Here is a 57,671-nt window from a genome sequence, read left to right on the forward strand (position 1 = left end):
CAGCAATGACTTTAAAGTTAGAAGCTTTGCCTTTTAATAAGCTATCTACATATTTTTTATTTACAGCAAGTTTTTCATTGCTACTGCTATTGATATCTTCATTAATCGTTACAGATTTAAATTCAGGTGAGTTTTTAAAGCCAATTTCTATCTTAGCATTGCCATCTTTATCTTTAGTGTAATTAGTGATTAGGTTGCTGCCATTATAATCTTTAATATTTTCTGATCCATTAGATCCATTGGCTAATTTTACGATATCAATTCTTGAGCCAAGATATAGCGGATCTGTGCTTTTATTGTTATCAGCACCAAATTTAAAGCCTTGATTGATTTTTGAGGTAGCGTTTTTTAAACCTTCAACTACGTTTTTTGGTTCTTTTCCATCTGTTCCATTTACTTCTTTTAGTTTAAACTCGCTAAGTGTTAGAGTTTTAAATTTAGTCTTATCTGTATCATTTACATCAATTCCTAATTTACTAGCTAAATCATATAATTGTTTGGCACTAATGGCTTCATTTGAAGTGTCGTTTATGTCTGCACTAGCTAAATTTGAAATTTTAACTCCATCATTAGCTTTTGTAAATTTTAGTGCCTCTCCATCGACTTTTAATTCAACTTTTTTATCTGTATTCTTTACAAATGCTAAAGTGTAATTTTCATCCAAGCCAACGCTTTGAATGCCTTTTAAATTTTGAGCTAATTTTAATGTTAAGTTTTTATCTCCCACAACTACTGCGATATTTTTTTCTTCAGATAAATTTTTATCTGCTCCACCGATAATTTTTATAGCTTCATCAAGTTTTATTGTTGTTTGATTTCCCTTGTCTCCGCTAAATTTAATGCCTTTACTTGATAATTTTTCTCCAGCTTCTACGCCTTTTTTAATATCTTGTTTTATTTTTTCTTCTAAATCTAGCTTAAATTCAGTTACAGTAGTATTTCCCTCTTCAGAAATGCTAGACGTTACTTTTATTGAAGAATTACTTTCTGCTGTAACTTTTGCGGTTTTATCTTTTCTATTTTCTATTTGTGTTAATTTATTTTGTATATTGGTTACTGATTCGTTTGTTGCTGCGTTACTTAGCTTATCTTTTGCTGTTTTATTTAGGTCAAAAATAACAACGCCATTATCTTGAACTTTAGCTACTGTGTAGTCGCCATTTTTGAAATTTAGTGCTTTATCTTTAAGGTTGATTGTTTGATTATTTTCTCCATTTGCTTGATATTTTAAAGTAGCTACACCGCCTACAACCTTTTTAAGTTGTGCCACATTTACTGCATCTGTATCATCATACCCTGCAGCTAAACCTGTAATTCTTCTAGTTTTTTTACTGCTATTGTTTGTATCTCCGATTGCAAATTCTCCAGCAGTTGGTTTCCATATATAATCACTCGTGTTTGATGCTTTATTTGTTGCTATATCGTATCCATTATTTGTTGTATTTCCACTGGTTTTTGAACTACTTCCTATTGCTATACTATCTGATTTATCAACAATTGCTCCCTTGCCTATTGCAACAGCATTATTTACTGCTGTATAAACATGATTTTTTTCATCTCCATTTAATGCTTTGGCTTCAGCACCAATAACTACACTGCCTGCTGCGTTTGCTGCTATTGCTTTATTACCTAATATAACTAAATTACTATTAACTTTAGTATTAGAAGAAAAATTTTCTTTATTGGCATTTACTTGAATATTATTTCCTAATGCAGTTATATCCGTTCCGTTATACACTCTATTTTTATTACCAATTACTGTTGCCCAAGCTGCATTTTCAATATGATTTCCTTTTGTTTTATTATTTTCCACAATATGATTACTATTATGTTCCATATTAACCGCACCTATTGCTATAGAGCTTTTTGAATTTTTTAGTGTCGTTCCGCTACCAATAACAACTACAGCGTCTCTTTCGCCTTTTGCATCATATTTGTCTGTTAAGTGGTTTTTTGTGCCTTTTGAATTTTGTTCAACTATATTATTAGAACCTAAAACAAATGAATTTGGTATATCGACACTTACATTCCTTCCTATAACGATAGCATTTTTGGCTTTAGATTGAGCATTATATCCTATAGCAACCCCACCTTCTGCGTTTGGTTTTTCACTATCTATATAATTGTTTGCATCAGTAGGAGCTTCTACTTTAGCACCGACGCCTATGGCTACTGAATTTTCTGCTTTTGCTCCATCGTTGTTGTAATTTGAATTAGTATCTTGTTTAGAACCTTGCACCGACAAATAGTGTAAATTTGATGTGCCGCTTCCTAATTTACTATCAACATATGCTTTAGTAACTAATTCTTTATCGCTTGTTGGCGTATTGTTATTATCTAGCATAACTCTTTTAAATGTTGGTTCGTCTTTTATGCCGATTAAAAGCTCTTTGTTATTTTTTAAATATGAAGTTCTAATATTATTGCTTGAAAAATTAGCTTCTTTATTCAATTCTTTAATCTTCATATTTCCAGCTTTTATTATCAAACTATCGCCCAATTGATGTGTTGCGTTGTTTTCAGCATCTCCAAATATAAAACCTTTATTTATAGCGATGATAGTTTCATCGATTGCTTTTTTAAATGTTGTTGGAGGAGTAGTTTTTTGTTGGTTATTTCTACCAGTTTTTGGTGCTCCGTTGTATTCAACTGCGGTAAATGTAGGAGTATTAAATTTAGTTTTATCACTACTATTTACTTCTAAACCTAAAATAGTTTTTCCTAATTGATGAAGTTGCGTTCCAGTTATTGCTTCGTCTGAATTTTGAGAAATTTCGCCATCTAGGATATGTGCAAATTTAATTTTATCTCCCATATCAATAATATTTTTGCCATTTTCCAATCTTGTTTTTTCATTTGCTCCCTTAGGACCAGCAAAAACCTTATTGGCATCTATTGCTTTATTATCTAACGGCGTTCCATTTTCAGTATTTACTTTATAAAATTTACCGTCTGTATCCTTAATAACTTTAAATGTCTTATTGCCTTCTTTTGTATAATAAGCAACCACTCCCTCTTTATATGCATATTCTAAGGCTTTTAATTGCCCAACAGTAGCAGCGTCGCTATCTAATGCACCAGGAGCTACATTGATTATTCTTCTGCGTCCTATATTTCCAGAGCCCTTATCCCAACCACCAACAGAAACAACACCATCTTCTGATGTTGCTATATATTCATAACTTGTTCCTGATGGAATATAGGGCTTTAAACTTATTGCATTATTGCTATTATTCTTATTCGACGGTTTTGGATCAGCTTCGGTTCCAGTATAATAATATCTTGTATTAGAATTATAACCTAATGCTACTGAGTTTTTCATCGTAGCTTCTGAAGCATTACCTAAAGCCATTGAGTTTTCGCCGTTTAATTCATTATTGCTAGTATTACTTAAAACTTTTGAACCAATACCTAATGCTATTGAATCTTTTCCTTCTGCTCTTGAATAAGCACCTATTGCAAATGATTTATTTCCAATAGATTTAGAACCATATCCTAATGCAAATGATTCTTCTCCTTTTGAATAAGCATATGGTCCTATAGCAACTGATTTATCTCCTTTTGAATATGCTTGTCTTCCTAATGCTAATGAATTTTCTCCACTTGCTATAACATAATATCCTATTGCAACTGCTCCAGTCTTACTATTTGTTTCGGCTTTTAATTCTCCTGTACCATCTTGTTTTGTTGCAACAACTGAATATAAATTTTCTTTATTTTGATCCAATTTAGATAATTTGTTATATATTTTTGTATTATTATCTGTACTATTACCATCATATAATTCATCTAATACAACTCTTTCTGTACCATTACCAATTATATTATTATGTTCTCCTTGAATTTTAACATTTGACATTGCTCTTGTTCCTATAGCTACAGAACCAGTTCCACCAGCATAAGAATTTAACCCATACACCATAGATCCTCTATTAAGTGCTTGTATATTGTTACCAACTCCAACACTTTGATCTGAATAAATATAAACTTCATTCCCCAAAGCTACTGATGAATCACCGAATGCTAAAGTTCCAGTCCCTAGTGCGGTAGAGTAATTACCTTTAGCAACAGATAGATTTCCAATAGCCAATGAACCATGTCCGTAAGCTACATTTCTATTGCCAATAGCAATAGATGAATCACCAAATGCCCAGTTATGAGTTTTATAATAAGGGTTTTTTTTATCATACATTGATAAATATTCTTGATACTTTTCTTTAGTAGTGGTTTGATCGGCTCCATCTATTGCTGCATATTCTCCGGTATAATTAAATTTTTCACCATTTTCACGAAATAATTTCCAAATGTCATAGCTAAGACCTTTTGTTGAATAATCTTTCATTCCAGATCCTATATTATCAGAACCAATAGAAATAGATGACTCGCCATAAGCAACAGTGTCATTCCCTAACGACACAGACTCATTTCCATACGAAAAGGCTCGATATCCAACCGCCGTTCCTTGATGGCTGTCTTCGTTATCAATTATACTAATGTTTTTACCGACAATAGCACGGTAACCTATAGCGGTTGCATCATTTCCACCACCTACTGCACGAGAACCAATAGCAACCGTATGTAAGAAATCTTTATTAGTAAGTTGAGTATTTGCTCCTGTTTTATTGAGCAAGTGAGATAAAATGACGGACTCATTAGATTTATTTATACGAACTTTCTTCCTGTCTAACCAACAATCATTATCAACACATTTATATGGAGCTACCGTAGAGCCGTAATTATTTCCCTCATTGTTGCCTAATTCATCAAATATATAGGCGTTATCACTCCCATACACTATACTCGACAACAGCCCGCTCATCAACAACGCAAGTGAAAATGTCCTAAATAAGCTCGCACCCCCCCCCGTTGCGGTAGAAGATTGGCAGTTTTTAGCTATCTCAGGAACAGCTTTTACTTGAGATGTTTTGATATTATACTTTGTTTTAAAACTTTTATTCATATTTTTCCTTGAAATTATTATTTAACATTATAAAATACAAAAAAATGTGTGGCATTATACCATAAAATTTTTATTAAAAAACAATAAATATAGATTTTGATAAAATTATGTGTAAATTTACACTAAAAGTTGATAATGAGTTAGTATTTTAAATGAATTTAAAAATAAAAGTCTTTAAAAACTAAAACAGAGCAAAACCTGATAATAAAAATATTAAAGGCTTGTAAAATAAAAACAAATAGCTTTATCATTAAATTGATGTTTAGACTATAAATTTAATTAAAGCCCACTTTTAGCGGGCTAGATATAAATTAATGTTGCTTAGGCTATATTAATAATCTTGATAAAGGGTGTTTCTATACTCCTCAAAGCTCCCTCTAAAATCAACCACTTCACCATCTCCTTTTAGGTGGATAATTCTATTTGCAAATGCATCGATTAACTCTCTATCGTGGCTTACACAAATGACATTTCCTCTAAACTGATAAAGAGCTTCGCCAAGAGCGATAATAGCTTCTAAGTCAAGGTGGTTGTTTGGCTCATCTAAGATAAGCAAATTTGGCTTTATAAGCATTAATTTACTAAGCATTACTCTATGTTTTTCGCCTCCGCTTAAATCTTTTACGCTTTTTTCTTGTTCGGCTCCGCTAAAAAGCATCCTACCAAGACAACGCCTAATCTCATCTAAGTCTTTATTTTTGCTATCTTGTAAATGTTCATAAAGTTTTAAATCACTTGTTAATTTAGAATTTATATCTTGTGCAAAGTATCCAGGCTCAATCGTAGCTCCTAAATGCACACTTCCACTATCTGGCAAAATTTCTGCCGTTATAATCTTACAAAGAGTGCTTTTGCCAACGCCGTTTTTACCTATAATGGCAACTTTGTCACCTTTTTCAAGTTTAAAATTAAATTTATCAAAAATGATTTTTTCACCAAAACTTTTTGAAATTTCGTTTAATTCTAAAATTTCATTTCCTATTTCTCTATTCATTTTAAAAACTATACTTGGCTCTCTTCTTGAACTTGTTAAAATATCGCTGATATCGAGCTTATCAAGTTTTTTTTGACGACTTGTAGCTTGCTTGGCTTTGCTAGCATTTGCACTAAATCTAGCTATAAATTTTTCTAATTCTTCTTTTTCTTTTAGTTTTTTGTCTCTTTCCATTTGTGCTTGTTTTTGTATCAAATTTGAGGCGATATACCAGTCATCATAATTTCCTGCAAATTCACGCACTTTTTTAAAATCTACATCTAAAATATCAGTACAAACTCCATTTAAAAAGTGTCTATCGTGGCTGATAACAACCATCGTTCCATCGTGGCGATTTAGTTCATTTTCAAGCCACGAGATAGCTTCAATATCAAGGTTATTTGTAGGCTCATCCAAAAATAAAATATCAGGCTTAGGAAATAAAACTTGAGCTAATAAAACTTTAAATTTATCTGAGTTTTCAATCTCGCTCATAAGTTTATCATACTCATTTAACCCCAAAGATGATAAAATTCTCTCGCATCTTGTCTCATACTCATATGTTGGATCTTCTTCAGCAGTGATAATTTCAAGCTCGCTTAATCTTTCATTTATCTCATCTGTAAATTCCTCACTCATATAAAGACGCTCTTTTTCCTTAACAGCGTCATAAAGTCTTTTATTTCCGTATAAAACTGCATCTTTTAAAGTAAAATTTTCAAATGCAAACTGATCTTGACCCAAAACTCCTACTTTAAGACCAGAATCAATACTAATCTCACCACTACTTGCTTCTATTTCACCACTTAGAATTTTTAAAAATGTTGATTTTCCAGCCCCATTTGCACCTATAAGACCGTATCTATTGCCTTTATTTAGCGTTAAATTTATATCCTCAAAAAGAAGTTGTGTGCCAAATCTCATCGTTAAATTTTTAATCTCTACCATAATCGCTCCTTAATGTAAATTTTCATTTAATTTTATAGCTCTAATGCTTAGGCTAGCTGTGATTTGACCTGTTTGGCTATCTTGCCTAAAATGAAGTCCGTTTAAAAACGACAGATCTTTTGCTTTATAAATTTCTCTATCAAATTTAAAATCTGGATTTGATTTTTGAAGCAAGACTCTATTTTTTTCATCTATAAAAATTTTAGTTCCTTCTAAAATAGCAATCCCTCCATCAACTATACAATCATCACCAAGAGGAATGCCTGTAACTGAATTTGCTCCCAAAAGAGTTCTTTTGCCGATACTAATAGGATTTCCATTTGTTCCGCTTAAAACCCCTAAAATGCTAGCTCCTCCGCCAATATCTGAACCATCGCCTACTATTACAGAGCTTGAAATTCTACCCTCAACCATAACCTTGCCTGTCGTGCCTGAGTTGAAATTTACATAACTTGCTCCTGGCATTATAGTTGTGCCATTTGCTAGCTGTGCACCCATTCTAACTTTAGAACTATCTAAAATTCTAACGCTATCTTGAGGGATTATGTGCTGTAGAAATCTAGGAAATTTATCTACGCTAATTATGTTTGGATATTTTCCGCTCATTTTTAGCAAAATTTCATTTTCTCTAAGCCAACTAAGCTCAATTGGCTGTCCAAATTCATTCCACGCTACATTTGGTAAAAGACCAAAAGCTCCATCTAAATTTATAGATCTAATCGCCACTTTTTGTAAAGATAGTAAATATAGCTTCAAATACACGCTCTCAACGCTTTGAGACCTATCATCACTAAATAAAAATGTTACACAAAAGTTATTTTCATCTAAAAGCTCTTTTATCGTTAATAAATTTTGCAAATTTCTATGTTTTTGACCTTTTGCTTCATCTTTTAAAAACTCAAAAATTTCTAGAATTTTTGAAACAACTTTTTTATCTAATGTAGCAACAAATTCGCTTTTTGTTAAATCTAAATTTACACCACACTCATTTAAAGCCCATAAAATAACAGCCGCTGAAGAGAAATTTTCTTTAAAATTTACAACAGCATAATCTACACTTAAAATTTTATCAGGCTCCATAATGCCTTTATTAAGCCTACCAAAAGCCCAAGCTAGTGGCTCTTTATAAAAATTTTTTGTTTTTATATCACTAACAAATTCATTAAATTTATCCATATTTTCAATCATATTCATCCTTATTTTGTAAATTTTAATTATCTAAATCAATGACAATGTGCTTTTCCTGAGTTGTCGGGCTGGATGGCGGCATTGCTTGCTAAGTTTTCATCATCTATTTTTTTGATAATCTCTAAAAGCCTTGTAGCTGCAGCTTCGTATCTCGTTGCACTTATGCTATTTGGTGCATAAAAACTAACTGGCTTTCCTGCATCTCCGCCCTCTCTAATAGCGATTTCTATCGGAATTTCGCCTAAAATTTCGGTGCCATATTTTTCTACTAATTTTTTGCTTCCACCTTTTCCAAAAATATCATACTCTTTGCCATTATCAGGACATATAAAACCGCTCATATTTTCAACCACGCCTGCAATTGGAATGTGAAGTTTTTCAAACATATCAAGACTTCGCGCAGTATCATCAAGGGCTACAACTTGTGGGGTTGTAACACAAACTCCTGCCGTAACTGGAACGCTTTGAGCAAGTGTGATTTGAGCATCACCTGTACCTGGTGGCATATCTATAAATAAAATATCAAGCTCATCCCACGCTACATCTCTTAAAAGTTGTTCGATAGCTTTCATAATCATCGCTCCACGCCACATAAGACCTTGACCGCTTTGTATCAAAACGCCCATACTCATCATTTCGATTCCGTGAGTTAAAATCGGCTTTAGAGTCTGACCTATTACAATTGGTTGAGTATTTTCTTCGCCAAGCATTCTAGGGATATTTGGACCGTAAATATCAGCATCTAAAACACCTACTTTTAAACCCAATTTAGCCATTGAAATAGCTAAATTTACAGTTGTTGTGCTTTTACCAACTCCACCTTTTCCGCTACTTACCATAACAAAATGCTTTATTTGCGGGGCGATATTTTTACCGCTTTGAGAGTTGCTTTTTTCTTCTTGAATTTTTGGAGTTTTTATCTCCACAAATGTATTTTCGCCTAATAAATTTTTAATATCTTTTGCTAATTTTTGCGACACTTCTGCTTTATTTGAAACAATCTCAAGGCTTATAAAAATTCCATCCTTGACTTTTATCTCTTTTACAAAACCAAACTCAACAATGCTTTTTTTAAACCCTGGATAAATCACGCTTTTTAATTTTTCTAAAATTTCATTTTCATTCATTATTTTCTCCTAAATTTTAAATGTTTTGAAATTATACTATAAAATAATTTATAAATTTTAAAAAAGAGTTAAACTATCTGTTTTAAACTAGTCAAGATTAATTAAATTTAATTAATCGTATTAAAGACTAAAATGTTTAATCACATAAATTTATTTTTTTAAATTTAGTTTTTATTAAACATATTTAAAATATAACGATGACTTCTTGAATTTTTAATAATAATTATTGTGATGTTTGTTGTTAAAATCAAAATTTTAATTTAAAAGGAGTAAGATAATTTTATAAAAAATCTTTCTAATATCTGCTTTTTATCTTCTTTGATTGCTTTATTGTGTGTAGCACAAAATGTGCTTTTGAATGAAGTTTCTGTAGAATATAAAGAAAAAAAAGAAGAAGTGGTGGAATAAATTCGCTTATAGGATCAGTAAATTTTAAAACTATTGTCGTTGATGATATTATACAAGGTGATAAAAATGCAGGCTTTATGACAAAATTTTTGGTGGCACAAATGCTGCTGCTCAAAGCTATATAATAGCTCTTGCATTAAAACATCAATTTTTAAACGATTCTCAAATAGGATTTTATTTGCAAGCAGTATCCGTAAAATTTCTCAAGATTATGAAAATGGGGGGGGGTATAAACATAAAAGATGTTGATAGAAAGGATATAGAAAAAGCTTGCACAGGTTATATTTTATCAAATCATACTAAGTGTGAAAAAGAGTATAGAAAAAAGCTTAATAGAGCACATTTTTAGCCATCACTACTACAAAATAAACCAAAAAACAACCTCACAAAAAAGAATATATAGATGAGCATAATGAATTAATTTTGCAATTTAGAGATCTAAAAATAGCCCTTTCAGGTAGAAAAATAGTAAATAATAACTACCAAATAAATTAAATCTCAACAACAATAAAAATATAGATATCAAAATGCTTTATGCATATAATGCAGGAGAGCAAAAATATGAAAATGTTCTAAATTTAATAGCAAAGAGATAAAAGAGAATTTAATTAGTAAAAATGCATCAAAAACATTCGATATAAGTCAGGCTTTTTCTTTGGAGCTTTTATATGATACAAAACTAGAAACGACTTTTGGTATGAATTTGCTTAAAAATAAATATCAAAAAAATCGCCATCCAAAAGAGCTTGCTTATAATTTTGAAAATGGAGAATCAGATACACCAGATCAATGTCTAGAATATGATGGAGGAAAAAATATCCTAAAGGCTATATTCAATGCATGCAAAGCACTAAATCAAATACATTTCAACCTGATGGTAAACAAGAAATTCAAACTTTCTATCTTTATAGCACTTTAAGACATAATACCTATACACTAAATTTCAATATCAACCATCAAAATATAGCTACTAATGAGAAATTTTTCGTAGATATAAAGGCACAGGTGGTGAGTGACCTATTGGTAAATTTAAAAATGGTACTATAACAGGAAATAGTTTAGCTAGACAATATAGAGGAATTTTGGCTTAAATATGCTAAACAATATTGCAAATTTAAAGAAGATAAAGACAATGATGGCAGTGAAGAAGATACGTTTTTTTAGAAGATTATAAAGAATAAGATTTATCAGTGCAACAAGGAAGAGATGGTAAATTTTATAACTACTCATTTGGATTTTCAACAAATTTTCACGAGTTTTTTACGCCTTTCATAATCTACTCAAAAACGCATAGAATTAAAGAGGTATATTTCTCAGAAATTGGAAATCAAGCTGTCGGAATAGACTTAAAGACAGAGTAAGCTAGGACTATAGAATATGCTTTAACTCATATAAAGAGAGATTATTTAGCGATAACGATACCGTAGTCTTTAAAATGCTATTTTATAACCAAAGATAAAAGACTATATTATTAATGCAAAAAGAGAGTGCAATAACAAAAGCAAGTTTAACTGCTATCCGCACATAACACACCTAAGCCATCCAAAAGATGTAAACATAAAGGATTTGAACTAGAGTTTAACTACGATATAGGATTTTTTATGCAAATTTAGCTTATGCACACCAAAAGACAGACCAGCCAAGTTCTTATGCTGCTGCAATTGTAAGAGCGGATGCTTCTACAGCAGATAATATATGATATCAATGCTACCAAAAAATTATGGATCAATTGAGCTTGGACTAAGACTTTTTGAAAAAAAAATTGACAATAGGAACAACTGCAAAATATTACGGCAAAAGTAAACGTGCTAAAGTAGCAAAAGCTAAAGGAGATGCTATCATTCCTGATGTTTATTCATCAAAATTTAATAATGAAAGCAAAATGCGTATAAGTGAAACAGAAGAACTAAAAGCACAACCGATAATTTTTGATTTTTATGTCATATTTAGACCAAATGAAAATTTCACCATAAAAGCCGAAATTCAAAATTTATTTGATAAAAAATATATAGATCCACTTGATTCAAACAGTAACTCAGTAAGTCAAACTGACTTTATAATGGGTATTGGAGATATCACTACGCTTAACAACTACTCAAAAAGGGAGAGCCTCTTTAATAAATTTTATATATAAGAATTAAACAATTTTTATGCTCTTAAATTTTATGAATTAATATAAATATCTGGCTTCTTTTTACGAATTAAAAAATTACAAAAAAGAGATGTTTAAATATGAAAAAATGGATTTTTATATTTTTTATAGCTCTTGCAATTACTAGATGCAAAGCTTTGATTAGTGTAGGCGACCATAATACAAATTCTTACACAGATAAAAAATTTAAACTACAAAAAGGATGAAAAATAAATAATAGTTTTGAAGAAAAACAAGTTCTTTAAGTTTTGTTTTGATAAATTTTATAAATTCTTGTATTCTGCCTCTAGTGCCTGATTTAAAATTTTTTTGTTGCTGTGTTAAAAACTCTGTAAAGTTTGCGTTTCGTTTGTTTTTATATTGTAGCTCTAGCTCTTTGTGATAGCTCTCTAAATTTTCTCAATCTTTATCTAGCTCACAATAACTCTCTTTAAGATTCTTATATAAACTCATCAATTCTTGAATTTTGCTCTCTTGCTGATTTATTGTATTGTCTATAGGTGTTATTATTTTCCTTTTTTAAATCATTATTTTATAAGTTATCATTGTTGTTATTGCAGATATTATTTCTATTAATCCTACCTTGATATCTACATAAATGCTAAATTTAAATTGATATTTATTAAATTTATGTTTTTACTATCTTATATAATTGACTTTTTATTTATACTCAATAAATAGCTATAAAGAATATTTTGCAACTCACGCAAATCAAACGACCCTAAGTTTAAAAGGCTCTTATGGAATTTAAATAATAATTTGCTTATGGCTTTTTAAGAATCACCACCACATTTTATTTTAATACATTGATGCTTGAAATAACCGCCATCTAAAGCTTTTAATTTTTATTTTATCATCACAAGCTTTATTAAAATCAAAAGCTATTTGCACGCATTGTAGCTGAGTTAATGTGAATTTTGAACTCCAGCTTTTAATTGCTAAATACCATAAGTATCTATTTGCTATTTATAAAACGAATTTAGCTTATTTAATACTAATCAAATATCGCACAAATTAAACAAAAACTCTGAGATAATGTTTTTATTGATAAAACTAGTTCTAGATATTAAATATATGCAAATTTTATTTTAAATATTACTTTAAGTCAAGATATAAATTTACTGAAGCATATATTTTAAAAATCAAAAATATCTAAAAGCTAAAACTAAATTTATATCTAAAAATAATCCAAATTTTATTCAAAATATTGCTTAATGCTATCTACCCAGTTTGAAATTCTATCTTCTGACTTTTCTTCTTCATTATCATAATCAAGCACTAAGCCAACAAATTTTCCATCATCGCCCAGTGATTCACTTGCTTCAAAATCATACCCATCGCTACTTACTTTGCCAATATTTATATCTGCACCAGCTTCGACTAATTTATCATATAGTTTTTTCAGGCCGTTGCAAAATTCATCACCATAACTTTGACTATCACCTACGCCAAAAACAGCAACTGTCTTGCCATTTAAATCAAGTCCTGAAAAATCAAAATATTCCCAATCATCTTGCAAATCACCGCTATTCCAAGTAGAAGTACCACATATAAGCTTATCATAACCATTTAAAGTATTAGCATCGGTATCTGCTATATTTATAACATCACATGCTAAACCCAATTTTTCACATATAGTTTTAGCTGCACTTTCTGTATTTCCCATCGAACTTCCATAAACTATCGCCAATGACATATTAATTCCTTTGTATAATTTTATTTGTTATTGAATAAGGCACTAATTTAATGGTCTTATTACCATCTAAAATAGAGCAACTATTTACCGAAATATGTTTGCAAAAACCATTTTGTTTAGGCAAAACTAAGTAAATTTCCCGACTCCCACTACTTAAATCAAAAGCTTGCTCAATCTTATCATTTAAAGCTTTTTTATTTAAGTCAAATTTCAAAAAACATGGAATCACGCAAAGATGAGTGCCATCTTTTTTATTTAAACGAATCATTTCATCTTTTATCACAATCCCATTGTTACTATGTTTTAATAATATCTTACTAAAAACATAATTTTTAAAGAGAAACTCGCTATCAAAAATCAATCCTGGATTCTCTTTAAAAAATATCATTTTAATAAATTTAGCAACTCTAAATTTTGGAGATTGTAACACAATTTGATTAATATTTTTTCCATAATTTTTAACTATAAAATTTGATATAGGGCAAAATTTTATAGTTTTATTATTTTGCAGGCTATGAGATTTTAACAAAAAATCTATATAAAGAGTGAAAATTTCCTCTAAATTCTTAGCTTTTTTTGCAAAAATCAAAGGTATTTTTAGCTCTTTATCTACACAAAAATTATAAAAAATTATAAAAAACAACCTAATTTCATATCTACTATAGCTATTAAAAATTTCTGGTATAAATTCTCTACCACCAAAAATAAAACCAAATTTCATACTACTTTTTTTCTGAACAAAATTCTTTTTCTAAATTAAATACTTTGCAAAACTCGCAAAATACACAACTTACGCTTCTTTTTGCACAAACAAGAGGAATTTTTCTTTTTTTTGCATCGCTTTTTATTTTTTTCATAGTATTGTGATTTAAAAATGATGTTAGCATTACCACACACTCAGTATCATTAGGAATAGACTTCCTATTTACTCTATTTTCATTTCTTGCATCCCAGTGTTCAATTCTGCTAGCACCCAAATCTTTTAAAACAGCCTTGATTGGCGTTATTTCATCAGCTCCAATAACCAAAACAGACATACATTCTCCTTAAATTTTCTTAATTATATAAAATTTATTCTTAAAAATCTCTGATATTAATTATCGTTTTGGTTATTTTTTATATTTTGTGTAAAAATGTAAAATTTAATAATCTATATATGAATTTAAAAAGAAAGAGAAAATATCCCTTTCTTCTTTAAATTTATAATAACTCATCACTGTAATCAGCTGATGCTAAACGTTTTAGCTGTCTATATCTTTTTTGAGCATCTGCTTTATTTTTTGCAAAAAGCAAATCTGCTTCTACTGGATTTATCTTTTTTAAAGCATTATATCTTGTCTCATGCATCAAAAATTCTTCATAAAGATTAAAATCAGGTTCTTTTGAAGTTAATTTTAATGGATTTTTACCTTCTTTTATGAGGCGTGGATCGTAAGTATATGTTGGCCAATATCCACATTTAGTGGCTAATTCTGCTTGATTTCCTGAGTGAGATAATCCGCCTTTTATACCATGAGCTATACAAGGGCTATATGCTATGATTAAGCTAGGTCCTTCATAAGCTTCTGCTGCTATTATTGCTTTTATAACATTTGCTTGCGAGGCGTTTGAATTTATTTGGGCTACAAAAATATTTCCATAAGTCATCATCATAATGCCTAAATCTTTTTTTTGCACAGGTTTTCCAGAGGCTGTAAATTGAGCAATAGATCCTGCTCTTGATGATTTTGAGCTTTGTCCGCCAGTATTTGAATAAACCTCAGTATCTAAAACCAAAATATTTACATTCTCGCCACTTGCCAACACATGATCTAGTCCACCATAACCAATATCATAAGCCCAACCATCGCCACCTATAATCCATTGAGACTTATTTGCTATATAATTTTTTAAAGATAAAAGTTCTTTTACTCCCTCGATTTCTAAATTTTGCTCTAAAATTGGCACTAGCATATCTCGAATTTTTGCAGTTTGAGAACTTGAATTTTTATTTTCTAACCAATCATTATAGAGTGCTTTTAAAGAATTTGGTGCTTTGTTTTTTGTGCTAAGCATAATATTTTCTATTCGGTGTCTGATTGTTTCAGTGGCTATTTTCATACCCATTCCAAACTCAGCATTATCTTCAAAAAGCGAATTTGCCCAAGCTACACCTTTTCCACTTTTATCTTTTTTATATGGCATAGATGGAGCAGAACCCCCATAAATAGAGCTACATCCTGTCGCATTTGCAACTATCATATGATCGCCAAAAAGTCGAGTTATTAAAGTAATATAAGGCGTTTCTCCACACCCTGGACAAGCTCCGTGAAATTCAAAATAAGGCTCTGAAAATCCTACGCCTTTAACACTTTCATTGCTCATTAAATCGTCTTTATAAGTTACGCTTCCAAATAAAAAGTCTGCATTTTCTTGCTCGCCTTTATTTAATTCCTCTTCAAGAGGAACCATAACTAATGATTTTTCTTTACTAGGACAATTTTGAGCACACAACTCACAACCTGTACAATCTAGCGGGCTAACTTGTATTTTGTATTTTAACCCTTTTATCTCTTTACCTTTTGCATCTAAAAGATTTTCTTGAACTCCTGTTGGTGCATTTTTTTCATCATTTTCATCAAGTAAAAAAGCTCTAATTACTGCATGAGGACAGACAAAAACGCATTGATTGCACTGTATGCAGTTTGACGAAATCCATTTTGGAACCATAACCCCTACCCCTCTTTTTTCATATTGGGTAGTGCCTTCTGTAAAGCTACCGTCTTCACGACCTAAAAATGCTGAGACAGGCAAACTATCACCCCTAGCTGCATTCATAGGCTTTACAACTCTTTCTATAAAATCATTTCCTATATATTTATCTTCTTTTTTTGTGGTATTATCTAAATTTAACCAACTCTCATCAACTTCAATTTTTACTAATTTATCAGAACCTTGATCGATCGCTTCATAATTCATCTCAACTATTTTGTCGCCCTTTTTTGCATACGTTTTTTTAGCGTATTCTTTCATATGAAATTTTGCTTCTTCAAAAGGAATAATATTTGCTAATTTAAAAAAAGCTGATTGCATGATCGTGTTTGTGCGATTTCCAAGACCTATATCTCTTGCTAATTTAGTAGCATTTATAATATAGAAATTAACTTTTTTTTGAGCTAAAATTTTCTTAACTTTATTTGGAATTTTTTCAATAGTTTCTTTTGCATCCCATATAGAATTTAGCAAAAATGTACCATTTTCTCGAATACCATCAATCACATCATAAATATCTAAATAAGCAGCAACTGAACAGGCAACAAAATGTGGATTAGAAACTAAATAAGTAGATCTAATTGGTTTTTTACCAAATCTCAAATGACTTCTTGTATAACCACCTGACTTTTTACTATCATATGCAAAATATGCTTGTGCGTATAAATTTGTCTTATCTCCTATTATTTTTATAGAATTCTTATTTGCTCCAACTGTACCATCTGCACCAAGACCATAAAATAAGCACTCTATATCATCGCTATTTCCAAGTGAAATTTTGTTACCAACTTCAAGAGATGTAAAGGTTACATCATCATTTATTCCTATTGTAAATCCATTTTTTGGATCATCTTTTTTTAATTCATCAAAAACTGCTATAAGCTGTGCAGGATCAACATCTTTTGAGCTAAGTCCATATCTTCCGCCAATTATTAAAGGTGCGTTTTCTCTTCCATAAAATGCTGCTTTTATATCTAAATAAAGCGGCTCTCCTAAGCTACCTGGCTCTTTTGTTCTATCTAAAACTGCTATTTTTTCTACACTCTTTGGCATTACATCAAAAAGATATTTAACACTAAATGGTCTATAAAGATGAACCTTGATAATTCCCACCTTTTCACTATTTTTATTTAAATGTTCAACAACTTCTTCTAATGCTTGATTTACAGAACCCATCGCCACAATAACTCTTGTGGCGTCTTTATCGCCATAATAGTTAAATGGCTTATATTCTCTACCTGTTATTTTTGAAATTTCAGCTAGATATTTCGCTACAATATCTGGTAAATTATCATAAAATTTATTTGTTAATTCTCTAGTTTGAAAGTAAATATCATCATTTTGTGCTGTGCCTCTTGTTTTTGGATGTTCTGGATTTAAAGCTTCATCTCTAAATTTTTGAACAGAATCATAATTGAGCAAATTAGCAAAATGTTTATAATCCATAACTTCAACTTTTTGAATTTCATGGCTTGTTCTAAATCCATCAAAAAAATGCATAAAAGGAACTCTTCCCTCAATAGCAGCCAAATGTGCAACCCCTGCTATATCCATAACCTCTTGCACGCTATCACTTGCTAGGATTGCAAAACCTGTCTGTCTGCAAGCATATATATCTTGGTGATCTCCAAAAATAGATAAAGCTTGTGCCGCCAAAGATCTAGCTGCGACGTGAATAACACCTGGTAGCATCTGACCTGCTATTTTATACATATTTGGAATTTTTAATAAAAGACCTTGTGCGGCCGTATAAGTTGTAGTTAATGCTCCTGCTTGCAAAGAGCCATGCACTGAACCAGCAGCTCCTGCTTCACTTTGCATTTCAACAATTTTAACTGGCATTCCAAAAATATTTTTTTTGCCTTGGCTAGCCCAAATATCAGTATAATCAGCCATAGGTGAACTAGGCGTAATAGGGTAAATTCCAGCAACTTCAGTAAAAGCATATGCAGCATATGCAGCGGCTTCGTTGCCGTCCATTGTTTTCATAATTTTACTCATCAAATCTCCTGAATTTAAATCATATTTTTATAAGAGAATTTATTCTATCTAAATTTATTTAACATTTAGATTAATTTTAAAAACTTATATTTTTAACTTATTTTTCTTTAATAATTAAAATTGCTTCCAAGCAATTATTGTAAATTTGAGTAGTAAATTTACTAAGCTCTTGAAAATTTGAGTATCCACAAGTCAATGCAAAAGAGTTAATTCCTGCAGACTTTGCTGATATTATATCAAGTTTTGTATCGCCAATCATAAAAGCATTTTGCTTTGTTTTATTCATTAATTTTAAAGCCAATAAAATAGGCTCTGGGTCTGGTTTAGGGTTTATAACATCATCCTTACCAATAATAACTTTAAAATATTTTGCAATACCTAAATGTTTTAGCAATATTTTAGAATTCTTTGACGTTTTAGTAGTAACCACTCCTAAATCTGCAAATTGATATGCTATAGAAATTGCATCTTTAACTGCTGGAAGCAAGGTTGTTGTTTGAAGATATGTTTTTTTATATTCACTTTTATATGCTAAAACAAATTTGTTTGCAAATTTCTCACTTATACCTAACTTAATAAACATAATATCAAGAGGATAACCAATTAAACTCTTAACTATCTCATCGCCTGGATATTGCTCATTAAATTTTAAAAAAGATTTGCGAAATCCCTCTAAAATAGAGATTGTAGAATCTATTAAAGTCCCGTCTAAATCAAAAAGAATTGTTTTTTGCATATTAAATTAGGATACCCAAAAAGGTATCCTGTTAAATAAAAATAATTAATTTTTAAATTTAGCTTCAACTCTTCTATTTTCTGCACGTCCAGTTTCTGTTGAGTTATCCGCTATTGGCTGAGTTTCACCATAACCAACAATTGAAATTCTATCAACATCAACACCTAAATCAACAAGAGCGTTTTTAACACTAACTGCTCTTTTTTCTGAAAGTTTTTGATTATAATCTTTAGTTCCTTTGCTATCAGTATGACCTTCTAGCAAGACTTTATAATCATCGTGATCAACTAAAAAAGAAGATACTTTTTCTAATTCAGCCTTATATTCTTGACTAATTTTTGCACTATCAAAATCAAAATTTACGCCTAAATTTAATCTAATTACTTTTTCGCAACCATGCTCATCTACAACAACGCCAGCAGGAGTTCCTGGACATTTATCAAGATTGTCTAAAACGCCATCGCCATCTTCATCGCCTATAACAATAGCGACCTCTTGAAGAATTTTTAGTTGCTCCCTTTTACCAAAATCAACACCAAAACCTAAAGAGTAAAATAAGTTATTACTAACCTTACCTTTAAGCGTTATAACATCTCTAGCTTCTAATCTTAAATTAAAATTATCAGCAATATAATACTTAGTTCCTAATCCAACTTGAGCAAATCCGCTATCTGGATGACTTACACCATCATTAAATCTCAAATAACCACCACCAAGTAAGCCATAAAATTTAAAATTATCAGTAATATCTAAATTTTTAATTGCACTCAAATGATATGAATTCATATTATATTTATTTTCTTTATTTTTTTGTTTGCCGTTACTAATTCTATCATAGCCTAATTCTATATGATCAATAAAGCTACTTTCAATATTTTTAGCCACTCTTAATCCAAAAAAGAACTCTTGTTTAAGATCTAAACGACCATCAAAAACAGTTCCGCCAACTACAGGCGTAATCTGCCAACCATAACTATCTTCATTTGCTACCAATGCAGTTGTAGCACACAAGCTAAGTGCCAATAAAATCTTTTTCATAAGTTTTCCTTTCTTTTAAGATGCATTTAATTACTAAAATAAACTCAAAAAATCTCATAAAAAAATTACTATCTTTTAGAGAATTGCGGGCTTCTTCTAGCTTTTCTTTTACCAAATTTCTTTCTTTCAACAACCCTACTATCTCTTGTTAATAGCCCTTTTGGTTTCAACAATGCTCTAAAATCTTTATCCATAGCAGCAAGTGCCTTTGAAATTCCATGTCTTAAAGCTTCAGCTTGAGCATTATATCCACCACCAAAAGTTACAGCCCTAATATCCATAGATGTCTCTTGTTTTGTAACTAAAAGAGGTTGAATAACTTTTAATTTTATGGCTTCGTGTCCGCCAAGCCATGAATTTAAATCCATATCATTTACAGCTATCTTACCACTTCCTGGCTTTACCCAAACTTTAGCCACAGCTGTTTTTCTTTTTCCTGTTGCATAAACTACTGCCATAATTATTTTCCTTCTCTTTTGATTTGTGCGGTGTGCGGATGCTCGTTGCCTTCATAAACTTTAAGCTTTTTGATCATCTCTTTGCCAAGTTTTGTTTTTGGCAACATTCCGCGAACTGCTAAGTGATATAATTTAACTGGATTTTTAGCCAATAAATCTGCGAATTTTTCGCTCTTAACACTTCCAAAATAACCCGAATGTCTGTGATAAAGCTTATCTTCGCCTTTATTTAAACCAGTATAAACAGCCTTAGAAGCGTTTATGATAATAACATAATCACCGCAATCAACATTTGGAGTGTAGCAAGGTTTATGTTTTCCTCTCAATAAAGTTGCAACTTCTGTAAGCATTCTACCAAATCTTTTTCCAGTTGCATCTATCACAACCCAATCGCGTTTAACTTCGCTAGGTTTTGTAACTTTTGTCATAATTTACCCTTAATTAAAAATTTAATGAAGTGTGATTTTATATAAATTTTACTTAAACTTTACTGAATTTAAGTAAAATTTAAACTTCTTTTATCAAAATTTCATCTTCTAAAATATAAAAAATAAAAGCATTTACTATTTTATTTGGAAAAAAACAAGATATAGCATTTTTATAGCTCAAAATTTGCTCATTATTTTTATCTTCAAAACCCAATCCGCTCTTATAATCAATAATATTCACAACATCATCTTTAATACAAAGCAGATCGATTTGTTTAAATTCATTAGAAATTTTAAATGGTTGCTCTTTTAAAATTTCAGAATTTTGAGTTATTTCAATAAAAGTTTGATTTTTAAAAAGATTTATCAATCTTTGATTAATATCCTCAAAATCTTCAACACTTAAAAACTTAGAATAGATATTTTTAGCCTTTGTAATTGAATTTTGTAAATTAGAAATTTCAAAACTAACACAATTTTCAAGAACAAAATGAAGAGCTAAACCAAAATTTAAAGAGTGTAAATTTAAAACTTTTTCATTTGATTTTGCAATATTTTGTGGTTTTATTTTGGCTAAATTTATATGATTTGGTAAAATTTCTTTTTTTTCTAAAATAGTATCTGCAATTATATTTCCAAATTCAAATTCTCCTATATCTAACAAAAAATTTTCATTTTTTTCATTTTTTTTATTTTTAAATTTACTGTTAGATGTGCTAGATTTCACGATTATTAGAGATTTTACCGCTCTTGTGAAAGCAACATAAAGCTTATTTGTATCCTCTTCTTTATCAAAATTATCAATCCTTGTTTTTAACTCCAAATAGTTCTCATCAATAAATTCTCTATTTTTTACTTTAAATTTTATATCCCAAGAATCTTTTTCTACATTATACTCTTTAATAAAACTTTGAGTTTTAGATTTTTTGCTTTGAAAATTATCGCAAATAATCACATGATCAAATTCTAGCCCCTTTGATTTATGAATAGTAAGTAAATTTACACCCGAATTTTCTTCATTTATAGCTAAAATTTTATCATTGTTAAAGACAAATTCTGTCAAATTTTCATATCTATCACAAACTTCTAATAAAAGTAAAATATTTTTATCCTCAAGACCAATCTCTAAATTTTTAGCCAAATATAGTACATTTTTAGAATTTGATTTTTGTAGATTTAGTTTTAAAAGACGTGGTTTTTTAGAAGTCAAATGTTCAACATTTAAAGCATAAATTTTTTCTTCTGTAAGACAAAATTTAGCATACTCAATGATAGCTTTAACAGATATGGTTTCAAATAAATTTTTACCACCTTCGCCATTAGCATCAATATCTGCTTCTAAAAGTAGCTCTTTTAAAGCATCTATGTTTGAATTTTTGTAGCATAAAATAGCGATATTTTTAGCTTTTACTCCATTTTTTAAAAGATTTTCTACTTCTAAAACAGCAGATTCTAAAACTAAATTTTTATCTTCCAAATCATCTACTATAATAGATTTTATATATCCAAAATCATCAGCTTCTGGTACGAAAAAATCGAAATTTTTTATAATTGGCTTTTGATTTGATAAATCTTTAAATTTAAGGTATGATTTTTGATCTTCATAATTATAATTTGAAATATTTCTAAACACGCTATTTACGAATTTTACGATGGCTTTTGCACTTCTATAATTTTTATCTAGCTTAGAAATTTTTATTTGTTTATATTTATCTTTTAAATGTCCAAAAATCTCCTTTTTAGCACCGCGAAATCTATAAATACTTTGTTTTATATCTCCTACATAAAACAGCCCGCCTACACCATTTTGTCCAGCTCCAGCTAGAATTTCATCTATTAAAGGCAGTAAAATTTTATATTGCATAACGCTAGTATCTTGAAACTCATCTATTAAAATATGTTCTATTTTAGAATCAAGGCGAAAATATAGCATATTTATCATATCTTTATCTTTTAAAAGATTAAAAATAATTGAGGATAGGTCGTTAAATGAAATCTTGTTGAGTTTTTTGTTTATATTTTGTTTGTTTTCTATATATAAATCTAAAATTTCTCCAAATTTTGAAATTTTATAAACTTCAAAATCTTCTATATATTTTTTCATATGTAATTTAAAATTTTGGTAAAGTAAATTTAAATATTCATTTTTTTTAATAAGCTTTGAAAATTTACTACCTTTATAATTCAAAACATCATATTTAATAAAACCTTTCTCTAAGATAGAAAAAATATTTTTAGATATCTCCTCTTTTAATTTTTCTGCTTGAATGGATACTTCTTGATCGTTTATATCATCACAAAATTTTACAATCTGCTCTTTTGCATTCTCAAAATTTGTATCATCTGGAAATGGTGTATTTTTTTGATAATCTAAATAGCCTATTTGATTTGCAATCTCATCAAGAGTATTTAAAAAATTTTCTAAAGTTGAGTTTGTTTCTACTATAAAAGTTGATACTGTATCTGTCAATTCTCGATCTTTTGATATGAGTTTTATAAATTCTTTATTAGCAATATCTTTTACGCCTTCTTCATCTATTTCAAAATCGCTACTAAGTCCAAAATTTGTAGCAAAAATCCTTAAAATTTTAGAAAAAAATGCATCAAAAGTTAAAATTTTAATATCACAACGTATAAATATATCGTAAATTTCTTCTCTTTTTTTCTTGATTTGCTGCTCTGTAGTGTTTAAATTTGAAGCGATGACTTTAAAATACTTCTCATCGCAATTTAAAAAAGTTTGAATAATTCTATCTTTCATTTCATTTGCGGCTTTATTTGTAAAAGTTAGTGCCAATATACGGTTTGGATCCACTCCGCTAAAGACTAGCCCTAAATATCTACAAACTAAAGCAAATGTTTTTCCGCTTCCTGCACTTGCCTCTAAAGCCTCAAAACTATGAAAGTCGCTCATTATAATCCTTTATTAAAACCGGATAATCGCTATATTCGTACTGTTTTTTATCATAAAAATCATAAGCTCTATTTGAGATCTCTTTGATTTCATTTATTTTTTCTATAAGTTTTTCTAAACTTGCTTTGCTAGTGATAAATTCTGCCGATTTTAGTGAAAAAAATTTAGCTTCCACATCATCACTCAATCCCATCAAAGCTTTATAAAATGGTATTTGAAGAGAATTTGCATTAACAGAACCACTCTTATAATCAATTATACAAATATCGCCATCTCTTACATCTATCCTGTCGATTATTCCTTTGATTAAAATTCCTTCAAATAATACATCATTAAATTGTGCTTCTGATTTATAAAACTGCCAACCATCGGATTCGTGTTCTTCAAAAACCTTCTCTACTTCTTTAAATTTTTTTAAAACAATAGCTTTTTCTAGCTCACTTATAAAATCAAAATATTTTAAAAACAAATTTTTAAATTCACTGTAATCAAAAAACTCATATTTAACGTAAATTTGCTCTAAAATTTTATGCATCAAAATCCCTTTATTTTTAGCATCAAATTCACAATTTACAGGCTTTGAAGGAGGAATTTTTAAAATATATTTATAAGCATATGAGGATTTAGATTTTAAAAATAAATTAAGTCTTGAAAACGATAAGCTTTGCTCAAAAAAATCGTGTGTAAATACTAAATTTAAAGGTTTTGGGCTAATTTTTTTACCCTTAAAAATATTTAGATAATCCTCATCACTAAATTTTCGATCATCGATTGTGTTTTTAAATCTATTTAAAAATCTCGAAACATTTTTACCTTTAGAGCTATCATAGCAAATTGCTACCTTTTTAGCCAAATATATTAAATTTTCATAATAAAATTTTTGTAAATCTTCTCTGTCTTTATAGCTTATTAGCCCCGCATTGCTTCTTACTTTAGAGTTTAAAAACATCTCATTGACTGAACGTTTTGGCACTAAATCATCATTAAATTCAGGTATTATAATGGCGTCAAATTTTATCCCTCTACACTCTAAAATCCCTAAAACGCTTATTTCACCACCGCCCACATAATCAATCTTTAGGTTATTGATTTTCAATAAAAATAGCTCGCAAATCTCATAAAATTTTAAAGATCTTGATTTTAAAAAAATTTCTATTTCAAAAAGCAATGGATTTAATTTTTCTTTTAGATTAAGCTCTTTTGTGCTATTTAAAATTTCATCTAAAATACCCATAAAATCCGTAAAATTGCACTTCTGATAAAATTTGTATTTAAAATTTTCAAAAAAAGAAGGCGAGATTTTAAATTCATTTAAAAATAAACTCTTGGTATCAAAAAAATCGCTTTTTAAATAATTATTGACCAAATTTGGAGTAAAATTTAAATCCACACACTCTCTTAAAATCTCTAAAATTTTAATGGTGTTTGTGTTTTTTAGTCTTTTACCCATAGCAAAATTTAGCATATTTTTGATATCTAAATTCATAAGTATTTCACTAAATTTATCATCTGGCAAAATCACAGCAATATTTTTAGCTTCAATTCCACACTCTATAAAATATGAAATTTTCTCAAAAATATAAAAACATTGCAATGCTTTTAAATCAAAACCTCTAACAAAAATTTGATCACAGTTTGGCTTAAATTCGCTTTTTAATTCTAAAGAAAAATTGCTTAAATTAAACTCATAAATAGATCCAAATTCTAAATTTTGCTTTATATCCACAAAAAAACTTAGCATTTTTTTTGTCAAATAATTTGCATTTAAATTAAATTTAACTTCAACTAAATTTCTAATCTTATTCAAAATTTCAAGTTCAAAATCGCTTAAAATTCCATCAATAAAAATAGTAATTTCGTTATAATTTTTTATAAATTCCTCATTAACAATATAATCATCACATATTGTAATATCATCATAAAAACCATTTCTAGTCAATAAATTTTTATAATTTTTTAAAAGTTCTTCTAAAATTTCTAAATGCTCCTCATAATTAGCATAAATATCGCTAAATTTTAAGTCGCTAATGCTTTTTTTAGTAACAGCGAGTTCTTTAAAAAACGAAAATATATATTCGCCATTTTTTAAAAACTCAAATTCATTTTTTGGTAGATGTATAGTTTTAGATGAATTTTTGGTTAAATTTATAGCCTCTTGCATAATAAAAATTCTATTCATATCAGATACGAGGCTTAATTTATTAGAAAAAGTTGCTTTTGAAAAAAATTCATTTATACTAATTGTTTTGGGAAGCAAGCCATCACCAAAATTATCTAAATATCTCTTTAATTTTCTATTGCTGGTAAATACCAAAAGCTCTTTTTTAATCATTTTTATAATTCACAAAAAAATCAAATCCAAAAAAACCGCTATACTCATCGTCGCTTAACTCGACTTTTAATTGCCATTTACCATCTTGATCTAATTTCAAAGGTTCTATTTTTAAAACACCATTTTCAAATTTTGATTTTGGCTTGATATCAAATTTATTTGTAAAAGATCTGGTTATTAAAACTTTGCTTTTGATATCAAATGGTTGATTTGTTTCCTTTTGGGTTATCGAGATACTTAAATTTACATCATTTGAAAAGTGGTTGTTTTCTAAAATAACACTATATTTTTCATTAAATTTAGCTTGAGAAATTTGAATTTCATTATAATTTTTATCAACTACTGAGTGAGGTTTTAGATAAGCATCATCCATATAAACAGGATAATCTAACGAAAAAATTACAGTAGCTATGCAAGATACAACAATTAAAACTATTGAACCAACTATATAATAAGGTCCTAATTCACGCTTTTTACTCCCCATTTTTTCTTATCCTTTTATAGTAAATTCCACTTACAATCACCAAAATAATAGAGCCATAAAAAATAATTCTAATAAAATTTAAGATGTTTTTGTTTGTATTGGCTAAATTACTCTCAAGCTCAACACCTCTACTAGAAGCTATTTTCTCAGCCATATCGGCATATCCGTTTAAAAGTGCTGGATTAAAAGGATCTTGCCCCTTTTTGACAGATACCAAAAGAGGGATTATACTTCCTTTATTTGGAAAAGGGCTTAAAATTTCATCTTTATTTAAAGCCACATCGCTACTTGTATATATATTGATTTTTTTATTTTCAGTGGCTATTATTAAAAATACATATGGCTCTTTTAGCTCCTTGCTAATCTCATATGCTTTTTCATTCAAACTTAAATTTCCTAAATTTTTAACAGCACAAATTCCTAAATAAACGCCTGTTTTAGTATGCAACTCATCGCCAATTATCTGCATTTTTTCAATCGTATGCTCTTTTAAAATTCCTTCGTTTTCAAGAACTACACTATTGGCAAATAGTCCGATTTTAAAAAAAAGGGTGCATAAAGCACCCAAGAAAATTTTATTCACGAAATTAACCTAAAAATAGATTATTTTCAGTCAAAACAGACCAAGCACAAATAATAGCAGTTATTATCAATCCAACAACAATTAAAATTTCTAAAGCCTTTGACATAATATCTCCTTTATTTTACCTGCATAACTTTATTTGCAGTTTGCATGTCGCTTTTCATAGTTACGCCATTTGGCTCATTTAAAGTATATGGTTTATCAGCTACGCTTTGTTGTACTTTGATGCCAAAAATTGTCAACACAACTAAAATCGAAATCAACAACACAGTAGCTATTAGCATACCTGAAATACCGTGAATTCCAAAAATATTTCTACTTTTATTATCCATGATTAGCTCCTTTAATTCTTAGAAAGAGTTGAGATATATTCTCCAACTGCTCGTTTTTGAATATCGCTTAAACCTCTTCCGTTATTACCGAAATTAGGCATTTGACCTATAAATCCATGCTTTCCACGATTTAAAACTTCAACTACAAATTCAGCTGAACCATACTTTGTTAAATCTGGTGCCATACCATCCATACCTTTACCATCATCGCCATGACAAGCTGCACAAACACCCCATTGTGCTCTTCCTTGTTTAACTAATTCTGGGTGCTTTGTTGATTTAATGGCTGAAATTTCTTTTGCAACAAATGCTGCAACCGCTTTTGCATCTTGACCTGTTAAATTATCTGCAGGCATCTCGCCAAGAGGGTAATCAAGTCCTTTTGAGCCTTTATGGATAGCTTCTAAAATTCCATCTTCAGAACCCCAAATTTTTAAATTTGCAGCCTTTCCATCAATCCCATCTCCAGAAATTCCATGACAAACAACGCATTCTACTAAAAATAAACTCTCGCCCATAGCAAAAAGAGTCTCTTTACTAGGATTTGCAAAGACGCTGCTAAATTTTTCATTATAAGCCCTAACTTCATCATTATACTCTCCAATTTGTGAGTATGAATTTAATGGATACCCAACTAAAAAATACCAAATCGCCCAAAATATAAGTAAGACAAACATTGCAGCCCAACCTACTGGAAGGTTATTTTTATACTCACTTATACCATCATAAACTTCATCGCATAATTCACCTTCGCTTTTTCTTGTTTTCATTTGCTTCATGTAAAGACCTACTACAAAGCATGAAACAATCATCAAAACAGCAAATCCGATTAAACTAAGTAAATTTATGTTATCTTGTAAATTTAACCATTTCATTTTAGCTCCTTTTTTGCATCATTGTTTTGAAGATGAGTTAGACTCTAAAATTTCATCATCGATATCGTCATTTACAGCTAAATTGCCATACTTTTCATAATTTCTTCTTCCTGTTTTTTCTGATTTATGTAAATGAAAAAAATAACCATAAAGCCCTATGCACAAAAAAACAATTAAGATAAAGTAGCCATAAGCTTGAATCGTTCTAATAGTTTCTATACTCATCTCAAACCTTTTTTTATTTTAAGCTATTTAAATATGCAATGATAGCAACGATTTCTCTTATTTCGCCACGCTCAAAAGCATCTTTAACATCTTGATCTTTCATTTTATCAACAATTAGCTTTGCTTCTTCCATAACTATCTTTTTGCTTTCGTCCCAACTGCCAAGTTTTGGCATCCCCTCTTTATCATAAGGAACATTAAAAGCTTTTTTTACGGTTAAAGCTTCTGCATAAGCAGTCTCAATATCTGCATTTTTACTAAACATATGAGGATATGCAGGCATAATTGAAGCAGGAACGACTGAAGTTGGATCTTTCATATGATTTTCATGCCAATCAGTAGTTCTAAAGTTCCCTACTCTCATCAAATCAGGACCAGTTCTTTTTGAACCCCAAAGATGTGGTCTATCATAAGCAAATTCACCACTTTTTGCATAAGCACCATATCTATCAGTTTCTGATTTAAAAGGTCTAATGTGCTGGGTATGGCAAGCATTACAGCTATTAGAAATATAAACATGACGACCAGCAAGTTGTAAAACTGTATATGGTTTTTTACCTTCAATTGGTCTTGCACGATCAGCAAAATCAGGTAAAATTTCAATAATACCAGCATAAGCAATTACAATAAAAACAAATACCGCAAAAAAGAATGGATTTTTTTCTAACCAACTAAACATATTTTCCTCCTTTTAAGCTGCCATCGGTGAAGCATTAAGCGGCTCTTTATCTAGCTTTTTGCTTGATGTAAAAGTTTTTATCATATTATATGTAAAGATAAAAAAACCGACTAAATATAAAAGTCCGCCAATTGCTCTAATCCAATAGTAAGGCTTTAATGCTTCAACTGTATCTATAAAGGAATAAGATAAAATACCAAACTCATCAGTAGCTCTCCACATCATACCTTGTGTAATACCAGCTATCCACATAGATGAGAAAAACAATACTATACCAATAGTTTGTATCCAAAATTGAGTTTCCATTAAAGATTTAGAATAAATTTCTCGCTTAAATACTCTAGGTGCCATATGGTAAAGAGCAGCAACTGTCATAAAACCAACCCAACCAAGAGTGCCATCATGAACGTGTCCTGGAATCCAATCTGTAAAATGAGCAAGTGCATTTACTGATTTAATAGAAAGAATTGGACCTTCAAGGGTTGAAAACATATAAAACGTTGTACCCCAAAGCATAAATTTAATCAATGGATTTTCTCTTAATTGATTCCATTCACCCCTCATTGTGAGTAGAATATTAATACCTGATCCCCATGATGGTAAAATAAGAACTACAGAAAACACAGAACCCATAGTTTGCATCCAATCAGGAACAGTAGAGTAGATTAAGTGATGTCCGCCAGCCCAAAGATAAACAAACATTAAACTCCAAAACGAAAATAAAGATAATTTATAAGAAAATACCGCTTGACCGCTCTCTTTTGGTAAATAATAATAAACTTGAGCTAAAATAGCTACAGTAAATACAAAAGCAACAGCGTTGTGTCCCCACCACCATTGAACTAATGCATCATTTGTTCCAGCATACATTGAAACAGAGTGTAACCAACTACCCATTCCAGTTAATAGTCTTGTAGGAATTTCCATATTATTAAAAAGATATAGCATTGCAACACCTAAAAATGCAGCAATATAATACCAAAGAGATATATAAAGAGTCTTTTCTCTTCTAATACCTATCAATCCAAAAATACTAATACCCCATAAAACCCAAGTAATAACAACCAAGATATCTATAGGCCATTCAAGCTCAGCATACTCTTTTGATGTTGTAACACCAGCCAAAAGACTTACTACAGCCAAAGCTATAACAATAACATACAAAATAAAGTGCATCTTTCCAATAGCCATTAGGAATTTAGATTCTGCCATAGAAACTTTTAGAACCCTTTGTCCAACATAATACCAACTAGCAAAAATGCCAGATAGCATAAACCCATAGACAACCCCATTTGTATGAAGTGGTCTTAAACGACCAAAAGCAGAATACTGACCAGCTATATAATTTAAGTCAGGATAAGCAAGCTGAAACGCTATAATTACGCCAACTAGCATACCTACTATACCAAAAATCATAGTGGTAAACATAAAGCATTTTGCAATTGTGTAGTCATAACTCAACACATCACCAGGTCGCATATTTAACCTCCTATATGAATTTTATATTAATGTAAATTAAATATAATTAATGTATTATACTTTTATTTTTCTATATTTATTCTTAAATTATAACTTTTTTAACAAATTATTTTTATTTTGTTGTGGAATTTCAATCTTATATCCAAGGCCTGAGATATTTAAAATAACATCATCACCAACTTTGTCTCTAACTCTTTTTATAAAAGTCCTCACAGCTGCATCACTAACACTCTTACCGCACCAAACATTCTTTTTGATATCTTCATGTAAAACCAATATGCCTAATCTATTAACTAAAAGAGAAATAAAAGCCAATTCTTTTTTTGTCAAATATACCTTATTACCATTTTTGATTAAAATTTTTCTAGTCGTATCAAATACACAATTTTTAGATATTTTAATGCTATTTAATTCTAAAAATTTATTCTTAGCCAAGCTCTCAATAGCAACCAAAAGTTCATCCATATCAATTGGCTTTATTATATATTTATTAACCCCAACATCAATCGCTTTTAATAATTTTTCTTTTTCACTAAAAGCACTTAATGCAATTATGGGAGTTGATGGAGATGTTTTTTTGACTATTTTTGTCATATCTAAACCATCCATAATGGGCATTGATATATCAGTAATTATAATATCGGAGTTAAATTTACTAAATTTTTTAAATCCTTCATCTCCATTTTGTGCTGTAATTACTTCATAAAAATACTCTTGCATCACATCAGCCATTGACTCTCTAATATCTTTTTCATCTTCAACAATCAAAATTTTTAAATCTTTTAAAGATTTCATTTACCCTCCTTTTGAAATTGGTATTTTTATATTAAATTTAACTCCATTTTTGACATTTTCAACATCTATCAAACCACCCATATTTTCAACTATCATTTTACCTATATAAAGACCCAAGCCAGTTCCAACGCTTTGATGTTTTGTTGTAAAATACGGCTCAAATATTTTTTTTAAAATCTCTTTTTCTATATTTTTTCCTGTATTAAACACATAAACGACAACAAAATTTTTATACATTTTAATACCTATCTCAACTCTTTTATCATCCAAATCTTTCATAGCATCTTTTGCATTTCCAAGTAAATTCATAAAAACTTGAGACAACTCGCTCTTAAAACCTAAAATTTCTACATCTTCTTTAAAATCACACTCTATTTTTATATCTGATTTTGCAAAAATTCCTTTTAACATCGTAATGGCAGCATTTACAGATTCACTGATAAAAAATTTCTCTTTTTCTTTATCTGTTTTAAAAAAATTTCTAAAATCATCTATAGTATTTGACATATTTTTTATAACAACCTTAGCATGTTCATAGGTATATAAGAATTTTTCTACATTATTTATATTTTGTTTCATTTTAAACAAATCAATGCTTAACTCACTTAAGGGCTGACGCCACTGATGAGCTATATTTGCTATCATTTCACCCATACTAGCAAGACGAGATTGTTGAAGTAAAATACTATTTTTTTCTTCATTTTTTGCAACCTCAATGGATACTTTTTTTTCTAAATTTTGATTTAATTCTATAAGTTTTTTTGTTTGAATTTTAACCTTTTCTTCAAGAGATGAGTTAAGATCTTTTAACTCATTTTTAGTGGCTAATAATCTTTCATTTAACTCCACAACCTCTGTAACATTATGTCTAATAGCCACAAATTCTTCTATTTCATTTTTTTCATCTAAAATAGGAATTATAGTTGCATTTAAATAAAAAACAGATCCATCTTTTGCTAAATTTTTTATAATTCCCTTATAAACCTTTTTTGATAAAATTGTATTCCAAAGCTCTCTAAAAACATTTGAATTTACATCTGGATGCCTGACTATATTATGATTTGCACCAATTAGCTCGCTTTTTGAGTATTTGCTAATATTACAAAATTCATCATTTACAAATGTTATATACCCAAAAATATCAGTTTTTGAAACTATATTGCTCGCATCTATAGCGTCTTGATACTGTTTTAATCTACGTTCGCTTTTATCCATCAGTAAAACCTAAATGTGAAATTATATTGCTAAATATTAGTATTTTTTAGCTTTAAATTTGGTTAAAAAAATAGTTTTTTAAATTTTATTTTGTTGAAATAAAACCCAAATAAGCAGAGTAAATTCCAAATATTATTATCAAAACAGATGATATTATAAACATAAGATGCTTAAATTTATCATTTAAAATTTTACTCAAAAATGCCATAAAAAGCAAACTAAAAAGAGTGGCTATCCCAAAAGTAAGCATAATTAAAATGCTAGAAAATACACTTTTTGATAGCATTGCCATAGCGACAAAAGTATAAACAACCCCACAAGGAATAAGTCCATTTAAAAAACCAAGAATCAAAAAAGATAAAAAACCATCTTTTTTTAAAGCGTTTTTTGTTCTGTTTTTAAAAAACTTTTGCCAAATTTTATCGTTTTCTATAAATTTTAAAATTTCACCACGTTTTAAAAGCCCTGCACCTAAAATTATCAAAAAAACACCGACTAAAAAATGAAAAATTCCACTTAATTTAGAGCTTATAGCAAAAATACTTCCAAAAAAATTAGCTAAAATTCCTAAAAAAACATAAGCACAAATTCTAGCAAAATGATAACTAATAGAGTAAAAAAACGCTTCTAGCTTGGTTTTTTTTGCAAGTTTTATACTATAAGCTAAAACAAAACCTCCACACATTCCTATACAGTGAGCAAAACTCAAAAAAAGTGCTGTACTAAAAATAGCAATATAACTCATATAAATCCTCTTAAATTCATTGGTTCTCTTTATGCTAAAGTTGATTGAATTATGCAAAAATATCTTTATAAATTTAAATTCTTAATAAAGATAAATTTGCTATTAAATAGTCAAATAATAAATCCGCAAATTAACTTTTACCTTGCAATCACATAAATCATATTAGAAAATGTGATTGCATTTTAATAAGCTTTGATTGAGTAGTATTTATCACTAAAACATTCCTCGTTTTTTAAGCTCCATCTCATAAAGTTTTTGAAATTCTAAGTCGTATTCATCGCTACCAGGAATAAATTTTTTATTCTCATCCAATGTATCATAAACTAAATTTTCTATATTTACAAAAATCTTTAAATACTCTTCAATAGAGCTATATATAACATTTCTGGCTTTATTTTCTGAAATTTTATAATCTATTAAATCTTTTTTCCAAGATGTTTCTAAAATTGCGTGCGAAATATTATTATATCTATCTTCGTGATTTAATACAAAACCCGCATCATCTGCAAGTCTTTTTTTAACCATCCAAAACATATTTTTTCTATCAACTTGCATAATATACATATTTTCACTATTTTCCTCCAAAAGCTCATTTGCTCTTTCTTCTATAGCTCTTTCTTTTGTCAAATCCTCTCTTAAAATTTCATCAGCTACTTTTGATACGCTTTCTATATTTTTGTTAAATTTAATAAAACCAGAATTTAGCATATCTATTGCAATTTTTCTTGAAATATATGGAATGTGTGGAAATTTTATACGCATTAAAAATCCTTTCTTATCTAATAATAGTATCTTCTCTATCAGGGCTTGTGGAGATAAATTTAACTCTAAAGCCCGTTAATTGCTCAATTTTTTCTATATAAATTTTAGCATTCTTAGGTAAATCTTCGTATTTTTTGATGCCCACAACACTATCCCAACCATCTAATTCTATATAAACAGGTTTTACTTTTTCATCTAAATTTATAGGAAAATGCTCTGTCTTTTCACCATTTTCGAGTTCGTAAGCCACGCAAATTTTAACTTTATTAAATTTATCCAAAACATCAAGTTTCATCAAAGCAAATTCATCTATCCCATTTAATCTCGCACTATATTTAACACTTACAGCATCAAACCAGCCACATCTTCTTCTTCTTCCTGTCGTTGTGCCATACTCTTTACCAACCTCGCACATAGTATCACCATCTACACCAAAATCTTCACTTACAAAAGGTCCATATCCAACTCTTGTAGAATAGGCTTTTAAAATTCCAATCACATTTCCAACGTCTTTTGGATTTATACCAACACCAACACAAGCACCAGCACAAACCGTATTTGAGCTAGTTACAAAAGGATAAGTACCATGATCTATATCCAAAAGTGTCCCTTGAGCTCCCTCTAAAAGCACATTTTTATTATCATCTAAAGCTTGCCAAATCATTTTAGTAGTATCTGTAATAAAAGGTGCAAGAATTTTTTTGTATCCTTCTAACTCATTTAAAACATCGCTTTTTTCTGGAATTGTTATGTTTAAATACTCAAATATGTGCTTATTTTTCTCAAAATTACTAAATAAATCATCGCAAAGTTTTTTAGGATCTAAAAGCTCAATTACTCGGTGTCCGCTTCTATTAACCTTATCTGCATAGCTAGGTCCAATCCCTTTTCCAGTAGTGCCAATAGCATTTTTGCCCTTCATTTTTTCATTTGCTTGATCTATTAATGCGTGATGATTTAAATTTAAATGAGCCCTACCACTTATAAAAAATCTCCCTTCAAGTTCGCTAAAATTTGATAATTCTTCTATTAAAACAGATGGATTTACAACAACACCATTGCCAATAATATTTACAACATTTTTATTTAAAATTCCACTTGGCAAAAGATGAAGTGCGTATTTTTTACCGTCCACAACCACAGTATGACCTGCATTATGACCGCCTGCACTTCTACAAACAAAATCATATTTATTTGAAAGCATATCCACTATTTTCCCTTTGCCTTCATCTCCCCATTGAACTCCAACTATTAAATCAGCTCTACTCATAACCTTCCTTTATTTTTAAAATATTTTCTATAACACAATCACTCATAACAGCAAAACCGCAAGATTTTAGTGAATCAATCTCATAATTTCCCCCACTACAAAGCACGCTATTTCCACTCAAAAATCTAAAAAATAAACTATCATAATATCTCATTTTTGAATAGTAAAGAAGTGCAAATTTCGAATCTTTTACACCACTTTTAAGGGCTAAATTTAATACATCTTGAAGTGGCTTTTTTAAATCTTGTGGAACTAAATTTATTATTTTTTTTAAATCATCCATACTACCTACTCTAGCTAAATCTCTAAGCCACTTATGCTTAGTAGATAAAATTTCACTCAAATCTCCTTTTTCGAATACATCAATTGAGATATCCAAAATTTCACAAATGATTTTAGGTATCTCAATATTGCTTATTTGCAAGCTCGATTTTATATTAAATTCCTCAAAAAATTTCAAACAAATTTCTAGCCCAACGTTTAAATTTGGCTCTGCAATCATCTCAGCACCAATTTGATAAAACTCGGAGTTTGGATACTTAAAAACAGGTTGAATATAAAAAATTCTTTTTAAATTTCTATCTTTTATACGCCTTAAAACTATTCTAACCACATCTACAGTGCTATCAGCTCTTAATGAAATGGTATGATTTGTGCTATCACTAAAGCTTAAAATTTCAGAGCTACTAACGCTTAATTGTTGATGATAAGAAAAATATGGCGTTACAATCTCAGTAAAATCATATTTTTTTAAAGTATTAGCTAAAGAATTTTCTATCTCTCTCTTTAAATCAGCACTTTTTGCAAAATAAAGCCTAGATCCATCTGGAATTTCGTGTTCTAAATCAGCCCTTATCATACAAACCTTTCTAAAATTAAATAATTTCATAAGGATACCAAAACTTTCCTTATTTAATTTTAAAATAGCCTATTAACTTCTATTTTAAATTTTCTTTTTCATATGAAATTATTTGATAAATTTACTAAAAATTTGAAGTGATTTTAAAAAAATGGCGAGAGAGTGAAGGAATCGAACCTCCCACTAAACGGTCAACCGCTCTGTCATCGGATTTGAAGTCCGCGAACGCCACCAGGTCGTTTTACTCTCCATAAAAACTTGAATTATAACTAAAATTAACATAAAAAAATATAAAATTTTAATTTTTATCAAATTTTATATGCATAATTTCAAGCTGTTTTATCCTTAAATTACTAATCACAGCAAATTGTTATTATTTATAAAAATTTTTAGTTAAATTTTTACAAACTTTTAAAATACAGCTTTATGCCTAAAACATAGATTACTTTCGAGATTGTAATATCAAATAATAAGGCGTAAATTTAGTATTTTATCAATTAAATTTACAATCTAAAAAGTGGTTTTTATTTTGATCTAGATAAAAATTAATATTAATAAAATTTTTCTATCTTTATGCCATTTTGCAACTTCTCATCATCCATTAAATAAATTTCATCTATTAAATTATTTTTAAATGTAAAATTTCCGATCGCACTCAAAACACTGCCTCCGCGAGCAAATTCTCCTGCTAACCCCATTAAGCCAACTGCCATCAAGCTAGCTTTTAAATTCTCATCATTTGCAGCACAAAATGCAGCCACTATCCCACCAAGCATACATCCGCTACCACTTACATCGCTCATCATAGAGGTTCCATTTTTGCAGATATAACTATTTTCACAATCACTTATAACATCAATCTTACCACTAATCATAACAACAGCACCAGTTTTTTTGCTTAAACTTTTAGCAATTCTAACTTTATTATTTAAATCATCATTTAAATCTGCTAAATTTGCATCCACGCCCTTAACTACGCCATCTTCGCCATTAAGAAATTTGATTTCAGATATATTTCCGCGAATTACGCTAAATTTAAAATTTTCTATCAACTCAATAGCTGTTTTATTTCTGATACCGCTAGCTCCCACACCAACTGGATCCAAAACGGTTATGATATTATTTTCATTAGCAGTTTTTAAAGCTAACTTCATTGATTTAATTGTTCTTAAATTTAAAGTTCCTAAATTTACCAACAAAGCATTTGATATTTTTGTGATATCTGACACTTCTTCAAACTCATCAGCCATAATAGGACTTGCACCAACTCCAATTAAAGAATTTGCGACATCATTTGCGGTTACATAATTTGTTATGCAGTGAATTAATGGCTTTTTCTCTCTTATATTATTTAAAAAATTTTTCATTCTCAACTCCATTTTAGGCTAAATTTATCAAATAAATATAAATTTTAGCCTCTAACATAAACTAAAAAGGTAGCTCAACGCCGCCACTATTTTTTATTTTAACACCACTATCTTTGCCAATACCAACATTACCGCCATTTTTCCTACAAATATCGCCTTTCCTAACACTTCCATCTAAAATTTTAGCATAAGAAATTTTAGAATTTAAACGTATAATTTCTATACTTCCTACCCTGTTTTCTATCCTGCTAACAATTTCTTTTGTGTAAGGATCCACAATCTGTTTTCCTTGAGAAAATACTTCATAAATTTCACCAACTTTTAAATTTTGAGAAATAATTACTTCACCATTTATAACATCAGCAATTTTGATAGGATAGATTGTATCTATAATCTCGGCACTAATATCATAAGCCATCTTTTGAGTAATTTTAGAAATTTCGTTATTTAGCGAATTTGTGCTTACATTAAAACTAAAATTCTTAACTTTAGCAAATTTAACTTGTCTTGTAGCCATCGTTAAAACTCTATACTCAATTCTAGCATTTATCTTGTTTTGAGTTTGAGTTATGCTTGAGCTATTTTTAGAAACGCTAAAATCAGAGATATTAACTGTAAGTATATAATCTGCACCCAAAACATTTCCGAGTTTAAAAATCTCATCCCTAGCCGCTTGTTTTGAAGAAATAATTGACTCTTCTATATCATAAACATTTGAATCACTAACTCTATCTAAAACAGTAAATTTTCTAGTATTTGTAATAGCACTTAAAATATCTTGAGTAAGGGGATTTGTTAAATCATATTTTGATATTTTTTGATTTAATACCACAAAATAATTTTTATCGCTAAATACTGGAAAAACTGCTATTTTTCGGCGATTATTTGGATCAAGTCCTGGAGTTTTGTATTTTTTAGATGTTTTGATTTTTTTGATAGTAACATCAGCCTCAAATCGTCCATCAAATTCAGTTATATTATCAACACTAAATCCATCGACTCTGCCATTTGTGATTCTACTGATATTGCTTGAATACACATCTTGCAAATCACTCTTACTGCCTTTAGTTACTGCTGTTGTTGATAAAATTTTTGTGCTTTTTATTTTTACGCCTTGAATTTTACCAAGAGCTTCAATAATAGCGTTATTTATAGCCTCTTCTCTGCTAAGACCAAAACCTGTTCCTGTTGCAGTTTTAACGATTGTATTTGTAATAACTTCAGCACTTAAATTTAAAAATAAAAATACAAAAATTAGCAATAATTTTTTCATAAATTTTCCTTAAAAATCATTCAAATCATTTACCATATTGCTTTTGTTAGAAATATCGTGTGATTTTTTAACGGCTTTTTTTGACGCTTCGTTTTTTGAATTTTTGCCGCTTTGAGTGTTTAAAATTTCATCCGTATTTTTAACATTTGAATAAGAATAAAATCTCACAACCCCAACATTTTCAATGCCATTTTTATCAGCTATGGCCCATTTTTTTAGTGTTTTTATACCTTTTAATTTCATATTTGAGTTTGTTTTTATTTCGCTTGAAGCTATATCTATGATATTTTTTGCAACTTTTTCACTCTCTTGAGTATTTCCAGATGTAATTAGTTGAGTTAATGCATGCTCTACTTCTTTTGCACTTTGAGAATTTTCTTTTAAAGACAGGCTTAAAGCTACAAACTCACTAATTGCCGCATCAGCTTGTGCGACTGCTTGTTTTTGTGCTATGTCTTTTTGTCTTTTATTTACATACTCATCTGAGCTATTTTTAACATACCCCCATCTGCCATAACTTAAAATTACAGGTTCGCCATTTTCATCATACACTAAACGAATTCCAAATTCATCTAAAAATCCTTCATTTTTAGCAGGCAGGAATTCTTGAATCTTTTTACCTTTGCCTTGAATATTTGATTTTCTATTAAATTTTATATCTCTTGCTATTTGGACTGTTTTTTCACTCATTACAGCAATAACACCTATATCATAAGTAGAACCATCTTTTGTGACTGCTGTTTGAATCGGAACTAAGCCTGAAATTTGTCCCATAGCAGTTATTTGGATATTTTTTACTAAATTTTCAGCCATCAAAATCTTTTTTCTCTCATCACTTATTCCTTTTTGAGCATCCACGCCAAGATCTGCCAACATTTCATCAAGCTTAGCACCTGCTAGTTCTGAAATTTTTGTTAGAAGTTGAGAAAATACTCCTTCTGGAGGTAGTTTTTCAAATTCTTTTGCATTTGTCGAATTATCCGAAAAAGTTTTTCTTAAAGTTTGAGCCGCTTGTTTGCCATAAGTGTCTCTTATAAAATCTATTTGCAAATTTAAAAATGCCTCATTGTATGCAATCGATAAGGCCTTAGCAAAATCAGCGTCGCTATTTCCAACAACTGCAGTTGCTTTTGCACTAAAAAATGTTTTACCATTTATACTCTCTCCATAACTTATACCATACTCATTTGCAAACTCATCAAAAAAATCTTCAATGCTTTTTGGCGTGATATCTTGAGCGGATGCATCACTCATAGCATTTTGAGCCTCAACTTCATTTGCAGGAATCTCAGCAACGCTACTTGTTGTTACTTCATTTGCACATAAAGACATTGCAAAAATTGCACAAATAGATAGTAATTTTAAATTTTTAAACATATTTTCTCCTTATCACCAAGTTACTGTTTTATTTGAGCCAATTTTACCAACAACTATCTCATCTTCCCAAAATGCTAAACCGCTAGCAAGTTCAGTTAATGTCAATTGAAAATAATACTCAACTAATTGATCGCCTTTGTAAGTTTTAGCGTTTCTTTGGATGATCTTTCCACTAAGCCCCATATCTGGAGCAATCATTGTTCCTTTTTTGGCTATAGTGTTTTGGTTAATTTCATCATTATCTCTCAATTCCCTAACAGAATGGCTAAGTGTTGATTCTGCACCACCTACTTTAATTGCAGTTGTAACCACTGCTTTGCCACTATTTAACATAGCAATTCTAATTTTTTTAATCAATAAATCAGTATCTATTCTTTGAGTTGTGTCATTAATAACATTATCTATAGCAACCACATATCTGCCACCACCTGGTTTATTTAAAGCACCACTTGATAAAAGACTATTTGTAGCATCCATTGCTGCTTTTTCAAAATCACCTCTATCTATACCCATTGTTACTGGTGCAATGCTTGCTGAATTTTGATCGCCTATATACTGAGGTTGTTTTGCACAACCTGTTAAAAACAATGTAGCTAAAATTGAGCTAAAAATTAATTTTTTTTTCATATTTTTTCCTTAATTTGAATATTGTTTATGATAAGAATCATTTCGTTTATTATCATCTTTTGTTGGCTCTTGTATAATAATCTCAAAATCTTTTGATTTTATACTAGGCGAGATTGCGTGTATATTAAGAAATCTACCGCTTTCAATAGAAGCTTTTGTCCATTTTGACATGATAGTTTTTTGAGTAAAGCCATTTTCATCCTTCCAAATAATCTTATAGCTTAATAATTTATTTATCTTGCTATTATTTTTAAAAACAGCTTCAAATTCTATCAAACCATCTTGCCTTTGGATGTAGTTAATAAATTCAAATTTTAACCACTTAAATAAAGAACTATCATCAAATTTAACATGCGGATCTGTTATTATGTTGGCTTGCATATTTTTAGAAACATTCATATGATTAACACCACCACAACCAACAAAAAACATTAAAACACCTAACAATAAAAATTTTAAATTTTTCATACCTTCTCCTTAAAAAAATATCTTATGTAAATTAATTGAACCCTTAATTGGAGAATTTATATATATAATAGCACTTTTGTTTTTTGCAATCAATACATTTTCTAAAATATCTCCATCAGGTGTTTTAATGGCAATATTTTCACCATCATTTAAAACCCTTGCAACTTGAAAATTTTTAGGTAAAGAAACCCAACTTCTCACGTCTGATTTATTTGTAATAGCATTAAAAACAGCAACACCTAGTCCAATAGTTTCATCCTTACTATAAATTTGATAATTAATTATAGTTTTTATAGCTGTTCTTATTATGGATTTTGTAATTATAAAAGGAAGTTGTTTTGAAAATTCTGTTTTTATAACTCTATCCATATCTGCAACTTTATAGGTTTTTTTATCTGCAATAATTAAGTACTCATATGAATTAGCTCTATTTGTTAATGTTGGCAATGATATACCTACATATGGCACTTCATCAGTAAAAATAAATAACGGTATATCTATTTTTATCTCATCTTTTATTGCAGATTTTCCATTTTCATATATGAGCCATATAAAATTTTGATTTCTATTTTTAGATAAAAGCAAATTTTGTGATAACTCAAATTCCTCTTGTAAAAATTTATTTTTTGGCTGCATTGCAAGGCTTTCTTTAAACATCTCATAGGCTTTTTTATAATCTTTATCGGCAAAAAAAAATAGCCCCGCCATATAAGTAGCAAATGGATTTACAAAATCAGGATAAGCTACAAAATCTGCAAAAACACTTCTATTATACACACCATAAATTGTTTTTTGTGTTTGTTCATTTTGTGCTGCTTGTATGGCATCTTTATTTTCATTTTCTAAACTAGCAATTTTATTTTCAATCTCGTTTTTAAATTCATCTTTTGCTCGACGCTGTCTATCTAGAGCTCTATTAAATTCAACTCTAGCGCTATTAAAATCATTCATAGACATAAAATTTAAGCCCTTATAAACATTAAGCATTATAGACTCATAAATACCGCCTCTATAGCTATCTATATTGTCATTAAGTAAAATAGAAGTGGCTGTTTTAGTGCCTTTTGAAGCGAAATTTTCTAAATCTACATTAGTTTTATATAAATCTTCTGCTTGATCAAAATAAAAATTACTTGCATTATAATCAAGGCAGTTTCTTTTCATACTTCCGCCAAGTTCATACCACATCAAAAGATCTGAATTTGTTTTTATTTTTTCATCTATAAATTTATCATCACAACTTTTTGAATCATAAATCAAACCGTATTTATTTAATTCAGAAGAATATCCGCTAAATGTTTGAACACAACCGCTAACAAAAACAGCAAAAATAATCAAAATAAAAAAACCAACTCTATTCATTACAAACCCAATAAATAACCTCAAAGTCAAAAATTATAGCAAATTAATAGTAAATTTACTATAAAAACTTATGTATTTTCTAAATTTAAAGCCAGCTTCTTAACAGCACTAAAGTCAATCTTTCCAGTGCCCAAAACAGGTATATTATCAACTATACGAATAACGCTAGGTCTTGAAATAGCGTTTAAATTTGAATGCATTATAGCGTAAGTAATATCATCTTTAGTCTTATCTCCAGCATATAAAAGAACTATCTTTTCGCCCTTTTTTTCATCAGGAAGATTTGTGGCTGCAATTATATCATCCTCGCTTAAATTTGCTTGAATTTCATTTTCAACCATTGAAATACTAATCATCTCTCCACCAATTTTTGCAAATCTTGACATCCTATCAGTAATAAAAATAAAACCATCGCTATCTATATAGCCTATATCGCCTGTCTTATAATATCTTATACCATCAATCAATATCGTTGGATCAATTTTTTTCTTATAATATCCTTTCATAACCTGTGGTCCAGCTATTAAAATGAGTCCATTTTCTCCAACATCAAGCTGATTTAAAGTTTGTGGATCACATATCTTAATCATAGTACCAGCAAGTAGCATACCAACACTTCCATCTTTAGTAAATTTAACCTCTTTTGAGCTATCGCTATCTATATATGATGGTAAATTTACACTTACAACAGGAGATGTTTCGGTTGTGCCATATCCCTCTAAAATGTCAATATTAAATTTTTGTTTGAACTCTTTTTTTACATTTAAATTTAATTTCTCTCCGCCAGCTATAGCCAATCTTATGCTATTAAACATATTGTTAGCAACTCTTTTTGTATATAGCCTAAAAAACGTTGATGTGCCAAAAATTATGTTAGCTTTTGTGTCATTAACCATTTTTCCGACACTTAAAGCATCGGTTGGATCAGCTACGTGAGCACTTATTAATCCTTCACTCAGCGGCAAATATGTAGTAACAGTTAATCCAAAAGAGTGAAAAACAGGCAAACTAGCCAAAATAGTCTCTCTTTTTTGAGAATTTACTAATCTTGAAATTTGCTTAATATTTGCAAGTAAATTTCTATGACTCAAAACTATACCTTTTGGCTCTCCCTCGCTTCCACTGCTATATAAAACAACAGCGTCATCATCGATACTAACTTTTTGAAAATATAATTTTTTGATTATAAATTTAGGCAAAACAAGGGCTTGCAAAAGTGATTTTATCTTATCAAATTTACTAAAATTTGTTGAAAATTCTTCTAAATATATCACTTTAGATAAAATTTCATCGCTAAATTTTATCCCTCTTTTTTCTAATTTTTCTACAAATTTCTTAGATGAAAGGATTGTTTTCATACCAGAATTTTTTATGCATTTTTCTAAGCTATTTAAGCTTAAAGTGTAGTTTAAATTTACAGGAACCTTTGCCTTTATAAGCAGAGTTAAATTTATCAAACTACAAGCAATACTTGATGGAAGAAGCACTCCAACATTTTTTTCATCTGTAAAATATTTTTTAAATTTAGTTAAAAACAAAATAACTGCGGTTATTGATTTTAGGTTATTAATCTTAGTACTGTCAAAATTTATCATAGCAGTTTTAAATAAATTTGATTTTGCAAAATCTAGCCAATTACAATAAAATGGCTTTGATAAATTTAAGTATTCTTGCCAGTTAAAATACGATAATTTTACAATCTCTGACTTCGCCGCAACTGCAGTAGTATCATCATTTAGAGGCTCTGAAAAGTTGATAAAAATTTTCCTTCTTTCAAAATATTTTTTAGAGTTTTTTTGATAAAATTTATTAGCTTTTGAGAATTTTGAACCCCAAAGCCCATGAATATGAAATGCAATAAGCTTTGCTCCACTTAATCTTAAGGCTATTTCAAATCCTTTATGAAATTTATTAATATTAGAATTACAACTAATATGACCTTCAGGGAAAATAGCCACAACTTCGCCATTTTTTAAATGCAATCTCATTTTTTCTAAAGCACTTTTGCTGCTTCTTGATCCTATTGGGATAACTCTAAAAATTTTTAAAAAAGGCTTTAAATACCAAATTTCATAAAAACTCTTATGAATTACAAATTTAACTGACCTTTTTAGGCAAATTTGCACTATAAGCCAATCTATCCAGCTAAAATGATTTCCCACCAAAAGTACTCCGCCTGTTTGAGGTATATTTTCAATGCCTTTTAAATTTAACTTATAAAAAATATTGAAAAATGGCTTTATTAAAAGTCTCGCAAAAAGATGTGGCATTATTTTTAATCCAGCAAAAAAACAAATCATTATGCTAAGAGATGCAACTATAAAAATAGCTTCAGAATTGAGCCCTATTTGAGTAAAAAATATAGTTAAAAAAAGATAAACAACCATAAAAATATTTTGTATAAAATTACTAATAGCTATAGTTTTTCCTATATGTTTTTCATCAGTAAAATACTGAATACTTGCATTTAAAGGAACTATAAAAATACCTCCTGAAAAGCCAAAACAAACAGAGGCAAAAAACATTATCCAAACACTATCTGAAGTCCCAAAAATAAACAAAGACGCTAAAATTAAGATAGCACCTAAAGGAATTAAACCTGTTTCTATTCTATTTTTACTACACAATCCAGCAAAAATAGATCCAGCAATAAGTCCTACAGTACTAACAGCCAAAATAAGCCAAATAACTCTTACATCATCACTCCCAACAACAGATTTAAAATGAGATGGAAAAACAACTATCGCAAGTTGTGAAATACCCCAAAAAAAGCCAAGTCCAATCATAGCAAGTAGTAAATTTTTATCTTTGTAAATATAGTTTAAATTCTCTTTTAAGTATTGAAATTTGAAGTATTTTTTAAAATCAAACTCTAAATTTTTATTACTTGGCTTAAAAAAAGGAACCCTATAAGAACAAAATGTCTCCAAAACTGAAAAACAAAATAAAATAACACCTATAAACCAAACACAAGCCATAAGCTCGCTTGGATTTTTGCTCGAAGAAGAAAAATATTCAAATATAAAAGAAAAAATTAGAGATGATAAAAGTATTGAAGCTATTGTGATCGACTCAACCACGCCATTTGCTAAACCTAAATTCTCTTTTTTTACAATGGATTTAATTAAGCCATATTTTGCTGGAGAATAAATCGCACTTTGAATAGCTAAAAGTAATGTTACAAAAAAAGCTATATAAAACCAACCAAAAATATAAGAAATTGCTATAAATAGAGTTAAAAAAATTTCACTTATAGCAGCATATCTTATAATATTTGTCTTTGAAAATTTGTCATTTAAAAATCCACTTACCGAAAAAAGCCCTATATATGGAAGAAGTATTAATAAATTTACAATAGCACTCAAAGCCACCAAAACACCGCCTGGCTCAAAACTTTTTGTTAAAATATTTTGAATTGTAATTTTATGCCCTAAATCTATACTCGCATTTAAAAAAATAACAATTAAAAACGGCATAAAACCATCAATCTTAAAAAGTTTTCTCATTAAATTTCCTTCAATATTTATAAAAACATAATTTTACACAAAATTTTCAAATTTTATAAATTTTAAGCAAAATTTGATAAAATATTGTAAAAAATTAAGGAAAAACATATGGAAGTTGTAATAACAAATAAAGATTATGTAAATCTTAAAAAATTTATGATTTTGCATAGCAAAAAGGCAAAAATTCAAAAAATGCTTAGTTTGTATGGAGTTGCTTTTGAATTTATAGTTGTTGGGCTTTTGATTGATGGGCTTTTTAAAACAGCTCCTGCTTGCTCGATTGCTTCTGTTATAATGACTATTTTGTGGCTTATTTTTTATCCTAAATTTTACAAAAAAATGTGCGATAAACATATAAAAGCAGCAAAAGATTTAGAAGAGTATTCTATTTTAATGAATTTTTCAATCAATGATGAAACAATATCTTTTTCACCAGATAAAAATCCAAAACCTAGCGAATTTTTTTCATTAAATTCACTAAATCGAGTGGTAAAAAGTAGCGAAAATTACTTTTTAGGCTTTAAAGAAGGTCATTATATGGTTTTGCCATTAAATGATCAAATAAGCACAAAAATTGAAAATTTAGTTCAAAAATTCAATGCAAACATTGAAGAGATAGAGATTTAAACCTCTATTTCATTTCCTATTTTTTCATACAAATTATGATAAAACTCAACAAATTCTCTAACTTTTTTTTCTTTTGGTAGATAAATTTTTCCATCAAATTCAGCAAAATTATCTAAAAATAATCTAGCATCATTTTTTTCGTCATAAAATTTGGCTAAATTTTCATAATTTTTTATGCAAATTTCCTTAAATTTCAAATAGTGTTCTAAATCAAATTTCACATCAAGAGTTTTACCATCAAAATTTAAAACCTCACTTTTAAAAAGTAAATCAAGATGAATGAGACCTTCGCAATAATAAGCCCTCACGCTATCTACCTTTTGCCAAGAAATAAGCCCAACGCTTCTTCTTATTAGATCGTCAAAAACAGGCATTCTAAGATCATCTATTTCATTAAAAAAGAAATTTATTAACCCCCCTGTTGTAGCTTTATACTCCTCTATAAATTTAAAAGCCCCACTTTTATTCATTAAAAATTCGCTATCTTCATCTATAAATAAAATATGTCCAAATTCATGCCCTATTGTACTAATTTCATAAACTTTTTTCCAAAGATCTGGCTTGTTTTTTAAAATATTTCTACCGTAATTTAAATAATTTTTATCAAAAATTTCACTAGAAATTTTCATAAAAGGCTTGGATTTTGCACTCTCATAAGTATGATTTATGAAAGCAAAAATTTTCTTGCCACAGTTGCTACTTACAAACTCATCATTTGGGACAACTTGAGCACTAAAAAGCCCCTCTAAATCAGCACCATAATAAAAAACAGGAGTTGAGATATAAAGCTGAGTTTTTGAAATATTTGAATGAACTATAGATCGCATAAATTCATTTTTTGAACCAATTTTTTTGAAAATTTCATCAAAACTGTTTTTAAAACTATCTTTGAACTCATCCTCATCAAAACTAAATTCATCTTTTAAGCGTATATCCCATTCTAGGGCAACTGAGTGAGTATAAGCATCCTCATAATACTCAAGTGGATGACCTATTTGCATAGGGCTTTTAACATCCATCCACGCTATTTCAGCCTCACGCCATCTTGATATAATTTTATCATTATCCTCTTCCAAAAATGCAAGTTTTAAATTTTTTATGTATATTAAATAACTTTTCTCATCGGCGTTTATAGCAAAATTTTCTAAATTTTCAATCATTTTATCAAATATAATTTTTATTTTTTGAAATTCATTTTTAAAAAAAATAGCATATGACTTAAATTTAACTCCTTTTTCGTCAAAAACTACAACTCCATAGCTTCTATCACACATTTCGCCACTGCTTGTTTTTTGAAATAAAGAGTTTTCTTCTATAAATTTAAAAGGATTTTTCATACTTTTAAAATTGACTTGATTTTCATCTATAATGATTTTTTGCCACTTTTTTTGAACTAAATTTAAAATAGACCCAATACTACAAAATCCCTCCAGCAAAGCCAAATAAAACTCATTTAAAATACTATTTTGTTTTAAATTTTGAAGTAAATTTTTATGTAAATTTTCATGGATTAAAGCAGTGTAATCATACATTTTATCCCTAATTTCTAAAATTTCCTCTTCTTTTAAATTTAGTTTTTTAAGCTCATTTAACAAAGGATCTACTTTTAAATCTACAACTCTTCTAAGAATTGCTATTTTTTGAGAATTGCTTCCATTAAAACCACAAATTTCTAACCCCTTTTTAATATAATCGCTATCTAAATTTGAGTAAAGTGCGTTAAGTATTTCTCTATTTTTGTTGCTAAGTTCTAAAAATTTTTTAAAATCATTCATATTTTTCCTTTTGTGTAAAAAAAATATTGTATCAAAAAAAATTTAATCATTATTAAAATTTTCTTTGATACAATAATCAAAAATTTTTTTAAAAAGGATAAAAATGATTAAAAATATGGGTGAACCAAAAATAAAAATAGTAGCTATGCCAAGCCATACAAATCCAGCGGGCAACATATTTGGTGGATGGATTTTGTCTCAAATAGACTTAGCAGGAGCAATTGCGGCTAGAGAAGTAGCCCCTGAAAGAGTTGTAACGATTTCATTTAAAGAGGCTATTTTTAAAGAACCTGTTTTTATAGGCGATGTTGTTAGTTGTTATGCAAAAATAAATAAAATAGGAAAAACTTCGATAAATGTTACAGTTCAGGTTACAGTAGAAAGACTTAGCGAAGATAATGCTATACTTTGTATTCCAGTAACAAGTGCTGAAGTAACTTATGTAAGCGTTGATAGAGCAGGAAATAAAAAAATAATAGATGAAGAGTTAAAAAAACTTCACGGATTTTAAATGCAAGAATATCTCTTGCATTGTTTAATCACTTAAATTTTACATAATCTACATTCATTATTCAACAAAATATGACTTAAATTTATCACAAAAAATATCTGTAAAAACACACCTAAAAATGGCACTAAAGATACAATATAAAATATTAAACAAGCAAAAATAAACATATATCCTCCGCTTTTTTTATATAAAATTTCAAATCTATACTCTTCTAGAGTATTTGATGCCACATCTAAAAGCATAAATTTATGATATAGATAAAAAAACGGTATGTTTAATACAAAAATATTAATAATCGGTATAAATAAAAAAGGTAAAGACAATAGAAAAAGTAGCAAAAAAATTAAAATTTCTTTTATCATTAATCTTAAAATTCTAGCAAATTTAGGCTGATTTTTAATTTTGATATTGTAATATTTTAAATTTACATCTTTTGAGATAATTGGCGTCAAAAATCCAGCAATAATTGCAGCCATAATAACAGAAAATATCACAACCAAAAATGAAGCTAAAGTATAAAAAATAGCGCTTATAATCCATCTTGTTATTTTATATGTAAGAATTTTGGCTAAAAATGGGTATTTATCTTCATTTAAAAAGTTAAAATCTCCAGTTTTGGCACCTTGATTTAAGGCATCAAAAATTTCATTACCACCAAAAATCATAAATGCACTTAAGATTAAAATTGCACAAAAAAATGGCAAAAATGACAAAATTAAAAATTTTTTTGTCAAAAAATCTTTTATGGATAATTGAAATATTTTTATCACTCTATCTCTTTATAAAATTTACTTAATTCTTTATAAATTTCTTCTACGCTTAAATTTGAAGTTTTTAAAATCTCACTCATAACTTCATTATCTTCTTTACCGTTCCAAACTTTTTTATAGCTTCCATCTTGATAGCCGTTATCTTGACGAAATTTATTTAAAACATTCTTACCCATATAAATTTTATATAAAGTGCTTAAATTTACTCCACACTTCAAAGAAAGTCTAAAAAATTTCGTCAAAAGATCGTAAATTTTAAGCTCAAATCCGCTAGTATCGTGGATAATAACTTCTATATCATTAATGATTTCATAAATATTATACTCACTAATATCATAGGCATCTACGTAAAATTCATTAAAACCACTAACTGCATTTATATTTTCAACAATTTCATCTATCATAGTATTTTTATATGAATTTTCTAAAACTAAACTCATTATAAAATGCCAAATATCAGTAATTTCAACTGCTATATTTTCTATATTTGGGCTACTATTGATATCTTTCCAATGTTTCCAAGAAAAACTATCAATAAGCTCTGCACACTCCATATAAATGCATCTTCTCCAATTTATTAATTTACCATTTTTTGCATATCCATTTTCCCAGCCTTTGCCATTTGTCTCATCATTTAGGTTTTTTTGCATTAAAAGCATCTCTTTTAACATATTTTTATACATAAATTTTCCTTATTTTTGCAAAATTATAACCAATTTCATTAAAAATTAGGTAAAATTTTACCTTATAAAAGGACAAATATGAAAGAAAAAATGGATAAATTTATAAAATCTATGCACATTTTAAGCCTAAGTGTAGTAAATCAAAATTCAACTTATAGTTTTAGTGCATTTTATGCTTACAATCAAAAAACATCTACATTTTTTATAGCAAGCAGCGATGATACTACACATATTAAGGCTTTAAATTCTAATGACAACGTCTCAGGAACTATAGCGCTTCAAACAAAAATAATAGGAAAAATTCAAGGCGTACAATTTCTAGCAAAAATGAGAATTGCTACACAAGATGAAAAAAAAATCTATTTCAAAACTTTTCCTTACGCTTTAACAATGAATCCAAAAATTTGGGCGATTGAAATTTCTTGGGCTAAATTTACAGATAATCGCCTAACCTTTGGTCAAAAATTTATATGGCAAAAAAGTTAAATTTCAAGTTTAATATCATCATTATTTATCACGCAAATTCCTCTATCTACTACGCTTTTTGCTATCTGTTTTGCTTCATTTAGGCTATGCATATCGCAAGTGCCACATTGATAAATATTTAGTTCAGGAATTTCACCTTGACTTTCAACATCTAAAACATCTCTCATAGAATTTTCCCACGCTTTTATAACACTATTTATATTTGGCGTACCGATTAAACTCATATAAAAGCCCGTTCTACAGCCCATTGGAGATATATCTATAATCTCAACATCTTTTGAATTTAAATGATCCCTCATAAATCCAGCAAACAAATGCTCTAGCGTGTGAGTCCCTTTTTCACTCATCATCTCTTTATTTGGAACACAAAATCTCAAATCAAAAACACTTATATCATCACCTTTTGGAGTTTTCATTGTTTTTGCTAACCTTACCCCTGGTGCATTCATTTTTGTATGATCAACTTTAAAACTATCAAGTAGTGGCATTTTTATCCTTTATTTTTAAATTTTTAATTAAATGTAATAGCAAATATATCTGGCTTATTCAGCTTTTTTACACTGTTTTTAACATAAATTTCATCTTTTAATCCATAAATTTTTAAAGTTTGATTGCTAAATTCAAACCGTACACCACAAATATCTGCCTCATCCAAAATTCTTGCAAGCTCAACTATAAAACTAAGCCAAATTATATCTGAAAGCTGAGGTAAAAGAGATTTAAATTTATCATATTGACTAAAATTTTTCTTACCGTGAATATATATAATAGAAGATATTAATACCTTTTGCTCGTGAGTATAGCCAAAATTTAATGAATTTAAAACTAAATAAGCTGAGTGCTTGTGTTTAGAATAAAAACTTGTTTTAAGTCCTATATTTACGAGCTTAGAAGCAGTTATTAGCTCTGTTTCATATTTTTTATCAATATTGTGTATAGGGGCTAGAATCTCAAATAATGATTTGGCAAATTTAGCTATATTTGTTCTATTTTCAATCTCAAATCTATCTTTTAGGCTTTTTAAGCTAGGATTGAAATTTGCAGGAAATTTTCTATTTAAACCAAGTAAATTTGTCAAAAATACACCCTCTCTTACACCTACTCCGCTAGTAATGATATTTTTAGAATTTAAAAAATCAACCGCTTTTTTAAAGATATTTGCACCTGCCCTAATCGTATCAAAACGATCTTTTTTAATGTAAAATTTATCTAATTCTGATATTTTTGCGGTAGAGATTTTATCGATAAATCTACTAAATTTATCATATTTGTAAGAAAAAGCATGGACTGTCTCTAAGGGATATTTTAGCTCGCTCATTATTGCATTTGAAATGGCCCTTAAACTGCCGCCAATTACTATTAAATTCTCATTTTTAAATCTTGATGGAATTTCAGAAATTAATCTAGCTATAAACTCATCAAGCCCGCTAAAATCACCACTGTCAAAAAACATCTCTTTCAATCTAACTGTGCCTAAATTTATTGAAATTGTTTCTACTATTTTTTGATCTTGTATCCTTGCAAATTCAGTAGAGCCACCACCTATATCTATAGTAGTTGCACTGGTTTTTAAATTTAGCAAATTTAAAGCTGCAAAACCACCATAATAGGCCTCTTTATCTCCATCAATCACTCTTAAATTTATGCCTATTTTTTTCACTAAATTTATAAAAGTTTTAGAATTTGGAGCATCCCTTAAAGCAGAGGTTCCAACAGCTAAAATTTTAGTTGCTTTATAATTTTTTATGATTTTTTTAAATTCTCTAAGTCCTTCAAAACACTCATCCATCGACTCTTTTGTAATACTTCCATCATTTTGATAAGCACCTTTTGCAAGCCTTACTTTTATTTTAAATTCGCCTAAAATATAAAATCCAAGTCTGCTAGTTCGCTCAAAAATAGCCATTCTAAGAGAGTTAGAACCAAGATCAATAACTGCAACTCTTCTTGCCATCAAAAGCCTTTCGTTTTATGAGATGTAGGAATTTTAATACTTGCCACGCTGCCTTTTTTATCGTTTCTATTTTTTAAATAAATTTTAGCATTCATTGCTTGAGCTGCTCCTTTTGCTAAAAAAAGCCCAAGCCCAGCGCCGCTTTTATCGCCATATCTTTTAAATGGTGCAAAAAGATCTAAGCTCTCATCTATCCCACACCCCTCATCAATTACGCTAATTTCAAAAAATCCATCATATAAACGAGATTTTATTAAAATAACAGAACCTTTTGGCGAAAATTTAATAGCATTTTGTATAAAATTTTGTAAAATATGAAGCAAAAGGGTTGGCTGTATTGTCATAAAAAACTCAGACGGACTAAGTCTTGCATCTACATCTTTTCCTTCGTTTCTTGCTAGAATTTTAAAATTATTTGAAATTTCATCAAGATAAGCAATAATATCTTTTTCCACACCTTTTTCAAATTGTGCATTTTCTTGCCTACCAATTTCTAGAATAGAGCTTATCATTTTATTCATAGCGTTTATGCTGTTGTTGTTATTTTGTAAAGCTTCTATATATTTTTCAACATCTCGTTTTTTCAAAAGAGTAACTTCATTTTTAGTTTTCATAACAGCAAGCGGAGTTTTAAGCTCATGTGCAATACCAATAAAAAGCTCCTTTTGATACTGTATAAATGTATAGATTCTATCAATTAATCTATTTATTCCTTTTGCTAGTGGCTTAAATTCTTGAGGAATGGTATTTTCATCTATGTGAATAAGCACTGTTTCGTTTAATTTAGACAATCTATTTGTTAAAGTTTTTATAGGAATTAAAAGAGTTCTTGATAAAAACAGGGCATAAAACAGAATTAAAAATATCATGGTTGAATTTATCACAATGATGTTTGTAAGTGTTTGAGAAACTATATTTGCATAAAATGTTGTATCTGTTTGAAGAGATATAATCTTATCTTTGGCAGGATAATCAAGTTTTAAAAAATTTTTATCATCTTTATAAATTTTAGTGTATTTTGGCTTTGATAAATTTATTTTATTATCATTTATGGAAACTTCTACGGAGTTATGCCCTAAATTTTCATTATAAAATTCATACACTTTATCATTTAAACTATTTAAATTTAAAATCTTCTCAACTTCTAAATTTAAAACCTTTACCACATTTTCATAAATATTAATCTTAATATAGTGATAAAGCATAACAGAAAAAATCAAAATTAGCATCGAAGCACCAGATGCTAATTGTATAATAAATTTAGCTCTTAGGCTTTTTTGGGAAAGCAAAATCTATATCCACGTCTTCTAACTGTTTCTATAGTTGAAATATTTAGCGGTTTATCCATTTTTTGACGAATTTGATTGATTGCCACTTCTATAACATTTGGTGTAACTAACTCTGGCTCCTCCCAAATGGCATCTAATAGCTGCTCTTTTGAAACGATTTGATCACTGTGTCTTGCAAGGTGAGTTAAAACTTCAAAAGGTTTACCCTTCAACTCAACCTCCTGACCTCTGTATACGATTTTTTCTTCATCTGGATCGATAATTAACTCATCAATCTTAATAACATTTGTTCCACCAAATCTAAGTTTTGCCTCAATTCTAGCAACTAAAACATCAAAATCAAACGGTTTTCTAATATAATCACTAGCACCCATTCTTAGGGCTTTAATTTCACTTTCTTTATCATCTTTTGCGGATATTATTACAACAGAAGTTCTAGGGGATTTTTGTTTTATGACATTTATTAAATCTAGCCCATTACCATCAGGAAGCATCCAATCAGTTAAAACCAAATCATAATTTCTAATACCAATATAATATTCAGCATCTTTGAAATTTTCTGAGCTATCTGCTTGATAACCAAATTCTTGAAGACCTTCTACGATAGTTCTATTTAGAGTAACTTCATCTTCTACTATCAAAATTCTCATTTAACTTTCCTTATATAAATTAATTGCGTGGATTATATCGTAATTTAAGGTAAATTTCAAGTTTTTTTAAAAATCAATAAATCATCTCTATCTCAGCACCAACATTAGCATCTAATATGATATTTGGCTTCATAATTTTCATATAAAAATAACCTAAACTCTTAAAATTTTCTTTAAATTTTTTAGCAAAAAAATTAAGTCCATCCTCTACTTTTAAAAATTTCTCATTCTCAAAGCTATCTTTTAAAACTTCACAAACATAAGAATAATCAACAAACTCATCAGCCCTAAATTTTGCATTTATGCAAATTTTTTGAGGAATTTTTCGCTCAAAATCTAAAAGCCCAATAATACACTCAATCTCTAAATCTTCTACTAAAATCGTTATCATATCACTCTAGCTTCTTGTTTTAAGATTAAACGCTTAATGTTTGGAATATGTTTATAAAAAATTATAAATGATATAAAAAATATCGGCGCATGAGTATTGATACTAGTTAAATTTGGATGGATTATGAAAGATAAAATCACAAATGATAAAACTCCAATCAAAGAAGCTAAAGATGAAATTTTTAAAATTTTACCAGCAAAAAACCAAACAAATAAAGATATAATAAACTCAATAGGCAAAAAAGCAGCAAAAACTCCATACCCAGTAGCAACCCCTTTGCCTCCATCAAACCATAAAAATATACTAAAACAATGACCAACCACAGCTAAAACGCCCATCATCCAAAGCACATTTTCATCAAATCCAATAAATCTTGCAATAATAATAGGAACAAATCCCTTTAAAGAATCAAAAATAACGGTTAAAATAGCTAACTTTTTGGCCTTTTTTGGCTCTTTTTCTTTTATCACTCTTAAAACATTTGTAGCACCTATACTTCCGCTTCCATGCTCTCTTAAATTTACGCCACAAAAAATCTTTGCTAAAACCATTCCAAAAGGAATGCTAGCAATCAAATAAACAACTAAATACGCTAAAATATTTTCATTCATAATACTTACCTCTTAAAAAATTTTAAGATTTTAGCAAATTTTTTCTAACTTTTCCATAAAATTCTAAATTTTTCACAATGATTTTATACAAACAACCACTCTTTATCATAAAAGAAAGCTAGTCTAAAATAAACTATCCATCAAATCAACCAAGCTATTAAATTTAAAAATCAATACTCAAAAAATAATCCAACATCATCTAAATTTACATCTCACCATAAGCTAAATAATCACAACACCACTCAAACCATCATATAGATATTTTAAATTTATAGTAAAATAGTGTTTATTTTTGGATATCAACTACAAGTAAATCAATCATAGAATTTTTATATTTTAAAAAAGATAATCTATAAAATCAAAAGCCGTTAGAACAAAACTAAAACTTCTCTTGTAGCTGCAAGCAAAATTTTATTAAATTTAATAGTGCTAGAGTAAATTTTAAATTTAAAAAGATTAATGATTTATATTAAAGCTGTTTTGATTGCAAGAGCCTATATTTATTTTGATAATTTATACTCTATTTTTAATTTAAAGCTTTATCTAAAACATTTTATAAAACTCAAGATTTTGATATGATATATTAAAACTTTCAAATTTCTTTCACATCTTTTTTGCCAACTACCATACCAATATAATACAAAAATCTTTAAATTTCTAATATAAATTAAAAATTTATTCTACTTTATTTATATCTAAAATTTCTGTTTAGCGTTACTAACTATTTACCGCTAAAATATATAATTACACCACGACTTGTTTAATATAGAATCCTTTTTTAGAGAGCATTGCTCTCTAATTTTCATTTTAAATATCTATTTTAGCTTTTAATTTAATTTATTCAATAGCCAAAATTTAAGCTATTTTAAATATGTGCCTTGAGTGGTTGGCTTGCGTGATATATCTGTATTTTTTGCTTTTGCGGATATAAAATCATTTTCACCTTTAAGATAAGCGATTATATATCCTAAATCTTCATTAGAAATTGAAGCAGATATTGGTTGCATTATGATTTTACCTGATCCGCCGTGATTTGGATTAGAATAGTATGATTGAAATGAGTGATAAATCTCACTTGCACTCATATTTAAAAGCTTTCTAGAACCAGCATAAGCTCTTCTTTCACCATTTTTACCATGACATTTTAAACATTTTGATTGATAAATTTTTTGACCCTCTTCTATGGATGATTTTAAATTTGGAGTTTTTGAAGGGGTTTGATTTTTATATATATTTATGCTTATGTTTTCATCTTTAGCATGTTTTTGCACCAACTCTTTTAACTCCTCAGCAAATTCACCACTTACTTCAAAAGTATAGCTATCTTGTGCTTGCATAAGAGATATTAAAAAACATAATAAAAACGAAAATTTAAAAGATTTCATGGATTTCCTTGATTTAAAATGGGGCGAGAATGATCTCGCCCGTGATATTAGAATGAGTATTTAGCCTCAAATCTGATTTGAGTATTTTTTGTTTTATTACCATCACCTTTTTTTTCTGTAGCATAAGAATAGAAAGAATCGAAGCT

The 57,671-nt window shown here is 29.0% G+C and carries 54 protein-coding genes and 1 tRNA gene (1 of these 55 running past the window's edge); 8 read left to right on the plus strand and 47 right to left on the minus strand.

Annotated elements, in window-relative coordinates:
- The 4 genes from F1B92_RS02745 to F1B92_RS02760 form a co-directional block, all read right to left on the minus strand.
- A partial coding sequence (locus F1B92_RS02745; RefSeq protein WP_229770892.1) for an ESPR-type extended signal peptide-containing protein occupies positions 1-4,960 on the minus strand: 4,960 nt, incomplete at its 3' end.
- A gap of 331 nt (positions 4,961-5,291) precedes the next feature.
- A complete protein-coding gene (locus F1B92_RS02750; RefSeq protein WP_154570386.1) occupies positions 5,292-6,881 on the minus strand; it encodes an ABC-F family ATP-binding cassette domain-containing protein in 1,590 nt (529 codons plus the stop codon).
- Between the two features lie 9 nt (positions 6,882-6,890).
- Positions 6,891-8,069: a tetrahydrodipicolinate N-succinyltransferase N-terminal domain-containing protein gene (locus F1B92_RS02755; protein ID WP_407643624.1), complete on the minus strand. Its 1,179-nt coding sequence runs from the start codon at positions 8,067-8,069 to the stop codon at positions 6,891-6,893.
- Positions 8,070-8,104: 35 nt separating this feature from the next.
- Entirely contained in the window at positions 8,105-9,196 is a 1,092-nt protein-coding gene (locus F1B92_RS02760) for an Mrp/NBP35 family ATP-binding protein (RefSeq protein ID WP_154570388.1), read from the minus strand.
- A 586-nt stretch (positions 9,197-9,782) separates the two neighbouring features.
- Here F1B92_RS02760 and F1B92_RS02765 point away from each other — a divergent pair.
- From F1B92_RS02765 to F1B92_RS09300, 5 genes are all read left to right on the plus strand, one after another.
- Complete coding sequence (locus F1B92_RS02765) at positions 9,783-9,953, plus strand: hypothetical protein (protein ID WP_229770894.1); 171 nt, start codon at positions 9,783-9,785, stop codon at positions 9,951-9,953.
- A gap of 306 nt (positions 9,954-10,259) precedes the next feature.
- Positions 10,260-10,523, plus strand: a complete 264-nt coding sequence (locus tag F1B92_RS02770; RefSeq protein ID WP_154570390.1) for a hypothetical protein — start codon at positions 10,260-10,262, stop codon at positions 10,521-10,523.
- A gap of 271 nt (positions 10,524-10,794) precedes the next feature.
- The gene (locus tag F1B92_RS02775; protein ID WP_154570391.1) at positions 10,795-10,965 is read left to right on the plus strand and encodes a hypothetical protein; all 171 of its coding nucleotides are present in this window, start codon (positions 10,795-10,797) and stop codon (positions 10,963-10,965) included.
- Between the two features lie 389 nt (positions 10,966-11,354).
- On the plus strand, positions 11,355-11,738 hold the full coding sequence (locus F1B92_RS02780; protein WP_154570392.1) for a TonB-dependent receptor: 384 nt from the start codon (positions 11,355-11,357) through the stop codon (positions 11,736-11,738).
- Positions 11,739-11,836: 98 nt separating this feature from the next.
- The gene (locus F1B92_RS09300; protein WP_268233914.1) at positions 11,837-11,962 is read left to right on the plus strand and encodes a hypothetical protein; all 126 of its coding nucleotides are present in this window, start codon (positions 11,837-11,839) and stop codon (positions 11,960-11,962) included.
- Between the two features lie 989 nt (positions 11,963-12,951).
- Here the strand turns inward: F1B92_RS09300 and F1B92_RS02785 are convergent.
- The 32 genes from F1B92_RS02785 to F1B92_RS02935 form a co-directional block, all read right to left on the minus strand.
- Positions 12,952-13,452, minus strand: coding sequence for a flavodoxin (locus F1B92_RS02785; RefSeq protein WP_154570393.1), 501 nt, complete (start codon positions 13,450-13,452; stop codon positions 12,952-12,954).
- A 1-nt stretch (position 13,453) separates the two neighbouring features.
- Positions 13,454-14,173, minus strand: a complete 720-nt coding sequence (locus F1B92_RS02790) for a hypothetical protein (protein WP_154570394.1) — start codon at positions 14,171-14,173, stop codon at positions 13,454-13,456.
- 1 nt (position 14,174) lies between these two features.
- Positions 14,175-14,489 (minus strand): DUF2325 domain-containing protein, encoded by a 315-nt coding sequence (locus tag F1B92_RS02795; RefSeq protein WP_154570395.1) that lies wholly within the window; start codon positions 14,487-14,489, stop codon positions 14,175-14,177.
- Between the two features lie 163 nt (positions 14,490-14,652).
- A complete protein-coding gene (gene nifJ, locus F1B92_RS02800) occupies positions 14,653-18,204 on the minus strand; it encodes a pyruvate:ferredoxin (flavodoxin) oxidoreductase (protein ID WP_154570396.1) in 3,552 nt (1,183 codons plus the stop codon).
- A gap of 97 nt (positions 18,205-18,301) precedes the next feature.
- Complete coding sequence (locus F1B92_RS02805; protein WP_154570397.1) at positions 18,302-18,940, minus strand: HAD family hydrolase; 639 nt, start codon at positions 18,938-18,940, stop codon at positions 18,302-18,304.
- Positions 18,941-18,985: 45 nt separating this feature from the next.
- Positions 18,986-19,978, minus strand: coding sequence for an OmpA family protein (locus tag F1B92_RS09455; RefSeq protein WP_154570398.1), 993 nt, complete (start codon positions 19,976-19,978; stop codon positions 18,986-18,988).
- A 68-nt stretch (positions 19,979-20,046) separates the two neighbouring features.
- Positions 20,047-20,436, minus strand: coding sequence for a 30S ribosomal protein S9 (gene rpsI / locus F1B92_RS02815; RefSeq protein WP_154570399.1), 390 nt, complete (start codon positions 20,434-20,436; stop codon positions 20,047-20,049).
- A gap of 2 nt (positions 20,437-20,438) precedes the next feature.
- The gene (rplM, locus tag F1B92_RS02820; protein ID WP_154570400.1) at positions 20,439-20,864 is read right to left on the minus strand and encodes a 50S ribosomal protein L13; all 426 of its coding nucleotides are present in this window, start codon (positions 20,862-20,864) and stop codon (positions 20,439-20,441) included.
- Between the two features lie 79 nt (positions 20,865-20,943).
- Complete coding sequence (locus F1B92_RS02825; RefSeq protein WP_154570401.1) at positions 20,944-23,778, minus strand: RecB-like helicase; 2,835 nt, start codon at positions 23,776-23,778, stop codon at positions 20,944-20,946.
- Positions 23,762-26,110, minus strand: coding sequence for a PD-(D/E)XK nuclease family protein (locus tag F1B92_RS02830; protein ID WP_154570402.1), 2,349 nt, complete (start codon positions 26,108-26,110; stop codon positions 23,762-23,764). Before F1B92_RS02830 ends, F1B92_RS02825 begins: the two co-directional genes overlap by 17 nt.
- Positions 26,103-26,594: a hypothetical protein gene (locus F1B92_RS02835; RefSeq protein ID WP_154570403.1), complete on the minus strand. Its 492-nt coding sequence runs from the start codon at positions 26,592-26,594 to the stop codon at positions 26,103-26,105. The genes F1B92_RS02830 and F1B92_RS02835 overlap by 8 nt, the downstream gene beginning before the upstream one ends.
- Entirely contained in the window at positions 26,584-27,177 is a 594-nt protein-coding gene (locus F1B92_RS02840) for a hypothetical protein (protein WP_326833079.1), read from the minus strand. Before F1B92_RS02840 ends, F1B92_RS02835 begins: the two co-directional genes overlap by 11 nt.
- 4 nt (positions 27,178-27,181) lie before the next feature.
- The gene (locus F1B92_RS09065; RefSeq protein ID WP_229770895.1) at positions 27,182-27,283 is read right to left on the minus strand and encodes a hypothetical protein; all 102 of its coding nucleotides are present in this window, start codon (positions 27,281-27,283) and stop codon (positions 27,182-27,184) included.
- 10 nt (positions 27,284-27,293) lie between these two features.
- On the minus strand, positions 27,294-27,509 hold the full coding sequence (locus F1B92_RS02845; protein WP_154570404.1) for a DUF4006 family protein: 216 nt from the start codon (positions 27,507-27,509) through the stop codon (positions 27,294-27,296).
- Between the two features lie 11 nt (positions 27,510-27,520).
- Entirely contained in the window at positions 27,521-28,384 is an 864-nt protein-coding gene (locus F1B92_RS02850) for a cbb3-type cytochrome c oxidase N-terminal domain-containing protein (RefSeq protein WP_154570405.1), read from the minus strand.
- Positions 28,385-28,402: 18 nt separating this feature from the next.
- Positions 28,403-28,609: a cytochrome c oxidase, cbb3-type, CcoQ subunit gene (locus F1B92_RS02855; protein ID WP_154570406.1), complete on the minus strand. Its 207-nt coding sequence runs from the start codon at positions 28,607-28,609 to the stop codon at positions 28,403-28,405.
- Between the two features lie 13 nt (positions 28,610-28,622).
- Positions 28,623-29,288 (minus strand): cytochrome-c oxidase, cbb3-type subunit II, encoded by a 666-nt coding sequence (gene ccoO, locus F1B92_RS02860; RefSeq protein WP_154570407.1) that lies wholly within the window; start codon positions 29,286-29,288, stop codon positions 28,623-28,625.
- Between the two features lie 12 nt (positions 29,289-29,300).
- On the minus strand, positions 29,301-30,767 hold the full coding sequence (ccoN, locus tag F1B92_RS02865; protein ID WP_154570408.1) for a cytochrome-c oxidase, cbb3-type subunit I: 1,467 nt from the start codon (positions 30,765-30,767) through the stop codon (positions 29,301-29,303).
- A gap of 87 nt (positions 30,768-30,854) precedes the next feature.
- The gene (locus F1B92_RS02870; RefSeq protein ID WP_154570409.1) at positions 30,855-31,562 is read right to left on the minus strand and encodes a response regulator transcription factor; all 708 of its coding nucleotides are present in this window, start codon (positions 31,560-31,562) and stop codon (positions 30,855-30,857) included.
- Positions 31,563-32,777: a PAS domain-containing sensor histidine kinase gene (locus F1B92_RS02875; RefSeq protein WP_154570410.1), complete on the minus strand. Its 1,215-nt coding sequence runs from the start codon at positions 32,775-32,777 to the stop codon at positions 31,563-31,565.
- An 85-nt stretch (positions 32,778-32,862) separates the two neighbouring features.
- Positions 32,863-33,522, minus strand: coding sequence for a sulfite exporter TauE/SafE family protein (locus tag F1B92_RS02880; RefSeq protein WP_154570411.1), 660 nt, complete (start codon positions 33,520-33,522; stop codon positions 32,863-32,865).
- Positions 33,523-33,735: 213 nt separating this feature from the next.
- Entirely contained in the window at positions 33,736-34,284 is a 549-nt protein-coding gene (locus F1B92_RS02885; RefSeq protein WP_154570412.1) for a DUF507 family protein, read from the minus strand.
- A 13-nt stretch (positions 34,285-34,297) separates the two neighbouring features.
- The gene (locus F1B92_RS02890) at positions 34,298-35,554 is read right to left on the minus strand and encodes an adenylosuccinate synthase (protein ID WP_154570413.1); all 1,257 of its coding nucleotides are present in this window, start codon (positions 35,552-35,554) and stop codon (positions 34,298-34,300) included.
- Positions 35,547-36,443, minus strand: coding sequence for an ATP phosphoribosyltransferase regulatory subunit (locus F1B92_RS02895; protein ID WP_229770897.1), 897 nt, complete (start codon positions 36,441-36,443; stop codon positions 35,547-35,549). The genes F1B92_RS02890 and F1B92_RS02895 overlap by 8 nt, the downstream gene beginning before the upstream one ends.
- Before the next feature lie 122 nt (positions 36,444-36,565).
- Positions 36,566-36,663, minus strand: a tRNA-Sec gene (locus tag F1B92_RS02900).
- 301 nt (positions 36,664-36,964) lie between these two features.
- Positions 36,965-37,780 (minus strand): hydroxyethylthiazole kinase, encoded by an 816-nt coding sequence (gene thiM, locus F1B92_RS02905; RefSeq protein ID WP_154570414.1) that lies wholly within the window; start codon positions 37,778-37,780, stop codon positions 36,965-36,967.
- A 61-nt stretch (positions 37,781-37,841) separates the two neighbouring features.
- Positions 37,842-39,053 carry a hypothetical protein gene (locus F1B92_RS02910; protein ID WP_154570415.1) on the minus strand — a complete coding sequence of 404 codons (1,212 nt, stop codon included), beginning with the start codon at positions 39,051-39,053 and terminating at the stop codon, positions 37,842-37,844.
- A 9-nt stretch (positions 39,054-39,062) separates the two neighbouring features.
- Positions 39,063-40,430, minus strand: coding sequence for a DUF6844 domain-containing protein (locus F1B92_RS02915; RefSeq protein WP_154570416.1), 1,368 nt, complete (start codon positions 40,428-40,430; stop codon positions 39,063-39,065).
- Between the two features lie 12 nt (positions 40,431-40,442).
- Positions 40,443-41,057, minus strand: coding sequence for a penicillin-binding protein activator LpoB (gene lpoB, locus F1B92_RS02920; protein ID WP_154570417.1), 615 nt, complete (start codon positions 41,055-41,057; stop codon positions 40,443-40,445).
- 9 nt (positions 41,058-41,066) lie between these two features.
- Positions 41,067-41,525 (minus strand): DUF1425 domain-containing protein, encoded by a 459-nt coding sequence (locus F1B92_RS02925; protein WP_154570418.1) that lies wholly within the window; start codon positions 41,523-41,525, stop codon positions 41,067-41,069.
- 9 nt (positions 41,526-41,534) lie between these two features.
- Positions 41,535-42,887, minus strand: a complete 1,353-nt coding sequence (locus tag F1B92_RS02930; protein WP_154570419.1) for a COG3014 family protein — start codon at positions 42,885-42,887, stop codon at positions 41,535-41,537.
- A gap of 68 nt (positions 42,888-42,955) precedes the next feature.
- On the minus strand, positions 42,956-46,393 hold the full coding sequence (locus tag F1B92_RS02935; protein ID WP_154570420.1) for an acyl-[ACP]--phospholipid O-acyltransferase: 3,438 nt from the start codon (positions 46,391-46,393) through the stop codon (positions 42,956-42,958).
- A gap of 108 nt (positions 46,394-46,501) precedes the next feature.
- Here F1B92_RS02935 and F1B92_RS02940 point away from each other — a divergent pair, with 108 nt between their 5' ends.
- A complete protein-coding gene (locus F1B92_RS02940) occupies positions 46,502-47,020 on the plus strand; it encodes a hypothetical protein (protein ID WP_154570421.1) in 519 nt (172 codons plus the stop codon).
- Here F1B92_RS02940 and ciaB read toward each other — a convergent pair.
- Positions 47,017-48,795 (minus strand): invasion protein CiaB, encoded by a 1,779-nt coding sequence (ciaB, locus tag F1B92_RS02945; protein ID WP_154570422.1) that lies wholly within the window; start codon positions 48,793-48,795, stop codon positions 47,017-47,019. The two genes, F1B92_RS02940 and ciaB, sit on opposite strands and share 4 nt — an antisense overlap.
- A gap of 106 nt (positions 48,796-48,901) precedes the next feature.
- On the opposite strand from ciaB, the gene F1B92_RS02950 reads away from it, so the two are divergent.
- Positions 48,902-49,306, plus strand: a complete 405-nt coding sequence (locus tag F1B92_RS02950) for an acyl-CoA thioesterase (protein WP_326833081.1) — start codon at positions 48,902-48,904, stop codon at positions 49,304-49,306.
- Positions 49,307-49,338: 32 nt separating this feature from the next.
- On the opposite strand, the gene F1B92_RS02955 is transcribed toward F1B92_RS02950, so the two are convergent.
- Positions 49,339-50,076 carry an EI24 domain-containing protein gene (locus F1B92_RS02955; protein ID WP_326833080.1) on the minus strand — a complete coding sequence of 246 codons (738 nt, stop codon included), beginning with the start codon at positions 50,074-50,076 and terminating at the stop codon, positions 49,339-49,341.
- Positions 50,073-50,759, minus strand: a complete 687-nt coding sequence (gene dut, locus F1B92_RS02960) for a dUTPase (protein ID WP_154570424.1) — start codon at positions 50,757-50,759, stop codon at positions 50,073-50,075. Before dut ends, F1B92_RS02955 begins: the two co-directional genes overlap by 4 nt.
- A gap of 78 nt (positions 50,760-50,837) precedes the next feature.
- Here dut and F1B92_RS02965 point away from each other — a divergent pair, with 78 nt between their 5' ends.
- Positions 50,838-51,245, plus strand: coding sequence for a hypothetical protein (locus F1B92_RS02965; RefSeq protein ID WP_154570425.1), 408 nt, complete (start codon positions 50,838-50,840; stop codon positions 51,243-51,245).
- Here F1B92_RS02965 and luxS read toward each other — a convergent pair.
- From luxS to F1B92_RS03005, 8 genes are all read right to left on the minus strand, one after another.
- Entirely contained in the window at positions 51,242-51,733 is a 492-nt protein-coding gene (gene luxS / locus F1B92_RS02970) for an S-ribosylhomocysteine lyase (RefSeq protein WP_154570426.1), read from the minus strand. The two genes, F1B92_RS02965 and luxS, sit on opposite strands and share 4 nt — an antisense overlap.
- A 23-nt stretch (positions 51,734-51,756) precedes the next feature.
- The gene (locus F1B92_RS02975) at positions 51,757-53,199 is read right to left on the minus strand and encodes a Ppx/GppA phosphatase family protein (protein ID WP_154570427.1); all 1,443 of its coding nucleotides are present in this window, start codon (positions 53,197-53,199) and stop codon (positions 51,757-51,759) included.
- Complete coding sequence (locus F1B92_RS02980; protein WP_195836277.1) at positions 53,199-54,428, minus strand: ATP-binding protein; 1,230 nt, start codon at positions 54,426-54,428, stop codon at positions 53,199-53,201. Before F1B92_RS02980 ends, F1B92_RS02975 begins: the two co-directional genes overlap by 1 nt.
- 38 nt (positions 54,429-54,466) lie before the next feature.
- The gene (gene hsrA, locus F1B92_RS02985) at positions 54,467-55,138 is read right to left on the minus strand and encodes a homeostatic response regulator transcription factor HsrA (protein ID WP_154570429.1); all 672 of its coding nucleotides are present in this window, start codon (positions 55,136-55,138) and stop codon (positions 54,467-54,469) included.
- Positions 55,139-55,211: 73 nt separating this feature from the next.
- Positions 55,212-55,529 (minus strand): dihydroneopterin aldolase, encoded by a 318-nt coding sequence (locus F1B92_RS02990; protein ID WP_154570430.1) that lies wholly within the window; start codon positions 55,527-55,529, stop codon positions 55,212-55,214.
- On the minus strand, positions 55,526-56,140 hold the full coding sequence (gene plsY, locus F1B92_RS02995) for a glycerol-3-phosphate 1-O-acyltransferase PlsY (RefSeq protein ID WP_154570431.1): 615 nt from the start codon (positions 56,138-56,140) through the stop codon (positions 55,526-55,528). Before plsY ends, F1B92_RS02990 begins: the two co-directional genes overlap by 4 nt.
- Positions 56,141-57,000: 860 nt before the next feature.
- Complete coding sequence (locus tag F1B92_RS03000) at positions 57,001-57,525, minus strand: c-type cytochrome (protein WP_154570432.1); 525 nt, start codon at positions 57,523-57,525, stop codon at positions 57,001-57,003.
- Positions 57,526-57,572: 47 nt separating this feature from the next.
- Positions 57,573-57,671: the 3' portion of a major outer membrane protein gene (locus tag F1B92_RS03005; protein ID WP_154570433.1), read on the minus strand. The gene runs 1,116 nt beyond the window's last position; the window shows 99 of its 1,215 coding nt (coding positions 1,117-1,215); the start codon falls outside the window, past its right edge; it ends in the stop codon at positions 57,573-57,575.

Origin of the sequence: Campylobacter portucalensis, assembly GCF_009690845.1 — a bacterium.
In the GTDB taxonomy this organism is placed as follows: Bacteria; Campylobacterota; Campylobacteria; order Campylobacterales; family Campylobacteraceae; genus Campylobacter_B; species Campylobacter_B portucalensis.

Bases quoted from the DNA above. Each gene is read 5' to 3' on its own strand.
- F1B92_RS02795 (WP_154570395.1), bottom strand. From the start codon at position 14,489: ATGTCTGTTTTGGTTATTGGAGCTGATGAAATAACGCCAATCAAGGCT.
- nifJ (WP_154570396.1), bottom strand. From the start codon at position 18,204: ATGAGTAAAATTATGAAAACAATGGACGGCAACGAAGCCGCTGCATAT.
- F1B92_RS02910 (WP_154570415.1), bottom strand. From the start codon at position 39,053: ATGAAAAAATTATTGCTAATTTTTGTATTTTTATTTTTAAATTTAAGT.
- F1B92_RS02855 (WP_154570406.1), bottom strand. From the start codon at position 28,609: ATGAGTATAGAAACTATTAGAACGATTCAAGCTTATGGCTACTTTATC.
- F1B92_RS02940 (WP_154570421.1), top strand. From the start codon at position 46,502: ATGGAAGTTGTAATAACAAATAAAGATTATGTAAATCTTAAAAAATTT.
- F1B92_RS02760 (WP_154570388.1), bottom strand. From the start codon at position 9,196: ATGAATGAAAATGAAATTTTAGAAAAATTAAAAAGCGTGATTTATCCA.
- lpoB (WP_154570417.1), bottom strand. From the start codon at position 41,057: ATGAAAAAAAAATTAATTTTTAGCTCAATTTTAGCTACATTGTTTTTA.
- F1B92_RS02915 (WP_154570416.1), bottom strand. From the start codon at position 40,430: ATGTTTAAAAATTTAAAATTACTATCTATTTGTGCAATTTTTGCAATG.
- F1B92_RS02850 (WP_154570405.1), bottom strand. From the start codon at position 28,384: ATGAAATGGTTAAATTTACAAGATAACATAAATTTACTTAGTTTAATC.
- thiM (WP_154570414.1), bottom strand. From the start codon at position 37,780: ATGAAAAATTTTTTAAATAATATAAGAGAGAAAAAGCCATTAATTCAC.
- F1B92_RS02890 (WP_154570413.1), bottom strand. From the start codon at position 35,554: ATGAGTAGAGCTGATTTAATAGTTGGAGTTCAATGGGGAGATGAAGGC.
- F1B92_RS02880 (WP_154570411.1), bottom strand. From the start codon at position 33,522: ATGAGTTATATTGCTATTTTTAGTACAGCACTTTTTTTGAGTTTTGCT.
- F1B92_RS02790 (WP_154570394.1), bottom strand. From the start codon at position 14,173: ATGAAATTTGGTTTTATTTTTGGTGGTAGAGAATTTATACCAGAAATT.
- F1B92_RS02825 (WP_154570401.1), bottom strand. From the start codon at position 23,778: ATGAGCGACTTTCATAGTTTTGAGGCTTTAGAGGCAAGTGCAGGAAGC.
- F1B92_RS02870 (WP_154570409.1), bottom strand. From the start codon at position 31,562: ATGAAATCTTTAAAAGATTTAAAAATTTTGATTGTTGAAGATGAAAAA.
- F1B92_RS02805 (WP_154570397.1), bottom strand. From the start codon at position 18,940: ATGCAAAAAACAATTCTTTTTGATTTAGACGGGACTTTAATAGATTCT.
- F1B92_RS09300 (WP_268233914.1), top strand. From the start codon at position 11,837: ATGAAAAAATGGATTTTTATATTTTTTATAGCTCTTGCAATTACTAGA.
- F1B92_RS02785 (WP_154570393.1), bottom strand. From the start codon at position 13,452: ATGTCATTGGCGATAGTTTATGGAAGTTCGATGGGAAATACAGAAAGT.
- F1B92_RS02895 (WP_229770897.1), bottom strand. From the start codon at position 36,443: ATGAAATTATTTAATTTTAGAAAGGTTTGTATGATAAGGGCTGATTTA.
- hsrA (WP_154570429.1), bottom strand. From the start codon at position 55,138: ATGAGAATTTTGATAGTAGAAGATGAAGTTACTCTAAATAGAACTATC.
- F1B92_RS02935 (WP_154570420.1), bottom strand. From the start codon at position 46,393: ATGAGAAAACTTTTTAAGATTGATGGTTTTATGCCGTTTTTAATTGTT.
- rpsI (WP_154570399.1), bottom strand. From the start codon at position 20,436: ATGGCAGTAGTTTATGCAACAGGAAAAAGAAAAACAGCTGTGGCTAAA.
- plsY (WP_154570431.1), bottom strand. From the start codon at position 56,140: ATGAATGAAAATATTTTAGCGTATTTAGTTGTTTATTTGATTGCTAGC.
- F1B92_RS02975 (WP_154570427.1), bottom strand. From the start codon at position 53,199: ATGGCAAGAAGAGTTGCAGTTATTGATCTTGGTTCTAACTCTCTTAGA.
- F1B92_RS02885 (WP_154570412.1), bottom strand. From the start codon at position 34,284: ATGCGTATAAAATTTCCACACATTCCATATATTTCAAGAAAAATTGCA.
- ciaB (WP_154570422.1), bottom strand. From the start codon at position 48,795: ATGAATGATTTTAAAAAATTTTTAGAACTTAGCAACAAAAATAGAGAA.
- F1B92_RS03000 (WP_154570432.1), bottom strand. From the start codon at position 57,525: ATGAAATCTTTTAAATTTTCGTTTTTATTATGTTTTTTAATATCTCTT.
- F1B92_RS09455 (WP_154570398.1), bottom strand. From the start codon at position 19,978: ATGAAAAAGATTTTATTGGCACTTAGCTTGTGTGCTACAACTGCATTG.
- F1B92_RS09065 (WP_229770895.1), bottom strand. From the start codon at position 27,283: ATGTCAAAGGCTTTAGAAATTTTAATTGTTGTTGGATTGATAATAACT.
- rplM (WP_154570400.1), bottom strand. From the start codon at position 20,864: ATGACAAAAGTTACAAAACCTAGCGAAGTTAAACGCGATTGGGTTGTG.
- F1B92_RS02990 (WP_154570430.1), bottom strand. From the start codon at position 55,529: ATGATAACGATTTTAGTAGAAGATTTAGAGATTGAGTGTATTATTGGG.
- F1B92_RS02925 (WP_154570418.1), bottom strand. From the start codon at position 41,525: ATGAAAAATTTAAAATTTTTATTGTTAGGTGTTTTAATGTTTTTTGTT.
- F1B92_RS02875 (WP_154570410.1), bottom strand. From the start codon at position 32,777: ATGGATAAAAGCGAACGTAGATTAAAACAGTATCAAGACGCTATAGAT.
- ccoO (WP_154570407.1), bottom strand. From the start codon at position 29,288: ATGTTTAGTTGGTTAGAAAAAAATCCATTCTTTTTTGCGGTATTTGTT.
- ccoN (WP_154570408.1), bottom strand. From the start codon at position 30,767: ATGCGACCTGGTGATGTGTTGAGTTATGACTACACAATTGCAAAATGC.
- F1B92_RS02845 (WP_154570404.1), bottom strand. From the start codon at position 27,509: ATGGATAATAAAAGTAGAAATATTTTTGGAATTCACGGTATTTCAGGT.
- F1B92_RS02830 (WP_154570402.1), bottom strand. From the start codon at position 26,110: ATGATTAAAAAAGAGCTTTTGGTATTTACCAGCAATAGAAAATTAAAG.
- luxS (WP_154570426.1), bottom strand. From the start codon at position 51,733: ATGCCACTACTTGATAGTTTTAAAGTTGATCATACAAAAATGAATGCA.
- F1B92_RS02755 (WP_407643624.1), bottom strand. From the start codon at position 8,069: ATGATTGAAAATATGGATAAATTTAATGAATTTGTTAGTGATATAAAA.
- F1B92_RS02965 (WP_154570425.1), top strand. From the start codon at position 50,838: ATGAAAGAAAAAATGGATAAATTTATAAAATCTATGCACATTTTAAGC.
- F1B92_RS02980 (WP_195836277.1), bottom strand. From the start codon at position 54,428: ATGCTAATTTTGATTTTTTCTGTTATGCTTTATCACTATATTAAGATT.
- F1B92_RS02835 (WP_154570403.1), bottom strand. From the start codon at position 26,594: ATGGGGAGTAAAAAGCGTGAATTAGGACCTTATTATATAGTTGGTTCA.
- dut (WP_154570424.1), bottom strand. From the start codon at position 50,759: ATGTATAAAAATATGTTAAAAGAGATGCTTTTAATGCAAAAAAACCTA.
- F1B92_RS02750 (WP_154570386.1), bottom strand. From the start codon at position 6,881: ATGGTAGAGATTAAAAATTTAACGATGAGATTTGGCACACAACTTCTT.
- F1B92_RS02930 (WP_154570419.1), bottom strand. From the start codon at position 42,887: ATGAATAGAGTTGGTTTTTTTATTTTGATTATTTTTGCTGTTTTTGTT.